48 protein-coding genes and 1 pseudogene (2 of these 49 running past the window's edge) are annotated in these 57671 nt (G+C 62.5%); 21 read left to right on the top strand and 28 right to left on the bottom strand.

Annotation, left to right across the window (positions count from 1 at the left end):
• The 3 genes in view from K414_RS29240 to K414_RS0100565 are tightly spaced (at most 2 nt apart) and all read right to left on the bottom strand, a layout consistent with a single transcriptional unit that may run on beyond the window.
• On the bottom strand, positions 1–532 hold the 5' portion of the coding sequence (locus K414_RS29240) for a hypothetical protein (protein ID WP_202595035.1). The gene continues 23 nt to the left of window position 1, outside the view; only the first 532 of its 555 coding nucleotides appear in the window; its start codon is at positions 530–532; the stop codon falls past the left edge of the window.
• A gap of 2 nt (positions 533–534) precedes the next feature.
• Positions 535–1353, bottom strand: a complete 819-nt coding sequence (locus K414_RS0100570) for a hypothetical protein (RefSeq protein WP_027494194.1) — start codon at positions 1351–1353, stop codon at positions 535–537.
• A complete protein-coding gene (locus tag K414_RS0100565; protein WP_152530335.1) occupies positions 1350–1730 on the bottom strand; it encodes a hypothetical protein in 381 nt (126 codons plus the stop codon). The genes K414_RS0100570 and K414_RS0100565 overlap by 4 nt, the downstream gene beginning before the upstream one ends.
• 200 nt (positions 1731–1930) lie before the next feature.
• On the opposite strand from K414_RS0100565, the gene mobF reads away from it, so the two are divergent.
• Complete coding sequence (gene mobF / locus K414_RS25610) at positions 1931–8164, top strand: MobF family relaxase (protein ID WP_051364831.1); 6234 nt, start codon at positions 1931–1933, stop codon at positions 8162–8164.
• Between the two features lie 45 nt (positions 8165–8209).
• On the opposite strand, the gene K414_RS0100555 is transcribed toward mobF, so the two are convergent.
• The 6 genes from K414_RS0100555 to K414_RS0100530 all read right to left on the bottom strand — a co-directional run bounded on the left by K414_RS0100555 (position 8210) and on the right by K414_RS0100530 (position 19958).
• The gene (locus tag K414_RS0100555; RefSeq protein ID WP_027494192.1) at positions 8210–9433 is read right to left on the bottom strand and encodes a hypothetical protein; all 1224 of its coding nucleotides are present in this window, start codon (positions 9431–9433) and stop codon (positions 8210–8212) included.
• A 488-nt stretch (positions 9434–9921) separates the two neighbouring features.
• The gene (locus K414_RS0100550) at positions 9922–15936 is read right to left on the bottom strand and encodes a helicase-related protein (protein WP_237606108.1); all 6015 of its coding nucleotides are present in this window, start codon (positions 15934–15936) and stop codon (positions 9922–9924) included.
• Between the two features lie 125 nt (positions 15937–16061).
• On the bottom strand, positions 16062–16676 hold the full coding sequence (locus tag K414_RS29500) for a hypothetical protein (protein WP_027494190.1): 615 nt from the start codon (positions 16674–16676) through the stop codon (positions 16062–16064).
• A gap of 248 nt (positions 16677–16924) precedes the next feature.
• On the bottom strand, positions 16925–17407 hold the full coding sequence (locus K414_RS28035; RefSeq protein ID WP_051364828.1) for a DUF4913 domain-containing protein: 483 nt from the start codon (positions 17405–17407) through the stop codon (positions 16925–16927).
• Complete coding sequence (locus K414_RS25600; protein ID WP_051364826.1) at positions 17404–19305, bottom strand: type IV secretory system conjugative DNA transfer family protein; 1902 nt, start codon at positions 19303–19305, stop codon at positions 17404–17406. The genes K414_RS28035 and K414_RS25600 overlap by 4 nt, the downstream gene beginning before the upstream one ends.
• Positions 19299–19958, bottom strand: a complete 660-nt coding sequence (locus K414_RS0100530; protein WP_081701505.1) for a TraI DNA relaxase — start codon at positions 19956–19958, stop codon at positions 19299–19301. The genes K414_RS25600 and K414_RS0100530 overlap by 7 nt, the downstream gene beginning before the upstream one ends.
• Positions 19959–20332: 374 nt before the next feature.
• Here K414_RS0100530 and K414_RS28030 point away from each other — a divergent pair, with 374 nt between their 5' ends.
• On the top strand, positions 20333–20884 hold the full coding sequence (locus tag K414_RS28030) for a hypothetical protein (protein ID WP_152530334.1): 552 nt from the start codon (positions 20333–20335) through the stop codon (positions 20882–20884).
• Positions 20885–20958: 74 nt separating this feature from the next.
• Here the strand turns inward: K414_RS28030 and K414_RS28025 are convergent, their stop codons facing one another.
• Complete coding sequence (locus K414_RS28025; protein WP_027494188.1) at positions 20959–21840, bottom strand: HNH endonuclease; 882 nt, start codon at positions 21838–21840, stop codon at positions 20959–20961.
• A 141-nt stretch (positions 21841–21981) separates the two neighbouring features.
• Between K414_RS28025 and K414_RS25585 the strand changes: the two genes are divergently transcribed.
• The 3 genes from K414_RS25585 (at position 21982) to K414_RS0100505 (ending at position 24186) form a co-directional block, all read left to right on the top strand.
• Positions 21982–22212 (top strand): hypothetical protein, encoded by a 231-nt coding sequence (locus K414_RS25585; RefSeq protein ID WP_037218690.1) that lies wholly within the window; start codon positions 21982–21984, stop codon positions 22210–22212.
• 78 nt (positions 22213–22290) lie between these two features.
• Positions 22291–23346 carry a DNA adenine methylase gene (locus tag K414_RS0100510; protein WP_343294172.1) on the top strand — a complete coding sequence of 352 codons (1056 nt, stop codon included), beginning with the start codon at positions 22291–22293 and terminating at the stop codon, positions 23344–23346.
• Positions 23347–24186 (top strand): hypothetical protein, encoded by an 840-nt coding sequence (locus K414_RS0100505; RefSeq protein ID WP_027494185.1) that lies wholly within the window; start codon positions 23347–23349, stop codon positions 24184–24186.
• Between the two features lie 73 nt (positions 24187–24259).
• Here the strand turns inward: K414_RS0100505 and K414_RS0100500 are convergent, their stop codons facing one another.
• From K414_RS0100500 to K414_RS0100490, 3 genes are all read right to left on the bottom strand, one after another.
• A complete protein-coding gene (locus K414_RS0100500) occupies positions 24260–25084 on the bottom strand; it encodes a hypothetical protein (RefSeq protein ID WP_027494184.1) in 825 nt (274 codons plus the stop codon).
• Complete coding sequence (locus K414_RS0100495) at positions 25062–25517, bottom strand: hypothetical protein (protein ID WP_152530333.1); 456 nt, start codon at positions 25515–25517, stop codon at positions 25062–25064. The genes K414_RS0100500 and K414_RS0100495 overlap by 23 nt, the downstream gene beginning before the upstream one ends.
• A gap of 185 nt (positions 25518–25702) precedes the next feature.
• On the bottom strand, positions 25703–26125 hold the full coding sequence (locus K414_RS0100490) for a hypothetical protein (RefSeq protein WP_027494182.1): 423 nt from the start codon (positions 26123–26125) through the stop codon (positions 25703–25705).
• Between the two features lie 373 nt (positions 26126–26498).
• Between K414_RS0100490 and K414_RS0100485 the strand changes: the two genes are divergently transcribed.
• Complete coding sequence (locus tag K414_RS0100485; RefSeq protein WP_152530332.1) at positions 26499–29243, top strand: hypothetical protein; 2745 nt, start codon at positions 26499–26501, stop codon at positions 29241–29243.
• Between the two features lie 374 nt (positions 29244–29617).
• On the opposite strand, the gene K414_RS28780 is transcribed toward K414_RS0100485, so the two are convergent.
• The 4 genes from K414_RS28780 to K414_RS0100470 all read right to left on the bottom strand — a co-directional run bounded on the left by K414_RS28780 (position 29618) and on the right by K414_RS0100470 (position 34113).
• Positions 29618–30235, bottom strand: coding sequence for a hypothetical protein (locus K414_RS28780; protein WP_152530331.1), 618 nt, complete (start codon positions 30233–30235; stop codon positions 29618–29620).
• A gap of 252 nt (positions 30236–30487) precedes the next feature.
• Positions 30488–31348 (bottom strand): hypothetical protein, encoded by an 861-nt coding sequence (locus tag K414_RS0100480; RefSeq protein WP_027494180.1) that lies wholly within the window; start codon positions 31346–31348, stop codon positions 30488–30490.
• A 102-nt stretch (positions 31349–31450) separates the two neighbouring features.
• Positions 31451–32269 (bottom strand): hypothetical protein, encoded by an 819-nt coding sequence (locus tag K414_RS0100475; RefSeq protein ID WP_027494179.1) that lies wholly within the window; start codon positions 32267–32269, stop codon positions 31451–31453.
• 8 nt (positions 32270–32277) lie between these two features.
• Positions 32278–34113 (bottom strand): hypothetical protein, encoded by a 1836-nt coding sequence (locus K414_RS0100470; RefSeq protein WP_152530330.1) that lies wholly within the window; start codon positions 34111–34113, stop codon positions 32278–32280.
• Positions 34114–34915: 802 nt separating this feature from the next.
• Between K414_RS0100470 and K414_RS0100460 the strand changes: the two genes are divergently transcribed.
• The 10 genes and pseudogenes from K414_RS0100460 (at position 34916) to K414_RS0100415 (ending at position 40770) form a co-directional block, all read left to right on the top strand.
• Positions 34916–35431: a hypothetical protein gene (locus K414_RS0100460; protein WP_152530329.1), complete on the top strand. Its 516-nt coding sequence runs from the start codon at positions 34916–34918 to the stop codon at positions 35429–35431.
• Between the two features lie 289 nt (positions 35432–35720).
• Positions 35721–36080: a hypothetical protein gene (locus K414_RS28775; protein WP_152530328.1), complete on the top strand. Its 360-nt coding sequence runs from the start codon at positions 35721–35723 to the stop codon at positions 36078–36080.
• A 371-nt stretch (positions 36081–36451) separates the two neighbouring features.
• Positions 36452–36616: a hypothetical protein gene (locus K414_RS29035; RefSeq protein ID WP_161631772.1), complete on the top strand. Its 165-nt coding sequence runs from the start codon at positions 36452–36454 to the stop codon at positions 36614–36616.
• A 528-nt stretch (positions 36617–37144) separates the two neighbouring features.
• A pseudogene (locus K414_RS29800) lies at positions 37145–37506 on the top strand (IS110 family transposase); the annotation flags it as partial.
• Between the two features lie 175 nt (positions 37507–37681).
• Entirely contained in the window at positions 37682–37900 is a 219-nt protein-coding gene (locus K414_RS0100440) for a glycosyltransferase (protein ID WP_027494174.1), read from the top strand.
• Positions 37888–38010, top strand: coding sequence for a hypothetical protein (locus K414_RS29730; protein ID WP_272913798.1), 123 nt, complete (start codon positions 37888–37890; stop codon positions 38008–38010). Before K414_RS0100440 ends, K414_RS29730 begins: the two co-directional genes overlap by 13 nt.
• A complete protein-coding gene (locus K414_RS25580) occupies positions 38007–38651 on the top strand; it encodes a DapH/DapD/GlmU-related protein (protein WP_237606106.1) in 645 nt (214 codons plus the stop codon). The genes K414_RS29730 and K414_RS25580 overlap by 4 nt, the downstream gene beginning before the upstream one ends.
• A gap of 116 nt (positions 38652–38767) precedes the next feature.
• Positions 38768–39652: a glycosyltransferase family 2 protein gene (locus K414_RS25575; RefSeq protein WP_161631771.1), complete on the top strand. Its 885-nt coding sequence runs from the start codon at positions 38768–38770 to the stop codon at positions 39650–39652.
• A gap of 276 nt (positions 39653–39928) precedes the next feature.
• On the top strand, positions 39929–40297 hold the full coding sequence (locus K414_RS0100420) for an Lsr2 family protein (protein WP_027494173.1): 369 nt from the start codon (positions 39929–39931) through the stop codon (positions 40295–40297).
• A 110-nt stretch (positions 40298–40407) separates the two neighbouring features.
• The gene (locus K414_RS0100415; RefSeq protein ID WP_027494172.1) at positions 40408–40770 is read left to right on the top strand and encodes a hypothetical protein; all 363 of its coding nucleotides are present in this window, start codon (positions 40408–40410) and stop codon (positions 40768–40770) included.
• A gap of 69 nt (positions 40771–40839) precedes the next feature.
• Here the strand turns inward: K414_RS0100415 and K414_RS0100410 are convergent, their stop codons facing one another.
• On the bottom strand, positions 40840–43227 hold the full coding sequence (locus K414_RS0100410) for a DNA topoisomerase III (protein WP_027494171.1): 2388 nt from the start codon (positions 43225–43227) through the stop codon (positions 40840–40842).
• 80 nt (positions 43228–43307) lie between these two features.
• Between K414_RS0100410 and K414_RS29030 the strand changes: the two genes are divergently transcribed.
• Positions 43308–43508 carry a hypothetical protein gene (locus K414_RS29030; RefSeq protein WP_027494170.1) on the top strand — a complete coding sequence of 67 codons (201 nt, stop codon included), beginning with the start codon at positions 43308–43310 and terminating at the stop codon, positions 43506–43508.
• Between the two features lie 96 nt (positions 43509–43604).
• On the opposite strand, the gene K414_RS0100400 is transcribed toward K414_RS29030, so the two are convergent.
• The 4 genes from K414_RS0100400 to K414_RS29025 form a co-directional block, all read right to left on the bottom strand.
• Positions 43605–44441 (bottom strand): hypothetical protein, encoded by an 837-nt coding sequence (locus K414_RS0100400; protein WP_027494169.1) that lies wholly within the window; start codon positions 44439–44441, stop codon positions 43605–43607.
• 233 nt (positions 44442–44674) lie between these two features.
• Complete coding sequence (locus K414_RS0100390) at positions 44675–45034, bottom strand: hypothetical protein (RefSeq protein ID WP_027494168.1); 360 nt, start codon at positions 45032–45034, stop codon at positions 44675–44677.
• A gap of 119 nt (positions 45035–45153) precedes the next feature.
• Positions 45154–45528 carry a hypothetical protein gene (locus K414_RS0100385; RefSeq protein WP_152530326.1) on the bottom strand — a complete coding sequence of 125 codons (375 nt, stop codon included), beginning with the start codon at positions 45526–45528 and terminating at the stop codon, positions 45154–45156.
• A 279-nt stretch (positions 45529–45807) separates the two neighbouring features.
• Positions 45808–46311 (bottom strand): thermonuclease family protein, encoded by a 504-nt coding sequence (locus K414_RS29025; protein ID WP_161631770.1) that lies wholly within the window; start codon positions 46309–46311, stop codon positions 45808–45810.
• A 343-nt stretch (positions 46312–46654) separates the two neighbouring features.
• Between K414_RS29025 and K414_RS28020 the strand changes: the two genes are divergently transcribed.
• The gene (locus K414_RS28020; protein ID WP_161631769.1) at positions 46655–47206 is read left to right on the top strand and encodes a hypothetical protein; all 552 of its coding nucleotides are present in this window, start codon (positions 46655–46657) and stop codon (positions 47204–47206) included.
• Positions 47207–47302: 96 nt separating this feature from the next.
• Here K414_RS28020 and K414_RS28765 read toward each other — a convergent pair whose 3' ends face one another.
• Both K414_RS28765 and K414_RS25560 read right to left on the bottom strand, forming a co-directional pair.
• Entirely contained in the window at positions 47303–47809 is a 507-nt protein-coding gene (locus K414_RS28765) for a hypothetical protein (RefSeq protein WP_152530323.1), read from the bottom strand.
• A 306-nt stretch (positions 47810–48115) separates the two neighbouring features.
• Positions 48116–48838: a transglycosylase domain-containing protein gene (locus K414_RS25560; RefSeq protein ID WP_161631768.1), complete on the bottom strand. Its 723-nt coding sequence runs from the start codon at positions 48836–48838 to the stop codon at positions 48116–48118.
• Between the two features lie 588 nt (positions 48839–49426).
• On the opposite strand from K414_RS25560, the gene K414_RS0100350 reads away from it, so the two are divergent.
• Positions 49427–50425 (top strand): NYN domain-containing protein, encoded by a 999-nt coding sequence (locus tag K414_RS0100350; protein WP_027494162.1) that lies wholly within the window; start codon positions 49427–49429, stop codon positions 50423–50425.
• 22 nt (positions 50426–50447) lie between these two features.
• Here K414_RS0100350 and K414_RS25555 read toward each other — a convergent pair whose 3' ends face one another.
• Entirely contained in the window at positions 50448–51524 is a 1077-nt protein-coding gene (locus K414_RS25555; RefSeq protein WP_081701499.1) for a serine protease, read from the bottom strand.
• 553 nt (positions 51525–52077) lie between these two features.
• Positions 52078–53763, bottom strand: coding sequence for a hypothetical protein (locus tag K414_RS0100340; RefSeq protein ID WP_152530322.1), 1686 nt, complete (start codon positions 53761–53763; stop codon positions 52078–52080).
• Positions 53764–53935: 172 nt separating this feature from the next.
• Here K414_RS0100340 and K414_RS0100335 point away from each other — a divergent pair, with 172 nt between their 5' ends.
• A complete protein-coding gene (locus K414_RS0100335) occupies positions 53936–54508 on the top strand; it encodes a hypothetical protein (protein WP_027494160.1) in 573 nt (190 codons plus the stop codon).
• Positions 54509–54859: 351 nt separating this feature from the next.
• Here the strand turns inward: K414_RS0100335 and K414_RS25550 are convergent, their stop codons facing one another.
• Positions 54860–55867 (bottom strand): DUF3039 domain-containing protein, encoded by a 1008-nt coding sequence (locus K414_RS25550; protein WP_037218683.1) that lies wholly within the window; start codon positions 55865–55867, stop codon positions 54860–54862.
• A 28-nt stretch (positions 55868–55895) separates the two neighbouring features.
• Entirely contained in the window at positions 55896–56291 is a 396-nt protein-coding gene (locus tag K414_RS25545) for an excisionase family DNA-binding protein (protein ID WP_051364816.1), read from the bottom strand.
• Between the two features lie 667 nt (positions 56292–56958).
• On the opposite strand from K414_RS25545, the gene K414_RS28760 reads away from it, so the two are divergent.
• A protein-coding gene (locus K414_RS28760; protein WP_152530321.1) for a Swt1 family HEPN domain-containing protein crosses the window boundary here: on the top strand, positions 56959–57671 show its 5' portion. 673 nt of this gene lie beyond the right edge of the window; only the first 713 of its 1386 coding nucleotides appear in the window; it begins with the start codon at positions 56959–56961; the stop codon falls past the right edge of the window.

Below are 57671 nucleotides of genomic sequence, written 5' to 3'. Positions count from 1 at the left end.
GCGCGTCGAAGCTGTATCCGGCGAGTGCGGCGCGGAGTCGGTCCGCGTCGTAGCCGTCGCGGAGTGCGTCGCGGATCGCAACGGCGCGCCCGTATCGTCCTCGCGGATCTCCGCCTGCGGGCGTCGGTCCGATGTGGCGTCCGGTTGCAACGGCGTGTGCAAGGTTCGCCGATTGGGTGCCGCGCTTGAGGTGACCGTCATCGACTCGCACACACAGGGTTTCGTCGCAGTCGTGTTCGCCGACGATCCCGTCCCCGAGGTCGCCGTGCGCGAGCAACAGCGCGAACCGGTGCGCAGACAACGTTCGCGGTGTGTCGCCGTCGGTGAAGGTGAAGCGCCCGTAACCGTCCGGAAAGCTGACGGCCGATCGCCACAGCCAGCACGTCGGAGTGATGACCACTTTCGTCCAGAACCGTGCCACGGTCTTGGCGGTCAACGGTCCCTGCAACGGACGCCACGACCGACGAACCGACATCTCCGGTTCGACGACGGTGTCCCCGCCGAACAGTGCCAGTTGCGTCGTCGCGGTCACGGTCAGCGTCCCGATAATTGGTGACCGTCGGCGAGGTGTCGACGCCGCGCGTTCCGCAGCACAACGAACGCAACGGTGGACGCGTCGGCAAAGGTCGATGTCGTATTCGATCCTCCGGCCGCGAGTTCGATCGTCGGGGCCTGGTAGTCACGAAAACTCGCGTCGGGAACGGACAGTGGCGCGGGTTTCTCGCGTCCACCGAATCGGATGGTGGCTCGCTCCATGAACCCTCGGGTGTCGCGGAACGAGATCGCGGGCAGCCACATTCCGGACCCCTGCACCGCCGACGCGTAGGCGAGGTCGGTGTTGATCATCACCGTGCCCAGGTGTGCCGATTGCAACAGAGACAGCACCGACGGTGTGACGCCGAGTTGGTGTCCGAGAGCGGTGCCGAACAAGTCGGTTGCGGTCTCGACGCCGATCTTGTCCGACACGCGGATGCGTGCGTTGTCGGTGTAGACCGCGTACGTCCCGTGACTGTCGAAATCAGGCTCGAGCCACACCAGCGCCGCGTGGCGCTGCACGACCGACGCGGGTTCGGCGATCGCAATGCCCGTAGCGGCGGCGACAGGTGATGTGAGGTGCGGGTGCAGCAGTGCGACCCAGTCGGCGGCGGACTGACGCTGCGGGCCGAGCGTGAACTCGGCGTCGAGGCGTGCCGCGGTGTGCACGCGTACCCGGCCGGTGTCGTCGACGTGGATATGCGGAACGGTGCCGTCGCTGCTCCAGGCGAGCACGTTCGGATCCGTGTCCGGTGTGTGGGGAGCGGGGTAGCCCGCGTCGGTCAGTGCCGCCACCAGTTCGCCGGTGTAGACGCTCATCTGTGTTCTCCGTTCGTGTCGTCGGCCGGTGCCGCGACGGTGTCCGGCGACGAGCCGGTGCCGGTGTCGGAGTCGTCCGAGTCGTCCGAGGGATCGGTGTCGGCGGTGTCGGTGAGCAGGGCCAGAAGTTTGCGTGCTTCCCCAGTCGTGATCTGCGTGAGCGTCGCGGCGGCGGCGAGTGTTCCTTCACGGGTGCGGATGTCATCGAGCGCCCGGGCCATTGCGAGTTTCGCGGCGTCGATCTGCTCGGCGGCGGTGAAGAACGCCGTCAACGACGCCATGTTCGCCGCGTCCCGGCGCTGACGATCCGCGAGCACCTTCTGCTGCGCCGCACGCGCCCGAGCACGCGCAGTCATCCGAGCCTGTGTCGACGCCATGCGGCCAACCATAGCCCCAGACCCCGTCAATTTCACAGATCCTGACACAACCTCCTGCCACATCACCGATCCATCACCACCGAAACCCCAGTTCACCGGCCCAATCCCGCCCGTCACCGTTTACCGATCCAAAGCCAGAACCAACCCACATACCTCATGCATTAAGGCCACGTTCGGATTTCGCTGGTAGGGTCCGGTCCATGATGGGTCTGCACAAGCTCACCGCTGGGGACGGGTATACGTACCTGACCAGGCAGGTTGCAGCAGCAGATTCCACCGAACGAGGGGCCGCGTCACTGGCCGAGTACTACTCCGAGAAGGGGGAGTCACCGGGCCGCTGGACCGGGTCCGGTCTCGCCGAGCTGGAGACGATCGGTGCGGGCGAGCATGTCTCCGAGGCGCACATGAAGGCGCTGTTCGGTGACGGTCTGCATCCCGAGGCCGACACGATGTACGCGGAGAGGTTCGCGGCCGAGCTCGCTGCCGGTGCGTCGACGAAGGACGCCGAGCGTGCGGCGTCGGCGGCGATCAAGCTCGGGCGGGCGTTCAAGATCGACAACGGCGCGTCGGACTATCGGGTGGCGTGCGCGAAGGCGTTCGTCGAGCACAATCTCGCGGCCGGCGAGAAGTGGAACGCACCGATCGAAGGCGAATCGCGGGCGACGATCCGGACCCGCGTCGCACGGGAGATGTTCGAGCGCGAGTACGGACGCGCCCCGGCCGACGAGCGTGAACTGTCCGGGTGGGTCGCCAAATCGGGGCGGCAGAACACCAAAGCCGTCGCCGGGTTCGACCTCACCTTCACGCCCGTGAAAAGTGTGTCGGCGCTGTGGGCTGTTGCGCCGCGTGAGATCTCGCAGGAGATCGAAGCAGCGCACGACGCCGCGATCGCAGCAGCACTCGAGTACCTCGAAGAGCACGCCTGCTTCACCCGTCTCGGCAACGGCGGTGTCGCGCAAGTCGACGCGAACGGGTTGATCGCCGCAGCGTTTACTCACCGCGATTCGCGCGCGGGGGATCCGAACCTGCACACCCACGTCGCGATCTCCAACAAGGTTTCCACGACGCTGCCGGACGGGACGACAAAGTGGCTCGCGCTCGACGGTGCCGCGTTGTACCGCAACAACGTTCCCGCCTCCGAGGTCTACAACACCGCCCTCGAAGCGCAACTGCGCGAACGCATCGGCGTCGACTTCGCCGAACGCCCGAGCGAGGGCCGATCCAAGCGTCCCGTCCGCGAAATCGTCGGCCTCGACACACGACTGGCCGAACGCTGGTCTTCGCGCAACGCCGCCATCGTCGTACGCACTGCCGAACTCGCACGCGCGTTCCAGGCCGAGCATCACCGCGAACCGACCGCCATCGAAGCGATACGTCTCGCGCAGCGCGCGACCCTGGAAACCCGGCAGGCCAAACACGAACCGCGGTCACACGCCGAGCAACGCAGCGGGTGGCGCGCAGAGGCGGTCGACGTACTCGGATCACCGACGGCACTGGCGACAATGGTGGCCGAGGTGACCGGCAAGAAGCGCACCCGGGCGAGCGTGGACATCGACGACCCGCGCTGGATCGACTACACCGCCGCCGACGTCGTCGAGGTCGTTTCCCGTGCACGCTCGCGCTACCAACGGCACAACATCCGCGCCGAAGCGATCCGGCAAGTCCGCACCGCGAACCCGCCGGCCGATCGCATCACCGAACTCGTCGAGGCGATCACCAACCGCGCGTGCAGCACCGACCACGCCGTCACCCTGGGGGACGAGACAGGCGACGACGTCGCCGCAGACGTCGCCCCCAATGTGATGCGCCGCCGCGACGGCCGCGACGTGCACACCCGCCACGAAGCAACGTTGTTCACCACCACTGCCGTCCTCGACGCCGAAGCGCGCATCGTCGCCCTCGCGCAACGCAACGACGGCGTTGCCCTCCCCGACAAGCACGTGGAAATGGCACTGCTCGAATCCGCTGCGAACGGCCGCGAACTCAACGCCGGACAACGCTCACTGGTGCGCGCGATGGCCACCTCCGGTGCGAAACTTCAGCTCGCACTCGCACCCGCCGGAACCGGCAAGACCACCGCCATGACCGCACTGACACGATCCTGGCAGAACGCAGGCGGACACGTCGTCGGGTTCGCACCGACCGCCGCCGCCGCCGCAGTCCTGCGTCAAGATATCTTGACGACAACGGATACGTTGGCGAAGTTCGTCGACATCACCAAGCGCTTGCGTAACGGCGATCCGGTGTCCGTTCCCGAGTGGTATTCCGCGATCGGCGAGGACACTCTCGTCATCGTCGACGAAGCAGGGATGACCGGCACCCTCGACCTCGACGACGCCGTCACCGCCCTCGCCGAACGCGGTGCAACGGTCCGGCTGATCGGTGACGATCAACAGCTCGCCTCCGTCGCATCCGGCGGTGTCCTGCGCGACATCCACGACCGCGTCGGCGCGCTCACGCTCTCGCAGGTGGTGCGGTTCCGCGACCCGGTCACCGGCGCGGCCGAAGGCGCAGCATCACTCGCACTGCGCGACGGCGACGACGCCGCGATCGGCTTCTACATCGACCACTCCCGGCTGCACGTCGGCTCGATCGCCACCGTCACCGACGACGCCTACAGCGCATGGAGTGCCGACCGCGCCGACGGCAAAGACGCACTGCTGCTCGCACCGACCCGTGAACTCGTCGCCGAACTCAACACCCGCGCCCGCACCGACCGCCTCGCCGCCACCGACACGAAAGTCGGACGTGAAGCAGTCCTCGCCGACGGCCTCCGCGCCAGCGTCGGGGACATCGTCCGCACCCGCTCCAACGATCGCCGCAACCCGCTCTCGCAGACCGACTGGGTCCGCAACGGTGACCGCTGGGAAGTCGAAGACGTCGGCCACGACGGATCACTCCTCGTACGGCACCTCGAACTCGGCCGCACCGTCACCCTCGACGCCGACTACGTCCAGTCCGCCACCGAACTCGGCTACGCCGGCACCGTGCACTCCGCACAGGGTTCGACCGCCGACACCTGCCATGTCGTGGCCACCGGCGAGGAAACCCGCCAGCTCGCGTACGTCGCCCTCACACGCGGGCGACTGAACAACCACATGTATCTCGCGACCGCCTCCGACGGCGACCTGCACACCGCGATGACCGAACGCGGAATGCTGCCCCCGACCGCAGTCGACGACTTCCGGGCGATCCTGCGCCGTGACGGCGCACAGGTCTCCGCGCACTCGACCCTCGCCGCCGCCGACGACCCGCACACGCATCTGGCACCGGCCGCGAACGCCTACGACTACTCCGTTGCCACCGCCTGCGAAGTCCTCGCCGGACCCACAGTGATGGCCGCGATCGACACCGCCGCCGACGCCGCGATCGCCGGTCTCACCGACGACGCCGCATGGCCGGTCCTGCGTGGACACCTCGCGATCCTCGCCGCACAAGGACGCGACCCGGTCGCCGCACTGAACACCGCGATCACCGAACGCGAACTCGGTAGCGCCTTCGACCGAGCCGCGGTGTTGGACTGGCGACTCGACTCCACCGGACGCCACTCCGCAGCGCGCGGAACATCTACGCAGGGACCGTTGCCGTGGTTGCCCGCCATCCCCGACGCACTGCGCAAAGAACCGGAGTGGGCGAGCTACCTCGACGCCCGCGCCGACGCCATCACCACGCACCGGGACCGCATCGCCGCCGACGTCGCCACGTGGACACCGACCACTGCACCGGTGTGGGCGCGCCCGCTGCTCACCGACGAACCCGACTTCGAACTGCTCACCGATCTCGCGGTGTTCCGCGCCGCCCACGGCGTCGACCCGGCAGACCGACGCCCGACCGGACCGGAGCAGCTTGCCGCCGCATCGGTGAGAGCGCAACGCAGCCTCGACCGCCGCGCCGAGACCGTCATCGGCACCACCAACGACGCCGTGAAGCGGTGGCGTCCGTTCGTCGACGAACTCGACACCCACATCGCCCGCGATCCGTACTTCCCGATCCTCGCCGACCGACTCTCCGCCGCCGCTCGCGCCGGAATCGAAGTCCACACCCTCGTCCGCGACTCCCTCGCCACCTCGCCGCTACCGGACGAGCTGCCCGCTGCCGCACTGTGGTGGCGACTGTCCGGTGAACTCTCCGCCGCCGCGCTCGACGCCGACACCGACGGCGCGGCCCTCGAACCATCGTGGGCACCGGTACTGACCGAACTGCTCGGCTACACCGCCGCCGTGCGGGTGATGTCGGATCCGGCGTGGCCCTCGCTCGTGGCGACCGTCGACGCCGCCGACCCGGGCATGTGGACACCGGGGCAGTTGCTCGGGACGGCGTACGAGTTCCTGCACGGCGGCATCGACCCGGTCGATCACGGGGTCACCCTGCCCGCCCACGAACTCGCCACCGCGCTGACGTGGCGGGCCGAGATGCTGGTACGGGAAAACCACCTCGCCCGCACCTACATCCCACCCGATGTCGAACCGCTCTCGGCCGAGGACGAGGAAGCCCTCGCACCCGTCGACACCGCCGTCGGTGACACCAGCGGCGCTGAGCTGCCCGAGGAGTTCGCCGCACTCGTCGAGCCACACATTCCCACCCGCCGTTCCACGGCCAGTGCAGGTCTCGGCGATACAGGAACCGCACCGGACGCCACCTCGCCGTCGATCCCCGACGGTTCCGATGCCGACTACCTGGCCTCACTCGACGCACTCGACGCACCGGTCGAGTACGACGCGCCGCCGCCGCCGGAGTACGACGGCTACGACAGCGAACCCGTTGCCGTGGTGGAGCCCGACGGCAACGAGGCCAGCGAGGCCGGCGAGGTGGATCCCTACGCGGCGATGCTCAAGCACGCGACAGTGCTGGCGTTGCCGTACCCGACGGTCACCGCAGACGAACGAGTCCGACTGCTCACCGCCGACCTCGCCGTAGCGAAGACCGAACACCTCAGCTTGCGCGCGCAGATCGCCGACGGCACCAGCCCCACGTTGCTGAACGCAGCCGCGATGCTCGACGAGCTGCAGGAGAGGGCCGACCGGCAACGCCCCGCCCGGATCGAAATGCTCGATGCCCGCCAGGACTGGATGGACACTGAGTTCGAGGCCGAAGCACTCTGGCACCGCATCGACACCGTCATCCGGCCCGCGGTCGCCGCCGATGTCGCAGCAGCCGAAGACGACGACGCGCGTGCACTTGCCGCTCGCGGTCTCGACTGGGAGATCTGGCGCGCCGGATTCGCCGACGACGCAGCGACCGCCGCCCGCACCCGTGCACACGAGGCAGCCGCCGAATACGAGCGCGTCACCGCCGCCGACGGAGGAGAAGTCACCGCCGCCGACGTCACCACCGCACGCCTGGCGGCCGAGAGCATCGACCTCGCCGCCCTCGCCGAACTCAAAGCCGACGTCGACCGCACCGAAGCGATGCTGTGGCGAGCGGAACAGGCCGCGATGCGTGCCGCGATGACCGACACCAAGGCCCCGTCAAGGCAAGTACTGCCCGCCGCCGAGGCCGTCGACGCACCAGTCGTTGACACCGTGGTCGAGCAGCGCGAGCCGGAACCGCAGGCCCCGACAGAGCTGTCGGCACAGGACACCGCCGAGACCGTCGCCGATCCGCAACCGGTGCTCTCGCCCGCCGACGCCGCCTTGCTCGCAAAGATGGAACAGGACCCGATCCGGCTTGTCCCGGACGCGGAGTTGATCGCGTTCGTCGACCGCGCCGGACGATCGCGCACCGAACCGAGGGTCGTCGCGGACACGGAGAAGCTGTACGCCCGACTCGACGAGCAAGCCGCAGCCATCGTTGCCGCCCGCGAAATCGCAGCCGAACTCCGCCGAGTCACCGCGCAATACGAGGCCGCACACACCGCACACACCGAACACACGACGCTCACCGAGCAGCTGTCGACCGCGAAGCGACGCGACCGCAAAACCCTCGAACCTGCAGCCGCCGACGCACGACTACGGGAAGAACGCCTCGCCCGCCAAGTCCAAGACACTCAACGCGCCGCCCGCGACGCCGCCGGCCGGGTGCGGGCCGAGACCAGCGAATGGTCCGCGATCACGGCACGCGCTGCCGACCCGGACCATCGTGCCGCCGACCTTGCAGCCGCGGCTGTGTTCGATACCGCCATCACCGAACGAGGGCGGCGTCTGCGGGCAGTGACGTTGGCCGGAGAACGTCATGCTGCCGAACAGCGCGTGCGTGCCGTCGCTGGTACAGCGCGCCCAGTGGAGACCTCCTCGATCGAAGGGCTCACCGACACCGACAACCGCGTCACCGGCATCGAACCGGTCGACTCGGACGCGAAAAAGCGAATCGCGCGCCTGGTCGCCGACGCGCCTAGCCCCGGGCGGTCACACACCCGCACGCAGTCAATGCATCCGGAACACCAGTCCGACCCTGTCGTCACCGAACGCCAGCACGATAACGACTACGGACTCTGATCTTCCGGATACCGGAACATCGGTGAGGCCAGTTCTGCGTTGAGATCACTCATCGGTTTCTGCCTGTACAGCGGCCAATTCGGCGGCGACCGCGGCATCTGCAACCTTGGCCAAGAGTTCGATGAACGAAGCGTCGTCCGGGCTCAACCTGTATGGAGGGGACACGTAGATGACGTCATCGTCTCCCAGTTGCAATTCGGCAGACGAGTCGTAGAGGCACTCGACGCCACCGGCAATCACCAATTCATCGTCGGGTCCCACAGCGAAACTAGCGGACCAGACTGCACCGTCGCCCGCAGCGGAGTCGGGGTGCGGGTGCTCGAAGTGAATGCTCGCGACCAGCTGCCCGGCCGCAGTGACCAAGGTCTTGCGAGCGGGTACGCTACCGCCCCCGACTGCAGGGTCGTCCTGGACGCGGGTGCCTGTCAACTCGCTCAGATATTCGGCCAGCCATTCCTGCGCATCCGTCTCATCACCGAAATTCAAGTCCAAGTCAGCGACAATTGCTCGATCGACCTGGCGAACGTTCACTACCTCGGTGGCCCGTAATTCTGCGACACATCCGATCTGGAGCAGAGCGTCCACTTCGTCGTTGCCTGAAAAGATCGACCCGTCGCGATTGTCGACCGTGTACCCCTCGACCTGAATAACGGTGTCCAAGTTCAGATCGAACGAGGCGTAGCGGATGTCTCCTGTTTCGGACTCGTCGACACTTACGCCTGAGATGCCCACGACATGCGAGTTCGGGTGGACTTGAACATCGGTTACCTGATCGAACTGTGCGCCAGGATTGGAGGGCAATCCTGACAGATCGATCTCGGCGACCAACCTGGTCGCCCACGACTCCGCCGGCACGCCGTGTCCGTCGTCGCTGTCGTGCAGATCCTGCTCTGCATCCCGAAAATGTTTGACGATGGCGCTGCGGACCTCGGCGTTCTCCAGTCTCTGTTCGGCTTCTTGCTTCCGTTCGGCACGAGAGGACGCGAGTCCGTCCATCAACGCCTTTTCGTTCCCGAACACCTTGACATCTTGACCACCAGCGATGGTGCCAAGGGTCTTGTAGATGTCACCTTTGTTGCTGCTCAGAAATGCGAGTTCACCGACCCTGTGTCGTCCGATGTGCTCTGTCGAGTCGCGCACCAGTGCCGAGTCGGCGGCTCCGGTCTTGACTCCGTCTTTTCGGACCCCGGGCCCCGTCAGAAGAATCTGATCTTTGAGGGCCTGGATGGCAGACCCGCCGTGCACTGGGACGACCTCGACGTTCGACATTCGCCGTAAGGTCTCCTCGATCGCGCTAGCGATTTCAGTTCTGGTCAGCGTCTTGGTCGGAGCACCTGGCATCCCGGGGATATCCAGATGGTCAAGTTTGCGGAGCCCTGGTAGCACTTCTGCTTGTGTTGCCGCAGCGTGGTCAGCCCATTCCCAGGTGACTACTTGAGGAACCCACAACTGGACTCCCTGGGCAGCGAGGCGCGCCGCTAGTCCCTGCACCCACGAGGCGTCGAACTCTCCTTTGTGTCCGGACATGTTGGTGTCCAGGACGACGAACCGCGCGTGTACGGGATCAGCCTCAGCAGGTTCTTCGGGCGCGACTTCGGACATGCCTCATTGAACCAGAACCGCACGACGACCTTCGTTTTCTGCGTCCTACCTCTACAACCAGAAGATCGTGGACGGTGCTGACGCTCACGGCCATCTGAACACCATTGACAGAACAAGCTGCCCCGGAACGAGACCTCGTTCCGGGGCAGCTTGTTCTACGTGTCGAGGTCGTACCCGTTGTCCGGTTCGTTGGTGTGACCTGGCCCCGGTCCCTCCTTGTTCCTGCCGTGCCACGGCTTGGCAGTTCCGGGGTCGTCGTTCACCGCACGGAGGAAGTTGCCGGGGCGGGTCGATGTGTCGCGCGGTTGCACATGTTCGACTCCACCTGCGCTCTGCGCGCCCGCATGTTGAGCAGCAACAGATTTGGCGTGCATCATTGCCCGCACATCATCTGCGCTTCCCATTCCGAGATCTTCGACGAGGGCTTTGGTGGGGTTGAGCAGCAGCGACCACTTCGGCTCGCGGCCCTTCGCTGCAGCGCGTTCGGCCCGTGCAGCGTCCCGTGCGAGGGCTTCGGGACTCGTTTCGGCCTCCTTGATTTCTCGCCGCAATCGGGAAACTTCGTCCGAAAGATCCCTGAGCTGCACTGCTTTCGGAAAATCGGACAGCTCGACCAGTTCGAGATCGTCGAGGCGTTGCTCGTCTCGATCGAGTGAGCGCTCGGCCTTCGCAAGGTCGGTGTCGACGGTGTAGGCCATGTTCTCCACCCGCGTGAGCAGACCGAGTGAATGTTGGCTGCGCTCCCCGTCCCCGATCCTCGGATACAGATCATGGGCTTCGATCACTTTCGTCGACGACCCGAGACCGGAGAACGAGAGATATAGCGCACTGGCCTGCATGGAACGGGACGCCTCGATCGGGAATCCGCTCATCTCCGCGACCACCATCGTCTTGGTCAATCCTTCGCCCTTGAGGGCCTGGTAGGTGCCCTGTAGAGCGTTGGCCATCGCGTTCGCGGCGTCGCTGCGGGTGTCGTAGAACTTCCCGCGGATGGTCATGCCGGGCCACTGCTCGACCTCGCGCCGGCCTTTGAGCACCGGTGCTGCTTCTTTCAATCCGGCGACACGCTGGCGAGCGCGAGGTACTTCGCGGCGCAGCCGGTCGCGGTCGCGTTCGATGGAGCGTTGCTCGGCGAAATGCGAATCCGCTTCGGACTGGAGCTCCTGGAGCTGGGAGTCGAGTTCGATCTGCTGGATGTAGCGATCGTCGCCGGTGGCGAGGGCTTTGGTCATGGCCGAGTTCTCGGCGAGCGAATCGCTGTCGAGGTCGACCACGCGGCGCATCGAGCGGTCCGCTTTCTTGAGCTGTTCGATGAAATGTGCCTTGCGGTGCACGGTCTGCCACATGACGGTGTCGAAGGTCTTTTCGGCGACGTAGTTGAACACCTTCACGTGCGCGTTCTGGTTGCCCTGCCGGATGATTCGGCCCTCCCGCTGCTCGAGGTCGGCCGGTCGCCATGGCACGTCGACATGGTGCAGGGCGATTGCGCGGTCCTGGATGTTGGTGCCGGTGCCCATCTTCTCGGTGGACCCGAACACCACCGACACACGTCCTGTGCGGCACATCTCGAACAAGCGGGCCTTCTCCGACGGCTTCGGGTAGTCGTGAACGTAGGCGATCCGGGCGGGCTCCATCCCGCCGGCGAGCAGCTCGTCGCGGATCCCGTCGTAGATCGACCACGACCCGTCGGCTTTCGGGGTGGAGCGATCGCAGAACACGATCTGCAATGCCCCCGGTGTCGGATGCGGTGCACCGGCCGAGTCGAGGTAGGTGTTCTCGCTGGAGTCGTTGTGCACGTCGAGGATTCGTTGCGCGACGATGTGGGCGCGGGAATGCTCCGGTGGTGCCGGATCGAGATGCGCGACCCTAGGGTCGAGGGTGGCGTTGCGGCCGTCGTTGGCGACCTTGAGGGCATTGTCGATGTCCGGGCGTTTGGCGTCGGCATGGTCGGCGCGATACCCGAGGTCGGCGATGAAGTCCTGCACCTCGAGGGCCGGGGTGAAGGTGACGTCGGTGTTGCGGCCACCGTCCTTGACGGGCAGGTTCGCCGACACCTGATCGCGGGTAACCGCGTCGGTGTAGACGCTGGTCATGCCGATGAGATCACCGACGTTGGTGAATTCCCCGACCCGAGTGACGGCCCGCAACCGTGATCCGGACGAGTTCAGCTCGACCCGCTCGACGGTGTCGGTGAACGTCGCTCCCCAGTCGTTGATCGTGGCCACCCCGGCGTCCTCGAGGAGATCGGGCCGCAGGTAGTGCTGCATCACCCACAGCTCGGCGAGGGAGTTCGCGACGGGGGTGCCGGTGGCGAACGTAGCGACCCGCTCGATGTACTCCTCCGGCGGGATGCCTTTGGTGATCGCTTCCTCGCGGCGCATCGACCGCAGATAGTTCAGTTTCAGATCCATGTCGGTCGCCCGGTGCGAGCCGGAATTGGCAAGCTCGGTCACACCGGAGGCGCGCGCCAGGTTCTTGAACTCGTGGGCTTCGTCGATGAACAGGTAGTCCGCACCGGACGCCTCGAACGTGAGCCCACGGTCCTTCCCGGCCTGTTCGAGGGCGGTTTCGAGCCTTTCCTCGAGCTTGGCTTTCATCGCTTCGAGCCGCTTTTTGGTCAGACCTTCGTCGACGTTGCCGAGTTCGTCGTCCAGCTCGGCGACCTGCCCACGAATGTATTCCGCTTTGGTACCGGGGTCGACACCGATCGAGGAGAACACCGACCGCGGCACGATGACGATGTCCCAGTCCTGCGAGGCGGACTGCGCGACGAGCAATCGGCGCCCTTCGGCGTCGGTGGCGGCGGATCCGGAGAGTATTCGCGCGCCGGGATACCACTGGCCCGCTTCGCGCACGACCTGGTCGATGATGTGGTTTGGCACCACCACCCACGGCTTGTTCGCCAGCCCGAGACGTTTGAGCTCCATCGCGCCCATCAAGATGGTGCCGGTCTTGCCGGCCCCGACGACGTGATCGAGCAGCACTGTCGGTTCGGAGACGATCCGAGCCGCTGCGTCGCGCTGGTACGGATACGGCGAGTACTTGTCCCCGAGACCGGGGAAGGACATATGTGCACCCGAATGCACCGGTGCGACAAGGGAGTTGAACTTGTCGTTGTAGATGTCGAGGAGCTGCTCGCGGCGCACCTCGTCGGCGTGCAGCGCCCACTGCCCGAACTCTTGTGAGAGCCGCCGGGCCTTCGATTGCGCGGCGCGGGTCGCAGCATCGTGGATTGCGCCCGCGCCAGCACGATCACGGAACTCCTTCGAGCTGGTGATCTCGACGGTGTCGCTGTTGAGCAGGTCTTGGAGAAGCTCTTTCCATGTGTAGTCCCCAGCGCGCATCCCGGCGTTGGCGATCCCGCGGTCTTCGGCGGGACGGTGCTCGAAGTTGAACTTCGTCGACCATGCGTGACGTTTGGGCATCAGTGCCCACTTGAGGTCCTGCTCGTTGCTGCCCGGGTAGTGGCCGACAGCGACCTCCCAGCGGCCCGACGCCCGTTCGATGGTCACCGAGACATCGCTCGGCACCTCGAACGTCTCGCGGACGAACTGGGTGTAGGTCTCGATCGGCACCCACGGGGCACCGAGTGAGACATCGACGTCGGTCTTGCGCGGCGGGATGACCGCGGTCAATGCGTCGACGTTCGCCTGGTAGCGGGGATCGAGGGCGGCGACCTCTTCGGCGTCGGCGAGTTTGGTGCGGACATTGCCCGACAGATACGTCGACGATGACACCCACCGGGTCGGATCGGTCAGCGTGCGGAAGGCCCGCCCTTCCATCTGCGTCTCGGCCTGCTCGACGATGGTGCCGAGCAGTTCGGCGATCCGTCCGACGTCCAGACGCGCCTGCTCGTCGAGACTCATGGCCATCGCCTCGTCAACGGTTTCGGCATAGTCCCGCAACTCACGTGAATGCAGGACATCGGTGTGGAAGATTGCCGCCTTACGGGCGGTCATCGTCTCCTCGTCGAAGTGTTCGAGCGCGAAAACCGGCGCGAACGTCGGATCGGTGCGTAGCGCTTTGCCGAGGTGGCTTTGGAGCTTGGTGGGCTGTCGGGGGTTGATCCAGGCATCGTCGGACAGGCGGTCGTAGACGTCTTCGGGGATCTCCCCGGCGTAGGGGTCTCCGGCGACCCCTTCGTCCTTACGCCAGGTGTCTATCAATTTCGTCAGAGCGGCGTCGTGCTGGGCTTCGGTGAGGTCTTTGGGCACGGTCATCGCGAACCGGTTGATATAGCCGTAGCGGGCGACGTAGGCGTCGTACTGCTCACCGAGGATCTCCCGCAAGGCTTGCCGCTGCCCTGGACTGGTAGCAGCGTCCTTCTGCGACTCGATCAACGCGCGGGTGGTGTCGCGCAGGGCCAGCAGCTCGCCCCATTCAGCGACCTGTTTGGCTCCGCGGGTGTTCACCGGCTCCCACTCCCGAGAGTTCCAGCATTCGATCGTGTTCGCCTGGTCGTCGTGGCGCAGTGTTGCCACAGCCAGATCGTTCTCGGCGGGGCCGCGTCCTGCTGCGAGCAAACCTCGCTCGAAGTCCTCGCGGGTCGGGCCGAGGGTGTCGCGCCAGGATGCGGTGTGTCCGAGACCGTCAGCTTTCGCGGCGTCGACGATGACACCGAGCCGCTCTTCGACCAGGGCAGGGAGGTCGACGCCGTCGTGTGCGGCGACGGAGAGAGTGTCGCCCCCGTACATGCCGTGCCCGACCCTCAGCTCACCGAGTACCCATTCGGGGTGATCGGTGTAGACGGCGTTGATCGGCACGCCCTTGTCCTCGCCGGCATCATCGAGCGCGGTCGCGTTGTCGAGCTGCAGAAACCGGTCTGTCAGCGGCGCGGGTTTTGCCCCTTCGGGGCGGCGACGCAGCACGAGGATGTCGGTGACGACCTCCGTCCCGGCGACACGACGGAATGCGGTGGACGGCAACCGGACTGCCCCGACGAGGTCGCCGAGGGCGGCGATGTCGCGTCGGGCCCGCTGGTTCTGGGCGTCGAGGGTGTAGCGGGAGGTCAGGACGGTGACATAGCCACCGGGTGCGGTCATCGCCAACGATTTGACGATGAAGTGGTTGTGGATCGAGTGCTTGGCCTGGTTGTGGACCGGGTCGTAGAGCCGGTAGTCGCCGAACGGGACGTTGCCGATCGCAGCGGTGAACGAGGACGCCGGTGCGGTGGTCTTCTCGAATCCTTCGCCGCGGATCTGCGCCGACGGGTTCAACGCCGCGGCGATCGCGGCAGTGGTGGCGTCGAGCTCCACCCCGACCATCTGCGCCGACGCCGGAGCGTGAGCGATGAACGTCCCTGCCCCGCAACCGGGTTCGAGAACCCGGCCGCCGGTGAACCCGGCCCGGATGGTGGCCTGCCACATCGCCGCGGCGATAGCCGGGTCGGTGTAGTGAGCGTTGAGGATGGTCCGCTGCGCCTGCGCCCACGCGGTGTCGTCGAGCAGAGCGCGGACCTGCTCGCGTTCGGCACTCCAGTCGTCGCGGCGTGGGTCGAACACCTGCGGGGTCGCACCCCAACTCGACCAGCGCGCTAGGACGGCTTGCTCGTCGGCGGTGGCGTAGCGATCCTGCGCGGTGACGGCGGCGAGGGTGTGTAGCGCCTCGATGTTCGCCGCCACCCGCGCCTTTGCTCCGGACGGAACCAGAACCTCTGTGCCCGGCCGGAAGTCCACGGGCTCGACATTCCACAATCGCTCGGCGACCGTCTGCGTGTCGACCACCATCCCTTCAGTGGTGTCCGGGACTGCGGTCGTTTCCGGCACCGGTTGTGCTGTCGGGGAGTCGGTCTCGACGGTGGGTGGGGGAGTGCTCTGCGCGGGCAGGAGTTGGTCGACGCGGCGACCATCGATGGCGATCAGGTGCCGGTTCTGGTTGCCGAAGGTGATCGCTGCAGCGTGATCGTCGGGACCGAGGGTCTTCTGGTTCTCTTCGGGAATCAGAGAGATGTCGCCGTCGCGCCGCAGCTCCATGAGTGCGTCGGTGATCTGCGCGTCGGTCAGAGCGCCGGCGAGGTCGGCGCGGATCCGGACCAGCCGCACGGACGCCTCGTCCTCGCGCGCAAGCCGTCCGTAGGCATCGCGCACGAGTTCCGTCGGTGTCGGTGCCGCGATCTGCACAGCAACGTCCGGTTCGATGTCGGCAGCAGAAGCGGCATCGGCACCGAGGATCTCGGGATCGACCGGGTCGGGGAGCGGTGTCCCGCCGATATCGGCGGCGCTCGGGTCGATCGGTGCGGCCCCGTCGGCGTCGAACGCGAACAGATCCAGTTGGGCGTCGGATTCGCTGCGGCGGCTTACTTTCCGCTTGCCGCGTGCTCGGCCACCCTCTCGTCGAGCAGGCTCGTGAACGACGGAAACAGCGGGTGGCTCTGCGACGTCGGGTAGGGCAGGTCGTCCTCGATCCTCGCCTGCAGCAGATGCATCGCGTAGTACCGGAACTGCACCGGCCTGTCTTTCCACAGTGCGTCCGTCAGCCACAACGTCGACTGGATCGGATCCGCGCAGTTCAGCGGATCGCGCCACCTCTCCGGATCGCTCCGGTGCACCTGGATCCGTGCCCGGTCCCGTTCCGCTTCCGCTTCCGGGCTCTCCTGATCCGGTGGGTAGGCCTCCATCTCCACCGGGAGCTGGTTGTAGATCTCCTCGTTGATCACGAAGTCCGTCGCCTGCGCCCACGCCTGGTTGATCAACCCCACCTGCTCCATGAACGGGGCCGGCTCCCCGTTCTCCCGCAGATACCTCTCCAGAACCTGGCTCTGCATGTGGACCTTCATGTTGTCGATCCGCTCCGCGATCCGCTCGCTCTCTCGCTCGAGGAACTCCTGCTGATCGTCCGGGTTCAGCTCCGGCGGCAGCCCCTGATGCTCGAGATACAGCTTCATTATTTCTTGCGTTATCGGGTCGATCATGGGTCTCACTGTCCTCTGTCTCGGCGAACAAATCGAGCTGGAAATCGTCGGAATCTTTGGCCATGGTGGGTGCGCTCCTGGAGTCGGGCGAGACGGGCATACGCAACCCGCACCTGCTGTGGTGGGAGGCGGTCGCTACCGTCGTCGTCGGTCGGAGACGCACTCTCCGGCCACATCGGCCCTGGTGGGTCTAGCCACCCACCAGGGCCTCTGGCTATTTCGGTCAGGGGTTGTGTCAGGTTGTGCGGTCAGACGCCCAAGTCGTCGAACCATCCGGGCGGTGCAGCGACGAACTCGTTGCGCAGCGCCGGGGTGTTCTGATGGGAATCGCGGCTGCACCGGTACATCGGGCCGTGCTCGGCGTCGAGCATCGTGCGCAACTGAGGGTCGGCGTGATGGACCCACCACCCCGACATCGCCGCCCCGTCGTCATCGGCGGCCGTCGCGGACTCCCATGCAGTCCACAACGAGTGCAGCCGCACCACGACTTCGGGGTGCTCCCACCAACTCGGGCAGAACACCTGGTTCTTGCCGGGCGAGGTCGAGAGTTTGCGGGACACGATCGCCGAGAACCACGCATCGAACCAGGCATCGAACGTGGCAAATCGTCGGGGCTTTTCCTTGTCGGTCGAGGCGATCTCGTCGTGTCCGGTCTCGTCGTGTCCGGTCTCGTCGAATGTCGGCTCGTCGAATTCGGTCTCGTCGAAACTGGTCTCGTCGTATTCGGTCATCGGTACGGCTCCTCGTTGCTGATGGCCGTGACCGTCTCGGCGGTCGGGGCTGCTGTTCGCTCGGTCTGAATCAGGTCCTTTTCGGGGATGCCGTAGCGGGCGAACGAGGAGTCGATGCCGTCGGCGTTCGGTCCGTCGGACCAGTACACCTTCACCACCAACACCGGCCGGTTACCGGAGATCAATACCAGTGCACGGGTTTTCGGGATCGCTCCGAGGTCGTCGACGGTCAGGATGGCTTCTTTCGACCAGGACTGCGACTTCGACGACGACCCGCCGTCGAACACGCCGCCACTGCGGGAGTTGGACCAGCGTTCGACGTCGTGGTCACCGACGAGTGCGGACAGTTCGGAGAGGGTGTTCTTGTCTTTCAGTCCGCCGCCGTACCAGAGGAAGTTCGCGGCATCGAGGAGCTGCTTGACCCCATCTTGGCCCCAGACCTTCTGGGCCTGGGAGAGGTTCTGCACGATCGTCATCACGCAGATCCCTTGCGAGCCGAGGTGGGAGTACCACGCGGGCAGCTCGGGGAGGCGGCACACGTTCGCGGCCTCGTCGAGGATGCACAGCATCGGCACCGGCAACCGGCCGCGCGGACTGCGGCGGGCGATCCGTTGCGCAGCGTCGATGATCGACCCGATCAACGCCGTGGTCAGCGCCGACGACGAATCGGGGCCTTCCTTCGACAGCGCGTAGAGGGTGTCACGGCTGGTGACGAACTTCTCGACCACGAACTCTGTCATCGCGTGCGGATACCTCACTCCGGCACCGATTGTGGTGTCCGGGGTGTCGTCGGTGGAGAGGTCGACTCTGTTCGGTGGCAGGATCGACATCGCGTACGACTTCTCCTCCAGCAGACCGATGAACCGGCGAGCCATGTCGTACAAGCCATCTCGCTGGCGCGGGTTGAGATCGCTGGTCGATTTCAGGCGCATCGCGACGATGGCGTGCCCGTGCTCCAGCAGCAGCTTCTGGGGCAGTTCGTTCGCCTCGTCGGACAGCCAGCCGTAGACGTGCAGCAGATCTCCGCCACCGCACGCGGCCGCGAACATCATCTGAGCGAGCAATTCCTGTGCGCCGCCGTCGAAGTAGGCATCGACGCGGGCCGAATCATCGCGCGAGGCGGCAGCGAAGTACGAGGCGAGCTTGCGGGCGGCGACGATGGTGTCGATTCCGCGCAGCGGATTCCACCAGAACCCGTCGCCCGTGGTGAGCGGCCCTTCGGCGATTCCCTGCAGGTCGTAGCGCCACACCGTGCCGAGCTGCTCGCGGACACCGCGAGTGAAATCATGACCGTCCCGCTTGTTCGAGGTGAACAGGGCAGCGCCGGGTGCGGTGCACAGTGCGTCGATCGCCAACGCCGCAGTCTTGCCCATACGGGGACCGGCGAGGGCGAACAGCATGTCTTCCCACGACATGAACACCTTCTGATTGCCCTGGACGGTGCGTCCGACGACGACTCCGATGTCGGCGTCGTCGAGGGTGTCCAACTCGGCAAGATCGGATCGCAGCGACTTCGCGCGTTCGCGTGCCTGCTTGCCGGTCACCCCGGTCAGCTTCGATGTCGATCCCATCAGGCGGGCCTTGGCGTCGACGTCGTTCTTGCCGCTGCCCGTTGCGCGGGCTGCGGTGACGACGCCGGTGAGACCGGAGACGATGATCACCGCTATCACGAAGATCCATGTCGACACGCTCGGCCAGGTCAGCTGTCCGCCGGCGACTGAGAACAGCGCCCCGAACGGGTTGCCGGGGATAGATTCACCGGTGTCGACGAAGACGTGCCCGAGCCATAGTGAGCCGTAGCCGAGCGCGATCAACACGATCACCACCGAGACGGCGATCAGCGGGAACATCGACGACGATGTCCCGGCTCCTTTGGAGGTCGGCTTCTTGGTCACCATGCGTCCACACCAGCCCCGGTGGCCGTGTCGACGCCGCGGTCGATTTCGATGACGTTTGCGACTCGGTCGGTGATGTCGATGACCGACTCCGACGGGCGGTTCTGGCGGGGTGTCTCGAGCATCAGATCGGCCAGACGGATCGGTTCTACGTCCGCAGCGGTGGAGGAGACGTCGAGGGTGCGTTCGGCGATGTCGTCGAAGTCGAGAGCGTTGAGCTCGGCCGGTAGCTCGAGAGCATCCAGAGACAGCCCTGGACGCAGCACAGCCTCGTCGATGCCGTTGTCGATCAACCGTTCCCGCCATGCATCCTCGTGCACAGCTGTGCGGTCGAACGTGGCGTCCGCCCACTCCTGCTGTACTGGGTCGGTGAAGGTCTGCGCTGCGATCAGCTCGTGTGCGACACCGGTCGCGGCGAGAAATGCCGCAGCCCGCGCCAGCGAGAGGTCGGAATCGAGCAGACCGAACGCGCGGCTGTCACTACGCGGTTCGTACGAGTGAGTACGTGAGCGGATTTCCTCGCGGCGGACGTGTGCGCGGTCGGGCAGGGTGCGGCGGCGTGCGGCAGCCAGGGTGGCGCGTCGGCCGCGTTCGTAGGCGGCAGCAGCGATCTGCGAGCGACGCTGGAGTTCGGCGGTAGACGGTTGGATGCTCATCGACGGACACCGCCGTCGGAACCTGACCGATTCGCGGAAGTGCTCGACACGAGCAGGAATGAAGTCGACATGGAGGGCCTTCACTGGGAGCGTCGGCCAGCCCACAGCTCGAAGACACCGACACCCGAGAACTGGTGTGGTGCAGCGCTGTTGCTGGATGGACGCTCGACCGTGACCCTCATCGACGGTCGAACGTCATCAGACTAGCTCATAGCTGCGTGCTCTCGCATCCCGTCCGGGAAGCGAGACCGACGTCGTTGGTGCCGGAGCTGGCACGACACACAGGGCGGGCCGAAGCCATTGTGGTGCTGTCTATGACTCGAAAAGGCGGGAAGTTGTGCGTGAGCCCGCGCCGGACCGGCAGCATGGCAATCATGGGTGATGTCATCGAGTTCGTGCCGCGGTTCATTCTCACCGATCGACAGCGGGAGCTGCTGCGGATACACGCGTGGGTATGCGCTGACGGTGCGTACGACGACATCGAGGAGCGCGGCGGCGATCCTGTCGATGCGACCGAGTGGTGGTATTTGTTCGACCGGTTGCCGGAGTGCACCTACAGCGAATCCGTCACGTGGAGGCGTCAGATGGCCCGATCGTTCGACGACCTGGCCGAAGACCTCGACGCCGGCGAGTTACCCCGACCGCGCACGATGGCAGAGCAACTGGCGCTGTTGATCGTCATCGCGCAGGCCGCAGCTGCTCTCTCCGACGCCGAGTACGGCGAAGACGTCGCCGCCCTGGCTACTCACCCGCAAGACGGCGACTGGGATGCCGTGTCCGACGGCCTGATGGACGACCGTGATGCCGAAGTCTTCTACCACCCCGCCACCGCCCTCCAAGGGCTACAGGTCTTCCCCTGCCACACATGGTTCACAGCAAGGGTCGGTGAAGATCCACGCGATCCACGACGAGGGTTTCGGCGATAGCCACGAGTTGCGCGCAGGCCTCCGGTCCCGTGCGCGTTGCACAGTCGCGGTTGGGTGACGTCTCGGTGTGGGGGTCAGGTTCGGTGTAGTTGTCGGTGGGCATTGAACGACGCTGCTCGGCCTGGGGTGAATGCGGGGCACGACGATCCGACGAGCCCTGCCCTGGCGTTTGCGACCGCGTCGACGCCGGTGGGTCGTCCTTCGACGATGGTCCCGCTGTCGTCGACGGCGATGTAGCCGCGCTCGAACAGGGCATCGCATCCGAGCAGACATGCCAGCATCGCCACGTTCGGGTAGTCCCATCGTTCCTGGTTGGTGCAGTGAGCGCGGGGTTTGATGTGACCGGCTACGAGTAGCGCGACAGGTAACCGTCGTCCGCACAGACCGCACTCGGCCTCGGTGCGGCCGTCGAGCAGCCGTCGGCGGAGGCCACGCTGCTCGATTCGTCCCCACACGCTGGTAGCTGCATCCGTTTCTCCGTGGGCCGGTGCGGGGAGGGCCTCGCCGGAAGGGCTCGGGTTGTCGAGGTCGATCTCCTCGAGAAGCAACGACCCCTGTTCGTGGGTGAGTTCAGACAGGTACTTCTGCTGAGGTGTGCCGTTCTTGTCGAGAGGACCCGGGGACCCATGCGGGAGAAGTTCTGCTATTCGCTGGGAGTGGACGCGCAAACCTTCGATGACGGGGTCGACCCGTACGAGCCACCCTGCGTCGGGCTGGGCGTCGACGTCCTTGGGATAACCGTCGGGGCGCTGGCAGGGCGAAGACGCGGTCGTCGCGACACTTACCGCCCGCAGGTACGGGCCGTCGTAATGAAACACCACGTCGCCGGGCTTGATCTGTTTGATGAGGGCGCGGTCGGTCGGGAGCGCACCGTTGATCCGAGGCGCTGTCCAGAGCGTCCCTTGTTCTATGGCCGTGGCGTGGTTCTTGCCTTGGCTGGCCCACCAAAACGTCATAAGCGCCCTCTCTCCGTGTCGGCTGCGACCTGCGTTCGATTGAGGTGCACGATGTCCGGCTCCTCGTTGCGCGCTGTACACAATGCTGAAAGGAACACCGCGTCTCGTCAGGTACCCCTCGTCCTGGCACACTTCCAGGCTATGGACGGGCTCGACTTCGGAACGCCGAAAACGTACAAGAACCGCAGCGGGAATGACGTCACCGAGTGGCCGGACGGTCTCAAGCTCGTCCGGTTCGCTGACGGGAGAGTCAAGGTCGGACGCCAAGGAGCCGTTCTACGCGGCGGCAAAGACGGGGTCACCGTTCAGGAATTCCGGGGCGGCAACAACCCCACTGCGCATGTCATCACCGCCTTCGACGACCCGTCGTAGTCCGGTGCCGAGCAACACAGTGGTGAGTCGTTGCGGAAGGCACTTCGCCATCAAGGCCGAGCATGGCAGGCTATGCCAATGGTCCGACAACAACTGACTTCCACCGAGGTCGTCACCAAGGCGCAGACCTTCCCACGGCTGCGCTACATGGGGTCCAAGTACCGCTTGTTGCCGCACCTCGAGCGGACATTCGCCGAGCTCGGAGGCGCGACCGCAGTCGACGCCTTCTCCGGCTCAGGTGTTGTGTCGTACTTGCTCAAGGCCCAGGGATTCCAGGTCACGAGCAACGATTTCCTCACCTTCCCAGGAGCGATCGCCCGTGCAACGGTCGCGAACTCCAGCGTGAAGCTGGAAGCTGATCTGATCAATCAGATCTGCGGCCCGCCGGCGGATGACCGCGATTTCATCCGTACGAAGTTCGACGGCCTGTACTTCACGGCCGAGGATCGACAGTTCCTCGACTCCGCCTGGTCGCACATAGACGCCCTTCGCGGATACCGCCGCGACCTCGCCATATCGGCATTGGTTCTTTCAGCAGCTCGCAAACAACCGCGTGGCGTGTTCACCTTCACCGACTCCACCCGCTATGCAGATGGTCGACGGGATCTCCGGTTGTCGTTGCGCGAACACTTTCGCGAACGCGCCGCCGAGTACAACGCCACCGTGTTCAGCAACGGTGCCAAAAGTGATGTCGTGACAGGTGATGTGTTCGACATCGCCAACAACACCCCCGACCTGGTGTATCTCGACCCCCCGTACGCGCCACCGTCGGACGACAACGACTACATCAAGCGCTATCACTTCCTCGAAGGGCTCAGCGTGTACTGGCGGGGTACGACGATCATGGAAGAGACCAAGACCAAGAAGCTCGCCAAGCGGTTCACCCCGTTCGCGTACAAACGCACCATCGAGGACGCCTTGCTGCGTACCTTCGAGCATTTCGAGGCATCCGGTGCGATCGTGCTGTCGTACTCGTCCAATGCCATCCCCGATGCGTCACGGATCGTGGACCTGCTCGGAAAGGTCAAGCCGAACGTCGAGGTGGTTGCTATCGACCACAAATACAGTTTCGGAACGCACGTCGCCGCGACCCGGCGGGACGTGAGCGAGTACCTGTTCATCGGACGCGACTGAATGAGCGAGGCAGTACCGTTCGATCAGTACGTCACCACTCTTGGGCGGTTGACCGGCCACGTCGATCCGACGGCGGCATCCCCGGCAGCGGACGATATTCGAGACGCAGCCCGATCGTTGGCGCAGTTAGAGGATCACGAACCAGCGACCCTTGCGGGGTGGATCGGGACTCATCCGAAGTGGGTGCCGGTGCTTGGATTGGCCGTTGGTCTGTCCCAGGAAAAGCTCAAGAACGTCATGCGAGACAAGTTCGACACCAGCGGTTGGGTCACGCTCGCCCGCGAACGACCCAACGATGTCATCGACTGGCTTGACGTCGACTTCGACCTGATCCGTATGGTCGCCACGCAGCTCGATAGGAACTACGAATTCGGAGACGTACTCGTAGCCCGGGCAGGGCCACGTGTGACCGCCACTCGGGCAGGAGAGTCAGGTCGCAAAGTCGAGGACGAAATCGAAGCCATCGCAAGCGATCTCGGACTGACCTATGAAACCCGCACACGATTCACGGGGCGAAACGGGCGAACTGCCCCCTGCGACCTTGTTGTCCCTGACACTGAAAACGCCGCAATCGTCGTGGCCGCGAAAGGGTTCGACTCCACGGGTAGCAAGCTCACCGATGCAGTCAGAGAGATCGAGGAGATGGCCGACGTCCGGCTGCCTCGGCAGTTCGTCATCGCAGTGATCGACGGTATCGGGTGGAAGTCGCGTAAAGCCGATCTTCGTCGTATTCACGCTCTATGGGAGAGTCAGCAGATCGACGGCATGTATACGTTGGCCAGCCTGGACAAGTTCCGGGAGGACCTGGAAGACGCCGCCCGGTTACGGCGATTCATCTGACGCTCGAGTCCCGATGCGAGAATCCATCGGCGTCGGGCACGGATGGCGTCTTCGCCTCGCTCGTTCGATGTGTTTACGAAGTGTCCATTTGCTTCAGCTCCGCATCCCATGCTTGGAAGTTCCACGGAGTCACCCGAAAGTCACGGCGCATTTCTCGAAGCATCCTGCGGGCCTCCAGGCGTCCGTCGGTCGCGTGAGCGGCCAAGACCTGCGCGCGGTTCTCGGCTTGGGCCTCATCGCTCGTGTAGATCGTTAATGCGGTGAAGATGTCGGCGAAACCCTCCTCCAGTTCCGCATCCATCTTCTCCAAGGTCTCTTGCTCGTCCTCGGTGAACAGCTCTTGGACAAGAGGGTCTGGACCGGATCCATCTGGCAGCGAAGCCGGCACGTACCGGTACACGATCCGTTCCGTGATTAGGGCACTGAACCAGGCACTGTACAACTGGGGCCAGCCGGTCATCGTCTCTAGATCATGGCAACGCTTGTATGCAGCTAGTGCCTCGCGACGTAGGTCCCAGTACATGGAGACGCGCGCCGCCGAAATCTCTCCGGTGTGCGTCACCATGAGGAATTTCCGGGAGAGTTGAAACGGATCCTTGATGACTCCGAGTCGAACGCGCATCGCGCCGCCACTAGGGAAAGTGGTTCGGAATGTCGTGCAAAGCCCGCGCCAGGACCGAGCGATCATCGTGAGGTCTGCGCCAGCGTTGATGGAAATCTTCATAGCCGCGGTATCTCGGTGGGCGATTTGCATAAGGCGTCGTTCGATGAACTCAGCGTCGTCGATGCCGATTCCCTCGTCGAGGCGAGTGCTGAGATAGAAGCTCCATTTTGCAAGGTACGGGCCGTCTCCCTCGAGCCGACCGTGGAGCCAGTCAAGTCCGGGATGGAGGGTCACCGTTCTCCTGCTTTCCCTCGACGATGCTCCTCAACCGTTGGCACGCCGTCTGGGCAGCTTCGTCGTCGAGCCCGGCTTCTTTGAGAAGTTGGACGACCTCGCGGTCGATCGAATCGGGTAAATCAGGCCGTCCTCTGACTTCAATGACGATCCTGTGCAACGTTTCTAGGTCTTCGAGTTGCTGGGTCGACGTCGGCTCCGACCGGTCGCGGTGTGCGATCTTTCGTACAAGTCGTAAGGATGCTTCGGCGAGATTGCCACCCCACGCTGAGAGCATTCCGCCGGCAAGTCCGCTGATCGCCACGGCGATTACCGAGACCGTCCACTCTGCTGTGTCGAAGTCGTACCGATCGCCGCGCTTTGCGACCGCGTACTCCGATCGGTCTGAGACCACGTCGATGAGACTGAGGTACTCGTCCTCGATGTCTGGCATCATGTTCTCCCTGGTCCAATCGTGAAGCACACGTTGGGGACTGGAATTGTCGAGCCGGTGTTCTAGACCCACTACCGTCGTCGAGTTGCCGCCGTACGTCGTCTGCCAGTCCCACTGCCGGATCGAACCACACCGCTTCGGATCTTGTCAGTCGTTCGATCGGCTGTACACGACTGACCAGGCCATCATTCGGCTTGACTGCTCCGTATTGTCACCAATGCGCGGGCGGAGCTGATGGCGTCCCCTGCAATTTTAATCGTTATCGCGGCCCCAGCAACGATCACTATCTGCCCCAACAGTGCGAGCCACCTGCCCCAGTCTTGGTAGTTGTCGGCCGATGCTGCGCTGGCGTTGGATATTCCAAAAAGCACGCCCCCCGCAGCTCCTGTGATCGCGCCGATGAGTGCTATCTCAAGTAGTTGGACCACGAGCCAGTCCCGTGTTGCAGATTGCTCGTCCCTGGATGCGGCGTTGAGCCGCGTCGCCTGTCGGGTGATCCTCTCGGCGAGGCGGCGATCAAGAAAGCGCTCGAAGGGGCGGGCAAGGTATTGAAGGCTTTGCCCCATGATGGCCCCGAGGAGCAGGCCGAGCCAGAAGATTGAGTCCATGACTCAGAAATTCTAAAGGGCCGAACAAAGACTAACGACATTCATTACCGATAACGGACCTTATGTCAGGTATCGGCCGGAAGTGGCTGGTAAACAGCCTAATTCGGAACTTCTAGCCGGTGGAGAAACGTGCGGTTGCAACATGGAACCCAGGCTCGCGGCCAGCTTCGGTTTGCGGCAGTCCGTGGTGCTCGCGCCCCAGCCATGTGACCGTCCGCGAATCGAAGTGCGCGCCTACATAGTCGCTGACCGCGCGATCGATCTCCGGCGCGCCAATGTCGACGCGAGCGTGCCGCCGCCGCACAACCAGGTGTGCTTCGCCCGTGGCGCAGCTTCCGGCCGACGCACTCGGTTCGAACTACGCTTGTCGGTCATGACCTACGACTTCTCGAGGCTCGGCCCAGATGGCTTCGAGCAGATGGTGCAGGCCCTTACGCTCGCGAGTATCGGGGGTCGGGTTCGGATCTTCGGTGACGGCGGCGATGGCGGCCGCGAAGCCACTTTCGACGGCGAGTGCCACGTGCCCGGAGGCGGCGACTGGAACGGCTACGGCGTCATTCAGGCGAAATTCAAAAGTCGCATCACCTCCACTGGAGTGGACCAGAACTGGTTCTTCACCGAGGCGACGAAGGAACTCGACGCATGGGTGGGCCGGGGGCGGAAGTCGCCGCGACTGCCTCCCCCGGACTACCTCGTGTTCGCGACCAACGTCGTACTGACTCCAGTCAGTAAGCGCGGTGGAGCCGATCGCTTTGAGCAGCTGATGGTGAAATACCGGGACCTTACCGAACCCGGGACCGGTAAGAAGATCGGACTCCCTCACCTGAAAGGTTGGGCCGCTTGGCATCCTGATCAATTGACCGGGCTCCTGAACAACCACCCAGCAGTCCGGCAGCGTTTCACCGACCTCATCATGCCCGGCGATGTGCTGTCCCGTTTGCTTGATCACGTCGCCGAGCAGGACGCGCGGATTTCTCAGATGCTGGTGACGTATTTGGTGAGAACGTTGAAGGCAGACCTGATGATCGGGCTGGGAGAGTCCGGCGAGCAGTCGTCGCAGCGGCTGAGGCTGGAGCAGGTGGCGGTTGACCTCCCCGCGCACTTCGGGCTAAGGGGCAGCGCCTCTGAGGACGACTACGTGCTGCGCCGGATCGTCTTGGCCGCCGACGAGGTGCGCGACCCCGAATTCGGTCTCACCAGCAACGCGCAGTTCATCGTCCTCGGCGGTCCGGGCACCGGCAAGACCACGCTGTCGCGGACGCTATGCCAGATCTACCGCGCCGCGCTCTTGCAGGGTCACCACCCCGTTCTGACCCAGCAGAGCGCCGAGACAAGTGCTCGGGTGCGAGAGGCGTTCAGCGCACACGCTCTCCCCGCGCCAAGGCTGCATCGCCTCCCGGTGCGCGTGGTGCTCAGTGAGTTCGCCGACGAGCTCAGCGCCAACCGCACCCTGACGGTGCTGCAGCACATCACCAATCTGTTCAACCACCGGCAGTCGGACCAAATGAGCATCGCCGACGTCAAGCGGCTATTTACGCAGTGGCCGATTCTGGTCGTGCTCGATGGCCTCGATGAGGTGGCCGCAGCCAAGGACCGAGATCTTACGAATGAGCTCATTGACGACTTCCACACCGAACTGGCCGCCCAGCGCGTTGACGCGCTGGTTGTATGCACCTCACGGCCCACCGGCTACACCTTCGACAGCAGTTCCGGGTTCGAGCTCGTCCAACTGTCGCCCCTGACCCGAGACCAAGCCCTCGACTACGCATCCCGCCTCCTGAGGACCAGGTTTCCCGACGACCTGGACAGCCAAGACACGGTGATGACCAGGGTCAACCGTGCGGTTGCTGAGCCAGAAACCGCACGCCTGATGACCACCCCACTGCAGGTAACCATCGTCGCGCTCCTCCTGGAACAACGAACTCGCGCACCGCATAGCCGGTTCGCGTTGTTCAACGCGTATTACGAGACGATCTACGCGCGTGAACGCAACAAACACCCCACAGCAGATCTCGTCTTCGAGCGCTATAGGCCCCAACTCGACCGCATTCACCAACAATGCGCTCTGACGATTCACTTACAGGCCGAGCAGTCCGGTGACGCCGAATCGATCCTCGCAAAGGAGTCCCTGTCGGTCATCACCGCCCGAGTTATCGACGAGGACGGGTACACCGGCGAGGAGGCCCGTCGTATGGCCGTCGAGATCGACGAGCTGGCTGCCACGCGGCTCGTGCTGATCGTTCCTCGGCGGGAGGGCGTCGCTTTCGAGGTCCGCACGCTCACAGAGTTCTTCGCCGCTAAGCGCCTCATGCAGTCATCCGACCCGTCTGACACCCTAGAGGCCCTGATTCCGGCGGCGCACTGGCGGCACACATGGCTGCTAGCAGCTGGCCTCGTGTTCCACGAGCGCACCTTTCAGCGTGACATGGTGCTCAACCGCCTCAACTCGATCGATCAACAGACCGCGGTCAACCGCCTCGTCCAGCCTGGCGCGCTTGCAGCAATAAGCGCTCTGCTCGACGGATTCGCAGCAAACACACCTCGGTGGCATCAGGACTTCGCACGGTCGGCCCTGCGCCTGGTAGACGGCCCAAGCGGCAACCATATTGGGGACCTCAGTGACGCTCTAATCAGTTTGATGCCAGACGACACGGTGCTGAGTGAGGTGGTGTGGGACGAGCTGGACCGCCGACTACGCACCTCGTTTACCGGTGCTGCGCGCACCCTTGTCATCCTCATGGCCCAAGCGCCGGACGCTATCGGAGTGCAGGCGCAGCGTCGAGTCGACCAGCACGGAGAAAGCGGTAGCCGTCCCGCACCACGGGCGACCAAGCCTGTGATCTCGACGGACTTCATGACCGCTGCCGTGGAAGCCGCGAGCAGAGAATTTGGCCACATTGCATCCGGAGATCTGAAACGCGATTGGCGGAACCTCCTGGACATGGGTGCCACGGCTCTGTCCGGGACGGACGGTGACGCGACCATCGAGGGTGTGCGCGAGATCGTGTGCCGGGCCGCCGCAGCCGACGACGACGCTGCGACCGTGATTCGGCCACGCATGGCCGCCGCGCTACTGCTGGACCGGGTGGGCCATCGCATCGCGGACAGGGGCGTATGACGGGATTGGTCGCGGCGGCTCAAGTGCGGACACCACCACGGCGGCACGCTTGCCGGGTTTGCCGCGCAGATTGCTTTGTAATCAGGTGATTAAAATCGTCTGTCGCACAATCTAATCCGTACCGATACCAGATATTATGACGTTTGCGCTGCTCGAGAACGCTACAGCAGGGATTGAGTTAGGTGATCACAATCGGTTGGGGCTCGATTCGCCATCGGCTGCAAGTTGGGTGTCAAGGCGTCATTGGTGGTCGTCTGTTGTGAATTGCTGATACGGGTCGGCAAGCGAGCCTTAACTGTTCGGCGCGCCGAATGGCTGGAACAGAATGCCGTCGTGGCACGCTGATGCGGACTCGGCCGATGCATTAACGGCTTCTAGACGCAAGCTTTAAGGCCACTGTTAAGCACACCGTCATAGTCATTCCAGTCAGATTGTCGTTCGCCGTATAGGTTGACGACCGCCGGAGCCAATAAACCTTGATCCATACTCAAAGTGACACTTGTACGAATCTGGTCTAGTACGTCTTCAGGAATACTCGTAATCTTTGGTGCTTTTACACCACTTCTGCCGTCTTTGATAGTAACGTAGTGTGCAAGGTCATTAAATCTTTGTTGATCAATTCCACCCCTGCCATCGGCTATGTGCAAAAGTCCTTCTTGATAGATGTCATCCCGTGCGTAGCATTCATCACCGAAAATAACACCCCCGCTTTGACCGCCAGTTGTAGCAACGGAGCCTGTGGGGCTCGCGCCAGTTTGGCCTTGGCCTGGATCGCCAGCGCAGCCGATAGCTGCCAATGAACCGACAGCGATGAGTGCTGCACTGAGACCGACTGCTCGCGCAATCTCGGCGGAGCGTTTGCTGAAGCTCTTTGATGGACCATTATTCTGCGGCATTGATTGGTTATAGCGCATCCGTTGTCGGGCGGCCGCGCAAGTATCGAAAATCACACGCTGGCGCAGCCGGAATGGCGATACATACGTGAAGTTCATTCAAACGCCGTATGAGAAAGAATCACGCGTGGGGGGACGGCCCACGCAGCTTCATGCGCGCTCTGGGTCGGTCCGCTCGGCGCAGCCTACCTAATCTTCTCAGCGCCCGCCTTCGCGTCGGTGAGCCCTGACCGGGGCCGAACACCGGCCGTCCATGGCGTCGTTGAGGATCCTGACGGCAGCGGCTCACGCCTGGGCGGAGCGCGGGCAATACGACCACTCCGGTTAAGCTGATGGATCACACAGTTCTACCTACTCATGCGACTCGCTGACGGCCCTCTTTATATCCTTGTGAATCGTCAAATCGTTGTACGCAAACGTGTCGGTGAACTGCCAGATCGAGTTCCCGTTTGGCGTCGTGAGGAGTTGGTAGAGTCCGAAGTACTTACGGCCTTCGCTGTTTGATTCAAGTACCATCAGCTCAGCCCCGTCAGGACCGATTGGGCGGCCACGGAACGTCACATTCTTCAATCGGGGGTACGTGTCGTGCACCTCATTGACCATTCGTATTGCGTTAGGTCCATTGATTATGCTAATCGATTCGGAGAACTCCGCATTCTGCGGTGACATAATGACGGAGAGCATCTTGCGTCCTTCCTCTTTACTTTCATCGGTCTTACCATCTTGCGATGACGCGTCATAGAGATCTATTGCGACTTGATTCGCAATCTGCTGAGGTGTGTACTCACTCTTATCCTCCGGGAGATCGTTGTTGAAGAACTCTTTCTCTCTGCTTCCGACAGCCGGGATAAGATAGCTGTAAGCATCAGCGCGCCACTCGTCGATACGTGGACCGTAGTGATCAAGACGAACCGAATCGGGTAATTCACTGAACGCTTGAGAGCTCATTTTATTCATGCTGTCTTCTGTGATCTCTACCTCCGGCACAGTCCCTTCGGAATCGAATGCAACGAAGTCGTCCGAAGAGGCCACGTCAGATATCGAATCCTCGGGAGAATCCGTTATGACTTTTGCCCCGAAAACGACACCAACAGCGAGCGCGACCACGGTGACCGCCGCAGCGGCGAGCGTTTTTGCTGGCGTCCAGTAAGTAGCCGACTCGTCGTCATTCATTCGATCGTCGGACTTGTCATCGCCAGGCATGTGTGTCATTGAGTGCTCCCAGGAATTAGCGCGGGCCGTACATCGTGCGCGGCCTCATCAATCGTGGTCTTTTATCTCCCATGGTCAGCTAGCGGCGACCTTCCGCTTGCGTTATGGCGATTGTTCGGTTTCGCAGCCCGTTTCTTGCGTCTCTGCGAAGACCCAAATCTGGGTCATGAGGAGGCATTGCGCGTTGTTTTGGCCATGCATCGACGGGACGTCGGATCTGCCCAACGTGTACAGCGTCGGAGCTTCGACAGAGGAAATCGTGGTGTCGGCCTCGGCTTCGGGCACGATGAAGGCGGCGATATTCGAGTTCTTGAGCTGGACGTCGAGTGTTGTCCCTGCAGGCACTGGGTCCTCGAATCCAATACCTCCGCTGCGTTCTGAGGCTTCGGTGTGGAAGAACAGCGGCATGTTGGTGAGGGTGCACCAATCGCCTTCGTTCGCTGGGATGTTGGAAGAGAAGCCCTTGTCGCGTCCTGTGGTGTCAACTGTGCAGAGTTCGCTGCTAGCCGACCACGTGGGCTGAATCGAGAAGTCTTCGGGGAACGGGGCGTTACGGTTCGGTGTTGTGTTTTCGAGAGTCCCGGATGCCTCGATCGTCCATTCCAACTGGGCCTCACCTGGTTTCGAGTTGGCGATATCTTTGTCTACTGAGATCGTCGGCTCGTTTATCACTGCCCGGTAGGAGTAGCCATCGGAATCGGTCCACTCACTGGTGAATAGGACGGCACTCTGCTTGGCGGAGCTCGTTGCGGGCGCGGTACTTCGAGGAACCGAGGTCGAAGCGCCGGTCGCGGCGTCACCTGCCGGTGTCGTCGCCCCCGTCGCTGCCGGTGTGTCGGTTTCGGCACCGCATGCTGAGAGCAGGACACCGACGGCGACCAGTTCGGCACACACAGTCCGGCTTCGTTTGGACAGGTTCATAACCGAACTCATTTCTCGACGACGAAGGATGTCTCGGAGGTCAAGCCGGTAACCAGGTCTCGCAATCGAATCGTGTAGTTACCGGGAACAGTGATGAAGTAGCGCCTAGCGCCGGCGTCGCCGTTGAAGCTTCCCGACCCGCCACTGCTGCATCGGGCAGATTTCAAATCTTCCAACCCGGCCTGCGGACCTTCGATGCTGACGATCACCTGGCAGTGCTCGCCGTCGTATTCCACTCCCTCCGCGGTCGTAGCGGTCCACGAATAGGTCATGTCGACGGACGGCGATTCCTCACCGCCCATCGCGTACCGGTTCGGGCCGATCGCCCGCCCGACTTTCACCGGCTCGGTCAGCCTGTTCGCCATCGAGATGGAATCGATGGAGAACACCTCGTCCGGCACGCCGGTCAGATCCACCGAATCCCCGCCGCGTGCACGAATTACCACTGTTGCGGAGTTCTGTCCGTTGAATTCACCGGCGAGGCCCTTCACTGTGGTGGCCAGCAGTGAGGCACTCTTGGGCAACGATGCGATACCGGTGATGGTGTTGCCCAACGCCTTCAGGGCTTGTCCCCCGACGTTGAGCGCCTCTGATTTCACCGCAAGGGACCCTGCGGTCGACGCGCAGTCGAACGCGTTGCGGCTCAGTTCGCCGGCTTCGGTGTCGGAGGCGTCCTCGATCTTCTCCCAGGTCACGCCGTCGGCGATGCATTTGGTCCCGCCTTCGACGGCGAATGGATCGGCTATATCCATCGCGGTGTTGCCACCCCACACCATCGAGGCACCGTGCATTCCGATGTCGACCAGTGTCATCGCGGCCTGGGCGCGCATGTCGATTTTCCTGGGCACGTTCGGCGGCGCGAAGACAACTTCCGAGGAGCCCGATGGGTGCAGAAGCGTGCCGTCGCCGAGTTCGGAGTCCAGCAGGCTGCCGTACAGTGCCGAGTTCGCTGCTGCCGAGAGCGAAATGTCCGTCGACTCCTGCCGCTCCAGTGGTGCGGGCGTCGATCGAAGAATCCACCCGAGCGGTGAATTCGAGTACAGGGTCACCGCGAGGTTCCCTCCTCGATCGGCCAAGCAGGGCCACACGACGTCTTCTGCGGGGGCCGCTGCCTCGTACGTGACCGCGCCGATCGTCGCGGGCTTGCCGTAGCAGCTCGGCGCGTCGGTTTTCTGCTCGAAGAACCCGTCGACGTTGTCGGCCACTTTCTCTCTCAACGCCGAGTAGTCCACTGTGCCGTTGTAGAAGCTGCTCAGGTGTGTGGTCGTCGCCGTCAAGGTCCTTTTCGATGCGTCCCATTCCGCTGGTAGTAGTTCGGAGACGGGCGGCTCGGTGTTGCTGACCGCTACGACGACCGAGTCGACGTTCTCACCCATGTCGTCGAAGCGGGTGTCGGAGGTCGGAATCTCGAACGCGACCGTGATCGGTTCCTTCGGTTGTTCCTCGTCGCCGAGCACTATCGATGCACCGCCGCCCAGTTGCAGTGCCGAGGACGCTGTCGTGGGAATCGATTCGGCGGGTGCGAGACGGACTGCAGTTCCCGCTGCGGCGACGCCTGCCGTCGACTCGACCTTGACGCTGGCACCGTCGATCTCACCGGTGAGTGTCACTCCGTTGCCGTCCACTGCTGCTTCGACCGCACGCGGGTCCTGGGTGGGTCCCGTCGACTCCTGCGTGACCGTTACATCGGGAGTGTCGGTCGGCGCGCCCGAGGAGCACGCTGCGCAGAGCAGGACGACGAGTGCGACGGATGTTCGGAGCAGCAGCGTGGCGGGACTGGTTCCGATGCGCGGCGAGACGGTAGCGATGTTCGATCTCCTCCGAGCGATGATGATGTGCCCCAAATAAACGACACTCCCAAATCCGATGTCAAGGTTTGTCGGTCGAATGAAGGACATCGCCATGTTCTGCCTGGAGGTAAGGTCCGCTCGAAAAATGCTCGCATCGAGGATGGGGCCATGCTGAGTGACATGGAAAGCTCAGACGACGTATGCACCATGATGCACGCCAAATCCGTTGGAGCTCAGATCGTCATCTCACAAATGGCAGGGTGGAGCGACTTCCCGAGATATACGCGATATGTCGATGCGCCCGGGTATCTTCCTGCGCGCTGCCGAGAACAACCCGGGCACCGTGAAGCCGTGGCACGGTACCGGCAACGAAATCCCGAATCGGGCCATGACAACGGACCAGGCAATGGGTACGACCGCGACCTTGAACTCACGGTGTGATGGACCTATGGACATGGCCCGTCAAGAAGTCATGACTGGCCATGTCCCTGGCGTCGGCCCAGAATGGCTAGTGGTCTGTCGGTGAAATACTGCGGTAGTTTGTACCATGCCTGATTATGGCTGCGGCGGCTTTGCCGGTTACGGATGATCAGCGTGCGGAGTTGGCGAGGATGGCGACGTCGACGTCGACGTCGCTGCCGCATCGGACTGTGATGCAGGCGCGTGGCCTGTTGTTGGCGGTCGATGGTCGTGCCACCTCTTCTTGGCTTACTGTTCGACGGTGTTCGAGTCGCGGATCGACAAGTGTGACAGTTAGAGTTCCCCGGAAGAGCTCCCTTGTGGCAGCATGCGGGCAGTCCCGTTGATGGAAATTAGCGGGACTCATTTAAATTTCAGCGACTCTGGAGCAACGAACGTGAAAAGTCAGCTCAACATGGTGTGGCTTCCCGCAGCGGCAGCGCTCGTCGTAGTCCTAAGTTCCTGTAGCGACGGCGACGCAAACACTGTGTCGGACGCTTCGGGTGAGGCAGATTCGGGGAGTGTGGGCACAAGCTTCACCGACCGAGCCATCTCCGGATCCGATTGCCTCAATCGGCCGGACATCTATCAAACCGGGTCATTCTACCTCCACGAAAGTACGAACTGGGAGGATCAGGATCCCGACGCGATCAACGGTTACCTGGACGGCTCGAACATCGTCATTGGGGACGGGCCCGAAAACTCAGCTGACGGAGGCGGGTTGATTTCTGATATCCCGATCACGATGGTCGAGCAGATACGTGATAGCTACGAGGACTACATGAACGTGGCCACCGGCGGAATGGGCCTACCCGCTCCGAAGGTTGTTGTACTGTACGGGGAACCGCCCGAAAGCTCCGACAACTACGACGGACTACCCAACGAAGGGCTCAACGTCTGCCTCGCAAAATAGCTTTTCCCGTACTTTGTTTCAATGAATGTCGCATGGGTAACGCCCGTTCCGGCTGCACTGTCGTGTGATTTTCGGTACTGGATGCGCTATAACCATCTGATGCCACTGCGAATAAGCTCGAATGTCGACAGTCGTCAACTCAAGGGTCGGGCACATGGACGGGCAGTGGGTTCACGCCGAATTGTCCATCTCCGGACGCGTGTTGTGAGCGCACTCGTTCTATGCGCTGGAGCAACACTGGCACTAGGTGCCTGCTCGGGAAGTTCATCGAACAAAGTAGCCGAACCAGATGGGAGACAGTGGCAAATCCGAAAGCAGCGAAGTCATATCAGGTGCGGAATGCGTAGGCCGAGCTGACATATATCAGGAAGGTCTATTAAATCTAACAGACGGTAAAGACAATATTGTTCCCGAAAAATTTAGCAATCTGCAACAGAATATTACACTTTACGATGGCGTCTCTGGAGTAGATGGCCCACGGATCGATGAAATCCTAGCGGGCATCCTCGCGCAGATCCGTGCAAGCATCGATCAGCAAATTGCTCGTGGCGCAGCGCCATCACTTGTCAAACTTTACGGTGAACGTAGCCCGGACGCTGACGATTACGACGGCAAGGTCAACGAGGGTCTTCGTGCCTGTACAGCGTGATCCACTGTTATAGAGATGCCCCAGCCGATTCGCAGGGGCGGGATTAGTCGTATTACGGAGAGGCCGGTCTGATGGCCCCGGATGGTATCCATTGTTGTAGGTCGATGGTTCCCCGCTTGTTACCGGATGTTGTCGTGCGACAAATCAGCCCAAGCCAATCGCCGACTGAGCAGCATCGGGGATTGGCTTGCAACCGTTACGTTTCGATATTCACGGGCAACAAAAAGGGCCGACTCGATTTGGACCGGCAGTGGGTTCCCGCCGACGCCATCACGCCATCACATGACCGACACCACCACAATGGTAGCCACTCGGCGGACCGGCGATCACCGACAATCAACACTCACCACCGCAAGCGCAGGAGAACACCCATGAACATCGGCGACCGCTACCACCTCGCACCCGGCACACCCGGCATCGTCGTCATCCGCGAAATCCGAGACGAAGGCCTCATCCTCGTCGAAAACGAAACACCAGGCCCAGGCGTCTACCCCTACCTCGTCAAACCCGACCCCCTCGTACCCGCAACGAGCTGAACGCCCTAACCACGACGCCGGCGGAGCCACCGAGCGTGCGCAGAGTGAATTCTCGCCGCCCGCTCCCACGAATCAACTCGCAGCGGAAAACCGCACCACGCACAGAAATTGTCCAACGGCAACGGAATTGGGCTACTGCACCGCGGGCAATCATCCAAACTCGACCGACTCGTCGACGGCTCGATCACAGGGTCGCTGTCCATGAACCAAGACCCTGCCAACGCCACCGACAGCCACCACCGCCGAAATCAGAGCTACCGCGACACCGAGCCTGGTCCCGCCCCGTCGCTCCCGCACAATCACCTTTACGTTGGAGGGGTCTGAGGCACCCGCTTCAGGCGCTCGTCGGCGGTCTGGGGCGTGGCTCGACAATCACCTGCTGCCCCGGTGGCTTCGCGTGGAAGGTCACCCCGGACCGTGACGGGTCGTTTCGGCCGCTGATTGAGATGTGTTCGCGATTTTGTCGCTGTGTAAAGGTGTGCCGGCGAAACGGCCCTGACGAGCCCCATGCGTCCGAAAGGAGTGCAGATGGTCGAAAAGGTCTGGGTTGGAATTGATGTCGGACGCCACGCGCATCACGCCGCGGCGGTCGACGACAGTGGCGCTGTGCTGTGGTCACGTCGTATTCGAAACGACCATGCAGAGATCGAGACGCTGCTCGACCCAGTCGCAGATGTCGATTCGGTGGTATGGCGATCGACATGACCGCGCCGGAGTCGGCCTTGCTCCGCGGCGTGCTGCACGCGCACCGCCAGCAATTGCGGTATGTGCCTGGTCGGGTCGTGCACAGCATGACCGGCGCTTTTGCTGGTGAAGGCAAGACCGACGCCCGCGATGCGGTGGTCATCGCACAGACCGCACGTCTACGTCGCGACCTCGCCCGGGTTTCAGAATCGCTGATCGGGTAGCCCCCATCAGCCTCCCACTGCCGGACCGCCCGAGTCTGCTCCGGCTGCGTTCGCAGGTGTCCCGGTCTTCGCAGTCATAGGCATCTACTCGCGCATGTCGTAAGTTCGAAGGTGTAGCTGCGTCGTCATCGATATCGGAACGAGTCAGGGGATCGAAATGAACACTCTCAGTGTGGTCATTCCGGTACTGGACGACGTCGATCATCTGGGCGAGTGTCTAGCGCCGCTACTCGACCAAAGCGACGATATCGACCGCATCGTCGTCGTGGACAACGCGTCGACCGACGGAACGCTCCAATTGGCGGGCTACCGCTCGTACCAGGAGCACGGTCTGGCCTCGCCCAAGCTCGGGCGGATGTGGCCATGGACTGGATGATGCACACGCTGCGCTGGCCGATCTCACGTCTGTTCGCAACGGTACCGAGCCGGGCATTGCCGGTCGACGATCAGGCCGAGTCCGAAGAACGGATTCGAGCCGCCGCGTGACAGTCGCCAAGCGCATCCGCGACTGGATACACAGTTCGTCGGACGTCGTCTGGGCTCTCGTGCAGATACGTCAGGCAACCGTCGTCTCGCTGGCGAATCTGCCGCTCTTGCCCGCGGTGCTTCGTGCGTCCGTACTGCGTCCGGCAGGGCTGCGCACATCCGGCCCGTGCCTGGTGTACGGCGGTTCGATGATTCAAGGCCGCGGATCGGTACGGATGGGCACCGGCGTCTTCGTCAACTTCGGTTGCTATTTCGACACCGTGGCCGACATCGTGATCGGTGATCACGTGTTCATCGCGGACCACGTTCGTCTTCTCACCAGCACACACGACATCGGGCCGTCGGGGCATCGGGCGGGCGCGTTGCGGGGAGAATCGGTGACGATCGGTCGGGGAGCCTGGATCGGGTCCGGGGTGGTTGTCATGCCCGGCGTCCACATCGGTGCCGGATGCATCATCGGGGCGAACTCCGTGGTGACGAGAGATTGCGAACCCGACGGTCTATACGTCGGCAGTCCGGCCCGTCGCCGTCGGGAGTTGAACAGCCCTCCTCCCGAGCAACGCTGGATCGGGGAGAACACCGACTTCAGCGATCCGGACACATTGCGACGTCTGTTCCCTCCGCCGATCTCTGATTCCTGAACCGCGAGAACGGAATAAACCGGCAGGTTCTTTTGCGGCAAGCAATGATGTAGCATCGGTTGCGTCAGCGGCTCGAATCCACCGCCTTCAAGGCATACGTGTCAGGGGTTGGCGTTGTGAACACTCTTTCCATTGTTGTGCCTGCATTCGACGAGTCCGCTCACATCAGCGAATGCCTGGACGCATTGCTTGTCCAGAGCGAGCAAATTCACGAGATCATTGTCGTCGACAACAATTCGACCGACGATACCGCGGACATCGTCGCCGAGTACGGGCGGCAGTTTCCGCAGGTGATTCTGCTGCGGGAGTCCGAGCGTGGCGTCGTGCATGCACGCAACGCCGGATTCGACCACGCCAGCGGATCGATCATCGGCCGCATCGATGCCGATACCCGTATCGAGCCGGGTTGGGTCGAGTCGGTACTCGACTTCTTCGATCGCCGACTCGACTACGTCGCCGTGACCGGGCCGATCTACCTCTACGATTCCCCGTGGGCGCGACCGTACCGCGCGTTCGTCAACCGCTCGGTGCGAAAGAAGCCGTCTGAGCAGCGGGTTTCTGCCGCTTCGGGAAACAACTTCGCAATCCGTAAGTCAGCGTGGGAGGCCGTTCGAGATCGCACGAGTCTGCGAACGGATCTGCACGAAGACATAGATCTGTCGCTGTGTCTGAACAAGCTGGGTCTGCGAATCGCTCAGATCGCGTCGATGCGAGTCGAGGTGTCCGGGCGCCGTTTGCTCACCCCTCCGCTCGAGTATCGGCACTACGTCCAGAGTTCGTACCGTACGTGGGCTCATCACGGACTGGCCAGTGGTTGGTTACGCAGGCTGCTGATATCGGACATGATTCTGCACACTCTGCACTGGCCGGTCACTCGAATTCTCTCCTCGAGCGGATCTCGTATTCTGCCGGTGTCGCATTCCGAATTCGCCATTACATCCGTACGCGATCTATCCGATATTCGCAGCGAGAGCCCCGCAGACGCGGACCCCGGAAAGTAACCTCTCCCGGCATTGCCCGTGTTTCGACATCCTCGTCGGGTGGTCGTCGGATGCCCATAGGCTTCCGGAGAGCAAATTGTCCCGGACGGCCGGTAAGCATCTGCCTTGACTGTGTCGCCAGTACATGTGGCGATCAGCTGCAACCGGTGTCACTTCACGACATCCCAGGGAGCGATGTCGTGACATGAAAGGTTGCACTCATCGCCGCATTCGTTGGTTACGCTGGCCGGTAACCGAGTCCCTGACAAATGTGTGTGATCGAAAGGTTTGCCGGCTGTGGCCAAACGAGTGACAACCCAATTGGTGGACGATATCGACGGGTCGGTCATCGACGACGAATCCGGCGAAACGATCGAATTCGCGGTGGGCGGTGTCGAGTACGTGATCGACCTGAAAGCAAAGAACGCCACCGAGTTTCACAGGAAGCTCGACTACTACATCGAGCATTCCACTCGTGTCGGTGGCCGCAAGCGCAAGCCCTCCCCCGCCGGCGCGACGACGCCCGCGAAGACCGGGACACCGGCCACGCGTGATCCGGCACAGACACGCGCGATCCGGCAGTGGGCATTCGACGAGGGCTACGAGCTCAGCAGTCGTGGCCGCATCCCGGCCGCCATCGAAGAAGCGTACAACGCCGCTCACTGACCAGGCCGTGGAGTCTCTGCAGCTGAGCAACAGCGCGAAGAGGGACGCTTTCTAGTGCTCGTCGCCCCCTCTGACCCAAATCTGTCCGGAGGAACGCTAGATTGCCCCGTATGAGCGAGAACGTCGGCGTGGCTGCGGTGCCCGATCACGTGCTCGATGAGCTTGCCGAGGTTCTGATCGACAGGATCGATCAACTCCTCGATCGGGTGACCGATCGGGCTGTGGGCGCGCCGCCTCCGGGATCGGCGGCGTGGGAGTTGGAGTGGAGTGCCCGAGACACGGCGATCGGACGTGCACGCATAGCCGAACGGTCCCGTGTACGGGATGAATTGGCGCGCCGTGCTTTCGCCGGACTCGGCATCGCCGAAGGTTCCGCACCGGCGGTGCCGGCTCGGCACGCTCCCCCGGTCCGACCCCGCCGGACGAAGCCCGGACGTGTCCGCGTCGACGAGGCACAGCTGACCTTCTTCTGAACCCGCCGCTCGGACTCGTTTCCCGATGGGTGCAGGCGTACGACCCCGCTGCTGTCCTGCGGCACCCGTTTACCGACGCACGGTGCGTTTCTTGGTGCCTGCGGTGGATTTGCGGTCCTCGAACTTCAGCTTGAATCCGAATGTCTTGCTGCCCTGGTAGGTACCTGCGGCCAGTGCGCCCTTGGCCCGGTACGTCCTACCTGTCTTGCTGGTGGCGTCGAATTCGATGGTCTCCCCGGCTAGTAGCTTCTCCAGTTCCTGCTCGGTGAAGTCCTTACCCGGCCAGTGTTCGTTGGCACCCCATCCGCGGCCTTTGAACGTGACCGGTTTGCCTTTCCACACTCCGCTGACCAGATCGGTCCGAGGTGGCCGCTCTTCGAACTTCGGGTTGAAGCTCACGTGTGGGTACTGCTTGCCGTCCTTGTCCATCACGCCTGGTTCGAGTTTGCCCGTGCACGTGAACGTCTTTCCCGACTTCGCGCTCGTCGCGACGATCTCGATGACCTGCCCGGCCAGCAGTGCCGCTACTTCGGAGTCGGTGAATCGGTGGCCACCGAAGACCCGCTTCGCGCGGGTCACGACCGTGCCAGCGTGGGTGAAGTGCAGCTCCGGCGGCAGGTCGATCATCTCTACCGCCGGCCGAGTCACCCCGGCCTTGCCCATGCGAGCCTTCAGTTCGCCGGGGAGCGTGCTCGAATTTGCCTTCATCGTCTCGAGGTCGTGACGCACCAGATCGGCCACGAGGGACAGATAGTCGGCTGCCTCACCGGTTCCGGCCTCGATCTGCGCCATCTGCTCGAAGACCTGCTCGGTGATCGTCAGGTCACCGATGTGCGTGCCCGGCAGAATCCGATGGTTGAGTTCGCCGATCGCGCTGAGGGTGATCTTGCCGCGCTGCTCGACCATCAGCGCCTTGCCATTGCTGTTGTTCGTCACCTCGGCGTACGTGCTCGTCCGGGTCGCACCGGTACCCACGTTCCGCTTCTCGAGCTGTTTCATCAACCATCCCATCGTCGGGTGCGGGGGCCGAGTGGGGAAGCCCTCGTGGACGAACGGGTCGGCGACGGTGCCGAGCGCGGTGACACCCTCCGGCTGGTCGCTACTCTGCTGGTCCTCCTCCTCGCTGGTGAACACGCCTTTCCACCCGGCGACAACGGGCACGTTCAGCGACCCGACGAAGCTCGGGTACTGCTCGACGTGGCCGCGATGCTGGTCGTACTCGTAATCGGGGGCGAGCATGGTGAGGTAGTTCTTGGCGAGGAGCTCGTAGATCTCTTTGCCCAATGCGCCGTAGGTCTTCTCCACTGCGTCGAGGCTTGCTGGGACGTTGGGGCCCGGGCGGTTGGCACCGTGCGCGCCACCGGATTTGACGTGGCTCGTGCGCGGTCCGCGATGGCTCAGCGCCGCAGGGTCGACTCCGACGACGCCGGCGATCGTGTCGACCAATGGAAGTAGCTCGTTGAACTGCTCGATCGAGATGAACTTGTCCTCGGTGCGCGGGTAGGACACCACCTGCGCCTCGTACATCTTCTGATAGGTATCGAGGACGTTCTTGGCTCCGAAGCCCTTCTTCGCCAGCAGAGACGACAGAGCTGCGAGGTCCATCAACCGCGGCGGACCTGTCTTCTTACGGCTCGTCCCGTCGTGGACAACCGGCGAGGAGACGAAGCCGCCGGGGACATCGACCTGTGAGTCGAATCGATCGACGTCGGGATCGGCGTACGTCACACCGTTCTCGTCACGAAAACGGTTCTCGTAGAACGCCTTCTTGACGTAATTCCTGTGGGCGTCGAGGCCGTCACCCACGATCACGACCATCGCGGACTTGAGCCGCCCGTTGCGGAGCACAGTGGTCGCGCCCACGGTTTTGGTCGCAAGCCTGGTGAACTGCATCGAGAGCATGTCCCACTTCGACCGAAAGTCGGCCTTACGGTAGTCGCCCTCTGCGGCGATTGCGCTGACCGCTCGACGTGCCCTGAAGGCCTTCTGCAACGACGCCGGTGTCTCGTCCAGGAACTCCATCCGTTCGAGCTTCTTGTTCTCCAGGCCCAGGTATTCCACGATCTCCCAGCCCAGGAGTGAGCCCTCACCGGTTGGGTCGAGATCGGCTGCGTTGCAGACCGTCTCGCATCCCGAAAGCACCTTCTCGAGTTCCTGCAGCAAGCTTTTCGCATCCGAATCGGTGACCAGCTTCCCGCCGGACACCCGGCGCCGGACCTCGCGCTCCCATCGGAAGTCGGCTGCATTCCACGGTAGATGTTCGAGCTCCCAGCTCCGGTACTTCTCGGCGAGGGACGACGGGACCATCGCGGAGGGGTCCTTCAGCTCGAGCAGGTGACCGCGAGCATTAACGATGACATACTCCGTGCCCTCGAACGTGCCACTCATCCCACCCAGCGCTGCCGCGAAATTGCGAGCCGCCGAGGGCTTCTCGGTCAGAATTCCAATCTTTCCCATGTTATCTGCCTCTTTTCGAGAGTTCAGTGATCCGTCGGTAACGGTCGATCTTGTTCTGCGCGTGCTTGTATGGCTGATTCGTGCAGCGCGGCCCAGTCCTCGTTCTCGAGGAGCGTCGAGGTGCCACGTCACCCGATCTCGACGACGGTGGCGGTGAGGGCTCGGTTCGCTTTCTCGGCGAGCTCGGCACCGACTGGACTGTCCATCAGCCGCGCGAAAGCGGCCACGCGATCTTGGTTGAACAGTCGCAGCTCGAGGTCATCGTCGCTGAGGCGAGATAGATCGTCGGCGTCGGTTGTGCTGGTGGGGGGGTGTGTTCATGGCAGGCCTTTCCGGATGTAGGCGTTAGAGGATGGGCCGAAATCGACTCCGGATGGTCATCCGGTCTCCCAGATCCCGCACCAGTCGGACTCGATCGACAGGATGTCGGTCACGCGTGCGTCCAGATCGGTGACGTCGCCGTGGGTGGTATCGAGGCCGTAGATGCCGACGGCATTGGTCTCCAGCAGCAAGCCGCCGTCCTGGTCGACCTCGAGACCGACATCGAGGTAGGCAGTCCGTCCGGCGGCCTCGATCGTCTCGAAGGCTTCCGCGATCTCGGGCCACGTAGCTTGCCGCCGCGCTGCCGCGTCGCCGCTGGGCACCGCCGCCTCGCCGGGATGGGCGGCGAGCAGCCTCGGCCAGGGGATCGGTGCGTTCGCCCATGCCAGAAGCAGTGACGAGGCCACCGCCGCATCGACCCGTCCGATCAGGGCACCGGCCGTCGCCTCACGCAGCCAGTCCGGCACGTCGGCGTCCGCGGTGAACGTCCCCCGCTCGTCACCGTCGATCGAGGTCCAGTCGATGTGCGAGCGCAGTTCGGTGAACCTGCGGTGCGCTCGCGGGCTCCATTGCGCCCAGTACCGGTCGCAGGACTCGGTCAGTTCGGCGCGTGTGTCCTGTAGAGCACGTGCGCAGGGCAGACAGTGCGGATCGGTATGAAAGACGTCGACTGACCAGGCTCCGTTGGGGGCACCATCCGGTTCGCCGGGAAGCGTGGCCCTGCTGACCCAGTTGCCGTGCCGGGGAACGGTGGGTGCCACAGTGCCGGTTATCTCCCGGAAAGGAGCGGCACCGAGGATGGGCACCAGGTCGCACACGAGCCATACGGCACGGTCACCGACGCTCCAATGATCGGAATGCAGTCGAGGATCGCTCACCAGATCTGAGGTCACGACAACTCCTTCTCGCCGGGGTCGGAATACCGGTAGCTCTGCTGGGTCGGGACTGCGGAAGCGCAGACGATGCCGGTCGATCCGAGCCCTGCCACCACTGCACCCGTCGCAGGCAGCCCATCGGCGGCGAGCGATATGCAGCGCACATCCACCGCTGTTCGGCGAGGACCGTCATCCCCATCACGAGCGCAATGAGTGCCGCGTTCATCCATATGTACGGATTCAAGAGATATTCAGGCCGTCCTGCGACACGAGCGAGGATCGATCCCGCACGCGATCAGAACTGCGAAGATCTCCCGCACCATCCGGCGCGGCAGCACAGCCAAGGATCGTCGAAGTCGCGGCCTGCGTAGCGACGACGGGGACACCACTATCGAGACACAGCAGAGGACAACAGCGATGACGGCAATCAACCATGCCAGCGCGAGGGCGAATCCGGCAGCCACGCTGCTGGATCCGATCTCTTCCGCTGCCCTCAATACGGAATCGAAAGCGTCGAACACCGCCAGCATCGTGGGCCGCACGGTGTCTGCTGCGGCGATATCGGCGCGCACGGAATTGAAATCGACCCACCGCGAGAGACCGAGCAGCAATGTCAGCGCCGCGACACTGATAGCGAAAAAGCATGTGGGTCGCAGGTATGGCAGAAGGTCACGGGCGAACCTTGCCACTGGCCGCGTGTTTGTAGTGTCGGATAACAGGTCTCGGGGACTCATCTGAACAGCTCCAATCGAATAGGTAGGGACGCAGTGGCCCCGAAGTTGTAAGCGGCGTCGATATGAATCAGGTACGTCGGTCGAGCGGTGAGCATCGGTCGCATCAGTACTGCGGTCTGAAACGTGTTGTGCGGCAGTAGCGGTGAACTAGTCATGAAATACAGGGCGAGAGGCTGTAGGTGCCCGGCCATGATCAGGCAGCCGAGGACGGAACCGACCAGCACTTTGGTGTTCTCTACCTCGCGGCCGTCGTGGTGCTTACGGGTTCGTGCCATGCGGCCCAACGCGACCAGCACCCCGATTGCGCAGGCCAGGTAGATCGAGAGCGTGAGCACTCCGAGCACCTGCCGTGTTTCGAGTACGGCCGTCATGCGATCCACCCCAAGAACTCGTAGGCGGCAAACGAGACAAGGCCGCCGACCGCGGTCCCGATCAGCACTCTCATGGTCTTGGCCGCACGGCCTTTCTTGCTCATTCGAGTCCATGCGATGCGGCCCAGTGCAACAGCAAACGCTGCTCCACAAAGGACACACATGGCCAGCATCAACCCCCGAACTATCGGCAGCATCGTCAATGGCCCGGTCGGTGGGGGCAACGTGCTTCGGTCGGGTGCAGCACAACCTGAGCGAACAACACAGCGGACTCGGTGATCACGAGGCTGTATCGCCGAAGCACGGTGCGCCCCACAGGCTTGCACCGTTGGTCTGCGCAGTCGATTGTGCGGCAGTGATGTTCGTGGCCTCGGCCAGGTGTTGGTCTTGATAGATGTACGCCCGGGCCATTCCGGTTTCGGCGGCGCGGACGCTGTAGTTGCTCCCGTCGGGGAGCTGGACGTAGCGCAGGAGGCGTCCGTAGCGGTCGGTGTCGTTGGCTACCGGATCGGCGGTGAGGGTGATCGTGGTGCCGTCAAGCTGCTGATGAGCCCAGGCGCTTGCTTCCGGCCCCCAGCACTGCACCGGTGCGTCGGGGTCGACCGTTTCGGGGGTGTCGATACCGAGAATGCGGACTCGTACCGGGTCGCCGCCGGTCGACAGACGCACGTCGACGGTATCGCCGTCGATCACCCGATCGACGACACCACTGGTCGTAGAGACGACCTCAGAGGCGTGTGCGGGGTTCGGGGGAGCGGTCAGGGGATCGCAGCCCGCCAGCATCGCGGCAACGGCAGGAGCAGCTACACAGACCGAGAGAACGCGCGTCCTTGTGCGCGACAGACGTGGGGAACGGGCAGAGTATCGAGGGAGTGCGGACATGAGGGCCTTCGTGTGGGTGCGAGCGCGTCGGCCAGCACACGGCCACCGGGGCACACGCTGCTGAGCAGCGGTCGGTGGGTGCTGACCACAGGACGCTCGACCGTGACCCTCATCGACGGTCGAACACACCAGCCAATTTAGCGCATGGCACCGACATGATGGGCGTACGCGCCTGACCTGCGGATTCGTCTCGGAAAGGTTCGAAGCGGTGCTGAGACGGCCGCGAAGCGGCAGCATGGCGGGCATGGGTGATGTTGTCGAGTTCGTGCCGCGGTTCTCTTTGACCGATCGGCAGCGGGAGCTGATGCGAATACACGCGTGGGTGTGCGCCGACGGCGCGTACGACGACATCGATGAACGCGCAGACGATTCCGTCGACCCGACCGAGTGGTGGTGCCTGTTCGACCGACTGCCCGAATGCACGTTCAACGAGTCCACCCAGTGGCGGCGTCAGATGGCCCGATCGTTCGACGACTTGGCCGAGGAGCTCGACGCCGGCCAGCTACCGAGGCCTCGCACGATGGCGGAGCAACTGGCGCTCATGATCGTGATCGTGCACGCCTCAGCTGCCCTTTCCGATGCCGAGTACGGCGAAGACGTTGCCGCGCTGCCCACTCACCCGCGAGACAGCGATTGGGATGCCGTGTCGGACGGTTTGATGGATGATCGTGACGCCGAGGCGTTCTACCATCCCTCCACCGCCGCGCAGTGGCTACGAATCTTCCCCTGCAACACCTGGTTCACGCCTCGGGATGGGCAGGTTCCGCGTGATCCTCGACGAGGGTTTCGACGGTAGGTTCTCCCACACCAAAGCCATCGATCGTTTGTGTGCGCAAGCCTCCCCAAGAGGATTTGGGGAGGCTTGCGACGGGTGCTCATCGGATTTCGACGGCTAGGTCGGAGGATTGCGGCTGGTCCGCAGGAACCAAGTCATGTACTCGATTAACGTCGAACCGCCCGACTCGTCGTATGAATTGCTGCTCGACAGAGAACCGATCGGATACGACTCGACAGCAATCGGCGCAATCCCGACGTCTCGAGTCGATCCTCTACCGAACATCCCCATCCGCCTGGGGCGAACGTCTTTGCGAACTAGGTAGAGAGTGCCGTCGACTCCGACTGCGTGCGGATCTCGCATCGCCATGAACGACCAACCCATGACGGATGACTCGAAGATCTGGTGGCCGTTCCAGCGCGTTGGATCCAGAAACTGTGAACCGTCGTATGGGCCTAACGCAGGGATCGGGAGCGGCGAAATTCCATACTCTCGAGCCAATCTCACGAATTCGGCAACAGCCAGCCAGCCCTCATCTTCTTCTTTCGCCTCTCGTGCGCGAACCAGCTCCGAGCGGGCCTGCTCGGCTTTATCGAGACCGTGGATGCTGTCTTCAATCCCCACGATTTACTTACCCTTCTGTAGGAGTTCTACGGCGTCATTACGCGCAGGGTGGGCAGCACGGTCTGAAGCCATTGTTGGATCTCGCTGAGATCGGACGCCAACGTCATGGCGTCACTTTAGTCAGGATCTGCTGTTCGAGCGGTACCGCTCGATGACTGAGTAGCGTTGATTTCGCGATCGCCCGAAGACCCCAATTGCCGTCAATAGGCTGGGCGGTGTCACGCAGACAGCGTGCTGAAACCCTCTGGCAGTGGCGAGACTTCGAGGCCCCCACGACCGCACAGTCATGCCGTCGGTCGTAAACAACTACTTTGGTCCTACACCTTCACTCGCCAACCGTTCCCTCACACTGTCCGGCATGGAGGAGCATGCGTCCGGCTCATCAAGTGTGTCGGAGAAATCAGAGGCCGGTTCGTTGATTCCGATGGTTCCAACGACGCCCTCCCATCCACCCATCTCAGACTCGATCTGAGGTATGAACCATCCAGCGGCTCGGTTGACTGAGATGGGGACGAGCCAGAAGGCATTCTCGCTCAGGTCGATGCCGCCCTCTGGTGCACGTCGTACGTCTTCGCCCAGCGGCAAAGTGCCCGCCAGCTGCTGGGCTTGGTTGGCGCTGATGTCCCAGGGCGGCAGACCGAAGTAGTACCAGGTGGCTGCACATACGCCGTAGAGGTCGGGTCCGAATTGTGCGATGTTGAGATAGATCTCCATCATTCGTTTGTCGGAGATGGTGTAGCCGAAGGGAATTGCGAATACGGCCTCGACGCCCTTCTTGATGACGTTCTGTGATCGGTTGAAGAAGATGTTCTTTGTGACCTGCTGCGGGATCGATGATCCGACTGGGTCTTTTTGCCCGCGGAGTTTGGCGATTATGCGGTCCCCGAACTCTGCGTAGTCGAAGGGGGCCAACCGTGTCCCCAGCTCACCGTCTTCGTGGACGATGGCAGCCGAGATCATGTACCGACTGATGTGGTCGATCGACACGTTCTGCTGAACGGTGTTTCCGGGCGCATCGTCGGTTGCCATGAACATCGTTCGCGATGGGTCAACGAATGTCAGGACAACGGCAAGCGTCTCGACCAGCAATAGCATCGTCACCAGCACTAGCGCGGCCCTCTTGAGCCACCGCCGGACCCACGAACGCTTCCTGGGTGGATCAGGGCGAACCCACGAGTCATCCGACGGTGCAGTATCCGGTCGATGAACCTGCTCAGCCGGTGAGCCTGGGGTATCCCGACCCGAACGGTGCAGTTCGGAATATGGATCTCCAGGCGGATTCAGGTTCGAGTCATCGCTAGTGGTCACTGTGGCTGGCCCCTCCGCGAGCGAGTAATGCAATACCCGCCGTCCAGCCCTGCGCTGTGACGTATCGCCGAATAATACCCCGGAAGCATTGCTGTTGGTTTGTTTAGTGGGGGTGGTCACCGCCCGTCGGCGTCGTCACCGCCTCATCACCATCAGGCGTCGACGAGGCGGCGGATTCGGCCCCTATTTCGATCATGGGGCACTGCCCGGCGACTCCTCGCACGACCAGCCTCCACCCCGGCGCACGGGTTGTACGGTTGACGATATGAACAGTCCGATCGACGATGCCGCCCAGGCCTGGAGCTGACCATGCGCTCGACCTGCGCTCTCTACGTCGACACCGGCTACCTACTGGCGTCCGCTGCCAAACGCGTGACCGGTACCTCGCTGCGCAGTGGAATACACGTCGACTACGCATCCCTGATCGCGTCGCTGATCGGAATTGCCGAATCCCGATCAGGGCTCCCGGTCCTGCGCGTGCACTGGTACGACTCCGCTCGCCACGGTGTGCCCGACGCCCAGCAGGAGCGCATCGGTGAGTTGTCGAAGGTCAAACTCCGGCTCGGACGGTTCGGTGTGAACGGAGAGCAGAAGGGTGTCGATCTGCGCATCGGACTCGATCTTGTCGCCCACGCCCGCAACGACGCATCCGACGTCTTCTTCCTCGTCTCGGGGGATGACGACCTCACCGAAGCCGTGGAGGAAGCGCAGGCACACGGTGTGCAGGTCGTCCTGCTGGCCGTGCCGACCGCAGCCGGGGCACCGCACGCGGTGAGCAGGCATCTCCTGCGAGCGGCAGACGAACTCGACACCATCGACGGTTCCGCCGTCGATGCCGCCGTGACCAAAATCGAACGACGATCACCGCCAGAACCGGCAATCCCGGCACTCACACCCTCGAATGCTCAACCCTCGCGTGGTCGTCCGACTCCGCTCGACATCGTGACCAGTTCAGGCCGCAGCACCGCGGTACCTCGGCCCGTTCCGTCGACTCATGTGCCGGTTCCCGCGTACAGCGGCTCGACCGGGCAACCTTCGTGGATTGCACCCAGCTACGAGGAGCAGACAGCGCAGGACGACCTCATCGAAAAAGTGGCGGTCAACGTCCTGGACTCAGTGCTGAACAGCAACACCGCAGACGACGTGCGCGAACTCGAACGCGCACGCCCGTCCATTCCGCCCGACATCGATCGGGCGCTGCTACGCGATGCCTCCGATGCGTTGGGCGTCGACGACCTCGACGCGAACATCCGCCACCGCCTCCGCGCAGGCTTCTGGCGCAAGTACGAGGGATCGGCGACGGAATAAGTCCTCGAGTAGCCGCTCTGCCTCAGCGGGCCGCTTCCCATGTCTCCACGTTGAGGAGATCGGGGTACCCCATCTCGGTCAAGGCGCGCACGATCTCGCGGACCGGAATCCCCGCATAGAACGGGGCCTCGGCACTATCTTTCTTGCTCAGCTCTTCGGCGACCATCCCCACGACGCGACCGTCTTGCGCGACGATCGGGCCGCCGCTGTTTCCTGGCCGTGCAATAGCCGAGAAGAGCATCAGGTCGAGGCCGGTAAGGCCCACGATGTGTGGATTGACTACCTCCCCTCTGTGTACGACGATCGCCGATTCACGCGTCATCGGCACTGGTGGGTAGCCGAGAGTCCATGCCGAATCCGACCACTGAGGATCTCTGAAGGCAATCCCAGCACCGAGGCTGTACTTGCCTTCCAAGCCTGACACCTCGAGTATCGCCACATCGATGTGTTTGTCAGGTCCAGCGCTGCTCGTGTGTGAGGTCGTCTTCGTAACCTGTAGCTCGATGGGAGGAACCGATGTGCCGGCGGAATCGGGTGGAGCCGACGTCGATGTCTTCAGTGCCGAATCGACCGTCATGCCATCCACGACATGACGATTGGTCAGGATGTGCTTGTCGTCGATCAGTAGACCGGTCCCGATCTGCGGGTCACCGTCGGTGTTCGTGCCGGTGACGGCAATCGTGCTTGCCATGAACGACCGGATCAGGAATTCGGGCCCCAGGACCTCGGACAGCCATAGATCACCAGAGGCCTGCGCTTTCGTTGCGCCTTGATTCATGGCGTAGTACGCGTCCAAGAACGGCGGAGGTCCGGCACCTGGCATCCGTTGGAGTAACCCCGCAACCGTGAGCTGTTCTGCAAGAGCACGGATTTGGAACGCTACATCCCAGGGCTTGTCGATCAGACCGGCCTTCTCGGCGTACTGCAGAAAGTCGGTGAGTGTCAGTGGGGTGATGTGCCCCAGCCCGGACGTCGGCTTGCCCAGCGCGGCCTTCACTCTGTCGCTGTTGATCGGTAGAAACACCTGCAACATGTCCTTCGCGAGTTTTAGGCGCAGATCGGTCGGTAGCTTCGTGTGTTGGTTCATGGGTGTCGTCATCGGGCGTCCTGTTCCGCTCGGGGGGTGCTGAGCTTTACAGGAAGTCTGAGACACCGGGTAGCTGCTTCGCAGCCGAATCGGCAGGCTCGTGAACGGCAGAGGTGACGCAAGTTCCTTGATGAATTGGAAAACCCGCCAATCAGAATCAATTGGCGGGCAGCGCAACTAGATGAGCGCGATAAGTGCTAGAAGCACTATAGTCGCAACTGCAATGTTGAGCTTGAATCCACGATATTCGATGGATAACTTCATATCCCTGGTATCGACGCGTCCCGCACGACTTGCCGAGCCTCTCGGATGATCACGAGACACGCAATCTCGTAGTGCGAGAGGGATTGGCATGACCGCTGTCAGCTATCAAAGCTCGACGTTCAAGTGCACCGCTTCGTAAGCCCCCCGCTTGCGTTGTGTGACGTCCGGATTGCCTGCCTTTGCTCAAGCTGAGCAAAACTGACTTAAGCATCGAATGGACCGAGACACTACGGTAGTAACAATCGCTGACAGTTGGGACTATCCACTCAGTTCATACGGCCCAATTGCTGGTCGATATATCTTAGTGGAAGCGTAGTCCTGCCGTGAAAATAGTTTCGAGTGCACCATTTTCGTCTGGCTTTACTTCCTCGCCGGCGATCGTGCGAAGGGTGAGCAGAAGCGGTTGCAGCTCTCTGAGCATTGCGGAGGCTTGTGCCGCGCTTGGTCGCTGCCCGGTTGCTATGCCCAGCGAGAGTTGATTTACAGTCGCGGCGTTCAATCGGCCGTCTTTCAGGACCGCCCAGGGTTTTGCATCGTCTATGTCCGCAGTGTCGTCATTTGCAGGATCCTCTAACTCGGCCAAGGACTTGCGTGCACGTGCGGCAAGAACCGCCGCTGCGCCGACAATTAATGTGTTTTTGGGTGCTTCTGTGTAGTACATTTTTGCTGCGGAAAAAAGCTCGTTGCGTTTGATTTCGAGTAGCGGGATTGTCGAGGTATTTAGTGGGTGCGTGCTGTTCTGTGCAGGTGAGTCGTCCTTCGTCTTTGCAAGGTCGAACAAGTAGTCAGCTACCAGTAGTTGGCCGATGACGCCGTATCCGCACAGCAGTATCAGATCGGGCAGATGGATGTCCTGACCAGTGTCGACATCGCCGCGGACCCGGTCCGCCAACGCGAACATTGTTTCAAGGGCGCGGCGGGGGGTCTCAGCTTCCAGTCGATGTTGTAGCGCGAGTGTATTCAGAAGGTGGTCTCGTAGATCCAGGAGTTCTTCGGCATCTATGAATTCGAGCGGTTCGTTGTCTGTGGCGTAGGCGACGTGAACAGCGCACAGTCGCGTCAAAAAGGGGACCAGTATTCGTGGGGGAAGACTGAGGCCAGATTGGGCGTGCTCTCTCATTGTGCGGGCCATCGTGAGCACTGCGTCGAACTCAGCTGGAGGGCTTTGGTGGACGAGCGCTTCGGCCCGTGCGCGGTGAAATTCGGCTGCGGCCGCGTTGACTGGTTGGTTGAGCTTGCCCTCGTAGTCTCTTTCCGTCTGTTTGTGGGTAGCGACTGCGCTCAGCTGGGCCAATACTCTGAGCTTGGCTTCAAGAATCGCCGTCGTGCTGGGGTCTGAGCCCAGTTCCTGACAGACTATCCGCGCGTTGCGTTGCGCTGCGGCTGCTGCATTGCGGGCCAGCTGCCCCCCTAGAGCGTAATGACGGCCCCTGTCCTTCCGTAGATGCCGAATTCCACGCTCTGCTACTTTCAACGCTTCGTCCACTCTGTCTGCGTCATCGGGGAGCTGTAGCAGGCGGTAGGACAAGTAGCAGCATTGTGCCGCGAGCAGGTGTTCTTCGTGAGGGTGCAATGCCAACGTGTCGGTATAGATGTCGCGGGTCTGAGTGACTGCTTCGTCTATCGGCAGGTCATCGAGCGCCCGAAGAATGCGGAGTTGCTCGGCGGCGAACTCGCGGTCCTGGCCATTGGGAATACGATCGGATTGCACGCGAAGTGCACTAGGAACCTCCCGTCCTCCTCGATCCCGCTCGGCGACGATTGCGGCGACGACGTCATGGATCGTTGGAAACTGCCGTTTGATTGTGTTGACCGAGACGCCGGCTTCGAGAGCGAGATTCTTCATGGTCATCGTCTGCAGTTCCCCAGCGTCGGCGAGGCGGTCGCCAGCAGCGACAATCAAGTTACGGCTGTGCCGCATCCGACTCTCTCCAGCTCTCTTTGCCGCGTCGTTGCCTGTGCTTGCGCGCGAGGATCCTGCGTTCATGGCCATGACGTTCCCCCTGCTGGTCGATGACGCAAGACGCTACCACAGGTATCCACGTGGATACTGGCGATCAACCAACGTGAATGTTGCTCCATGTCTTGATCGATGAGGAGGCCCGGCTTAAGTTTATTGCACGGGTGATGACAATATCGCTCTGAGCAGGAGGAATAGGATGATTACCAGTCCGTCTGTCCATCGCGCGATCAGGTCTGATTTCGAGGTCGAGATCAACTCGGAACTCGCACAAATCGCTTCGCTTCACGAACCCACCAGGCGTTCCCTGGGCCGTCGGGTTGCAACCGCAGTAGCTGGGTTGGCGGTAGTAGGTACAGTCATCGGCGCAGGTGCGGGTTCTGCTACTGCGGCCCCGGCGATCCCGTGGATGCCTCATGCGCCGAACAACAGCCCGCGATCAGAGTTCACGGACTGCGGCCAGTATCGATGCACGAAGTACTTCAGCAAGGAGGCGACTGCCGCGATCGCCGACTACTCGGGGAATGGGTTCGTCGACCTGGCCCAGGTCTTACCGGAGCCAATCGTGCATCTGTTCTTCGGTAATGAGATCGAGGCGACGCAAGAGATCGAGGACAACGCGAGGGAGGCAGCCGTCAATGATGGGTGCCTGCAGATCTCTCACAAGATCGGCAATAAGCGGGACTACGCCTACAGCTGGACCACCCATCCGCACTACTGCGGGTCGGAAAACGCCCGCTACGACCGAGTGAGCACGTCCGGCGTCGGTTGATATATCCGGGGATGGCCTGGTCAGGATTTACGTTCTGACCAGGCTGTCGTCGCGGGTTCGGTCGGCCCCGCCGAACAAAACATCACACGCCAAAGGTGATGGCAGTCATTGCCGATAACAGATAGATGACATGATCCCAGTTGAAACGAGGTATTCATCGTACAGATCTAGATTACGAGGGCCATTTTCGGGCTGCGGAAGACTGCTTCGTCAGAGCGGCCGAGAGGGTGCCGACTGACCGTGCCCGTACGTGAAACGCTTGCAGCGAGGTGAACAGATCGCCGAGCTCTTACAGAACCAACATTGCTTCAGCATCTCTACTCCCTAGGCCCGCGCGTCTGCGGATCACTACTACGCGTTGGGAGTCGCTACGGTTATTCCAAATACGTCCCCGATTGTTCGGCACACGTCACAAACCGGCTTTGACACGTGGTCTTGACGTGGAACGAACCATTGGCCGCAAACCCCCTGAACCGGGTCGCCCTCAACGATGCTCTCGGTCAGCCGGGTCGTATGGACGACATGGGCGGTTGTGCCCGGCTCCATGTGGCCTGGATGATCGGCGGATAAATCTCCACGGCAGATGGAGTCCAACTCCCCGGTATTAGGTACCTCGATCGAATGGATTCGAGTAGCTAGAAACGTTGAACCCCAACGGCTCTCGCAGGGGTGTATGGATGCGAGAACGATTTGCTCGGCCCATTCGAGAAGGCCCGGCACGGCCCAGTTCAACGTGTTGATCTCCACCAGGAACTCGTGAGGGTTGCCGTCGTCCGCCGACACATACATGACCGAGACGGTGCACAGGGCATTGCCGCTCGGGCCGGTAATCGTCTCACTGATCAAGTTTCCCGAATTGCGCGCCGACTGCACCCAGGTCACGGTGTCACGAACGAGTCCGAGCTCCCAATCGATCAGATCGTCCTCGCCGAGCTCACGTGCTCCCAAAGCCTTGTCTTGGCTAGTGGGCAAGAAGTAGTCGTGTCCGCGGGTGTCGACGAGCTCCATGAACTGCTTGTAGAAATCCTTGCGCGATCCTGCCGTCCGAGTGCCACCAGCGACAAGCCACGCCTGGCCGTCGGCATCTTCGTACACCGCTCCCCGCCACCGGTTTACCTTGACTTTCCAGTACACCGGCGGAGACGCGATACCCGAGATGCTCTCTCGGAGCTTGTCGGCGTCGGCGTCGACCGGAAAGTCGTCTACCGCCTTACCGATCAAGGGATGCGCGAGAGTGTGGACAGGTTTGATCATCCAGGCCAGGTTTCGTGCAACGAGCTGTTGGTCGTCGCTGTTCTCCCAGCCGCCGTCGAGATCCTCGCGGAGGCAGCGCAACGTAGGTCGGGTCGAGGTGGTCACGGTGCCATTGTGCCCGACCTGCGTACGACTAACCCTGTTGTTCGGCTCGGGCGGTTTCGCGTGTACGAGAGGGATGGGCGGCCCTTACCGCCATCTTCTGGCGCTCGTCCTGCTGGCCGGCAATGAAAGCCTGAACGTCACCAAAAGTGGTCCGGCGGTCGTTTCCGACCCTGACGAACGGCAGCGCATTGCTGTCCATCAGCTTGTAGACGTGCCCGCGACTGACGCCGATGATCTTGGCTGCTGCCGATGGTGTCAGTTGCTGCTCGTTTGCAACAAATGAGAAGTCCTGGCCGGCGACGACCGAGTCCCGAAGGTTGACCAGGCATTCGCGCAGAGGACTGTGTTCAGGCAGTCGTTCCGCGAGTGTGCTCAACTCGTCGAGCTCCCTCTGGGGAACAGAAGACGCTTCAAGCGTGCGCATTTTCGTGTCCTAACATGTGAGTCGGTAGCTCGGCCTGAGATGTACTCAAGTGCTACAGGTGACACCACCGTATCACCCAAGTGCCACAGGTGTCACGCACGCTGTAGGCGCGATCGGTTGTGGCGGTCGTCAGCCCGGACGTTCGAGCGCGGGGAAGATTTCGTACAGGTTTGCAAGTAGAACCGTGCGGTTTTTGCCCCTAAGCAGGGGTGTTCCGAGATTTCGGTGAGTGCTCATTAGGGCACCGGGACCGATCGGAGCACGGCATGGGGACAACCGCCTCGGCTGGATCTGAACCTGCCGGATTCGTTTCTCATATTGTCGATATCGAAAATTCTGCGCGGGCCAGGTGTCCGCGAGGTCACGCGCGACGTCGTCGCGACAGGGTCGTGAGACCGCCGTCCGGCACCGTCTATCTCAAACGATAATCATTGCCGATAGCAGAGGTTAGTCAGGTTGCGCTCGACAGTGCAGCGGTAATCAACGTCGGTCGACTTGGTTCGGCCGAGACTGTCACTGAACTGAGTAACTACCACTCGTGACGCGGATTTTCGACAACATCAACTCGCACTTGGGGCGGGCATACGTGGGTCGACGACAGCCCCGATGAGGAAACAGAAGAAACCTTCGAGTTCTGACTGGCCAAAGAGTGCGGAGGAGGCAGTCTATGCTTATTTCAACGGATTGGATGAGGGGGGCGATTTTGACGATTGATAACGACATTGACGTATTTAACGCATTGTCGAAGCTTCGCGAGGGTTTAGACGTATTCTTGACAGATGTCTGCCGCACGCACGACTGGACATCTATTCTCGCTGAACGCGATGTTCATCGAGGTGTAACGGGCAAGGTCTATGCACGGGATACTCAGTCATGTCTACGTATGCTCACGGAACAACTATCGGTTTCACACACTATTCGCCAACGTCTGGGTCGAGATCGGATTGCGTTGGCAAGCGAACTGCGAGAAGTCAGAAATAAATCTTCTCACGCTGACCCCGAAAATGCCTTCAGTGATCAAGACGCATATCGCGCTTTGGACTCGATCGAACGCCTGCTGGCGGCAGTTGGGGCACATTCGCTCGCATCTGAAGTGCAAACAATGAGGCTGACCACCTTAATGCGTCTCGTCGTGAAGGAAGGGGGGACGCCAAGTGAAGGGCGACCCTCGATTGTATTGCCGCCAAGAAAAACTGATACCGTGCAAGATTTGCATTCAGGGAGGGAGGGTGATAAGCGGTCTGCTCTCGACGTACTGATTCGTGACGTCACTGTCCAGCGCGTCTGGTCGGATGGAGCCCGCCCTGTAGAGGGCGGCGAAGTACTCCTCGAGTATCTGCGCAGCCCAATGGACAATGAGTATGACTTTGATTCTTCGGA

It is taken from the genome of Rhodococcus sp. JG-3 (genome assembly GCF_000482405.1).
Lineage (GTDB): Bacteria > Actinomycetota > Actinomycetes > Mycobacteriales > Mycobacteriaceae > Rhodococcoides > Rhodococcoides fascians.
Note: the sequence above shows the minus strand (reverse complement) of the source record. Positions and strands in the feature narration are given on the sequence as shown.

Coding starts and splice junctions, on each gene's coding strand:
- K414_RS0100570 (WP_027494194.1), bottom strand. CDS start 1,353: ATGAGCGTCTACACCGGCGAACTGGTGGCGGCACTGACCGACGCGGGC.
- K414_RS0100565 (WP_152530335.1), bottom strand. CDS start 1,730: ATGGCGTCGACACAGGCTCGGATGACTGCGCGTGCTCGGGCGCGTGCG.
- mobF (WP_051364831.1), top strand. CDS start 1,931: ATGATGGGTCTGCACAAGCTCACCGCTGGGGACGGGTATACGTACCTG.
- K414_RS0100555 (WP_027494192.1), bottom strand. CDS start 9,433: ATGTCGAACGTCGAGGTCGTCCCAGTGCACGGCGGGTCTGCCATCCAG.
- K414_RS29500 (WP_027494190.1), bottom strand. CDS start 16,676: ATGATCGACCCGATAACGCAAGAAATAATGAAGCTGTATCTCGAGCAT.
- K414_RS28035 (WP_051364828.1), bottom strand. CDS start 17,407: ATGACCGAATACGACGAGACCAGTTTCGACGAGACCGAATTCGACGAG.
- K414_RS25600 (WP_051364826.1), bottom strand. CDS start 19,305: ATGGTGACCAAGAAGCCGACCTCCAAAGGAGCCGGGACATCGTCGTCG.
- K414_RS0100530 (WP_081701505.1), bottom strand. CDS start 19,958: ATGAGCATCCAACCGTCTACCGCCGAACTCCAGCGTCGCTCGCAGATC.
- K414_RS28030 (WP_152530334.1), top strand. CDS start 20,333: ATGGGTGATGTCATCGAGTTCGTGCCGCGGTTCATTCTCACCGATCGA.
- K414_RS28025 (WP_027494188.1), bottom strand. CDS start 21,840: ATGACGTTTTGGTGGGCCAGCCAAGGCAAGAACCACGCCACGGCCATA.
- K414_RS25585 (WP_037218690.1), top strand. CDS start 21,982: ATGGACGGGCTCGACTTCGGAACGCCGAAAACGTACAAGAACCGCAGC.
- K414_RS0100510 (WP_343294172.1), top strand. CDS start 22,291: ATGGTCCGACAACAACTGACTTCCACCGAGGTCGTCACCAAGGCGCAG.
- K414_RS0100505 (WP_027494185.1), top strand. CDS start 23,347: ATGAGCGAGGCAGTACCGTTCGATCAGTACGTCACCACTCTTGGGCGG.
- K414_RS0100495 (WP_152530333.1), bottom strand. CDS start 25,517: ATGCCAGACATCGAGGACGAGTACCTCAGTCTCATCGACGTGGTCTCA.
- K414_RS0100490 (WP_027494182.1), bottom strand. CDS start 26,125: ATGGACTCAATCTTCTGGCTCGGCCTGCTCCTCGGGGCCATCATGGGG.
- K414_RS0100485 (WP_152530332.1), top strand. CDS start 26,499: ATGACCTACGACTTCTCGAGGCTCGGCCCAGATGGCTTCGAGCAGATG.
- K414_RS28780 (WP_152530331.1), bottom strand. CDS start 30,235: ATGAACTTCACGTATGTATCGCCATTCCGGCTGCGCCAGCGTGTGATT.
- K414_RS0100480 (WP_027494180.1), bottom strand. CDS start 31,348: ATGACACACATGCCTGGCGATGACAAGTCCGACGATCGAATGAATGAC.
- K414_RS0100475 (WP_027494179.1), bottom strand. CDS start 32,269: ATGAACCTGTCCAAACGAAGCCGGACTGTGTGTGCCGAACTGGTCGCC.
- K414_RS28775 (WP_152530328.1), top strand. CDS start 35,721: ATGGGAGACAGTGGCAAATCCGAAAGCAGCGAAGTCATATCAGGTGCG.
- K414_RS29035 (WP_161631772.1), top strand. CDS start 36,452: ATGAACATCGGCGACCGCTACCACCTCGCACCCGGCACACCCGGCATC.
- K414_RS0100440 (WP_027494174.1), top strand. CDS start 37,682: ATGAACACTCTCAGTGTGGTCATTCCGGTACTGGACGACGTCGATCAT.
- K414_RS29730 (WP_272913798.1), top strand. CDS start 37,888: ATGGACTGGATGATGCACACGCTGCGCTGGCCGATCTCACGTCTGTTC.
- K414_RS0100415 (WP_027494172.1), top strand. CDS start 40,408: ATGAGCGAGAACGTCGGCGTGGCTGCGGTGCCCGATCACGTGCTCGAT.
- K414_RS0100410 (WP_027494171.1), bottom strand. CDS start 43,227: ATGGGAAAGATTGGAATTCTGACCGAGAAGCCCTCGGCGGCTCGCAAT.
- K414_RS0100385 (WP_152530326.1), bottom strand. CDS start 45,528: ATGACGGCCGTACTCGAAACACGGCAGGTGCTCGGAGTGCTCACGCTC.
- K414_RS29025 (WP_161631770.1), bottom strand. CDS start 46,311: ATGCTGGCGGGCTGCGATCCCCTGACCGCTCCCCCGAACCCCGCACAC.
- K414_RS28020 (WP_161631769.1), top strand. CDS start 46,655: ATGGGTGATGTTGTCGAGTTCGTGCCGCGGTTCTCTTTGACCGATCGG.
- K414_RS25560 (WP_161631768.1), bottom strand. CDS start 48,838: ATGGCAACCGACGATGCGCCCGGAAACACCGTTCAGCAGAACGTGTCG.
- K414_RS0100350 (WP_027494162.1), top strand. CDS start 49,427: ATGCGCTCGACCTGCGCTCTCTACGTCGACACCGGCTACCTACTGGCG.
- K414_RS25555 (WP_081701499.1), bottom strand. CDS start 51,524: ATGACGACACCCATGAACCAACACACGAAGCTACCGACCGATCTGCGC.
- K414_RS0100340 (WP_152530322.1), bottom strand. CDS start 53,763: ATGAACGCAGGATCCTCGCGCGCAAGCACAGGCAACGACGCGGCAAAG.
- K414_RS0100335 (WP_027494160.1), top strand. CDS start 53,936: ATGATTACCAGTCCGTCTGTCCATCGCGCGATCAGGTCTGATTTCGAG.
- K414_RS25545 (WP_051364816.1), bottom strand. CDS start 56,291: ATGCGCACGCTTGAAGCGTCTTCTGTTCCCCAGAGGGAGCTCGACGAG.